This is a genomic window from Cellulosimicrobium sp. CpK407 (assembly GCF_051844275.1).
Taxonomy (GTDB): Bacteria; Actinomycetota; Actinomycetes; order Actinomycetales; family Cellulomonadaceae; genus Cellulosimicrobium; species Cellulosimicrobium cellulans_G.
Window position 1 is genome coordinate 1 of the sequence record NZ_JBGNYC010000026.1, and the last position, 57,671, is coordinate 57,671.

At 74.3% G+C, this 57,671-nt stretch carries 45 protein-coding genes; 19 read left to right on the forward strand and 26 right to left on the reverse strand.

Annotation, left to right across the window (positions count from 1 at the left end; translation table 11 throughout):
• Positions 1–178: 178 nt before the first annotated feature.
• The 4 genes from ABWU78_RS12495 to ABWU78_RS12510 form a co-directional block, all read right to left on the reverse strand.
• A complete protein-coding gene (locus ABWU78_RS12495; RefSeq protein ID WP_082141054.1) occupies positions 179–715 on the reverse strand; it encodes a GTP-binding protein in 537 nt (178 codons plus the stop codon).
• A gap of 439 nt (positions 716–1,154) precedes the next feature.
• Complete coding sequence (locus ABWU78_RS12500; protein WP_031317001.1) at positions 1,155–1,541, reverse strand: DUF742 domain-containing protein; 387 nt, start codon at positions 1,539–1,541, stop codon at positions 1,155–1,157.
• Between the two features lie 34 nt (positions 1,542–1,575).
• Entirely contained in the window at positions 1,576–2,025 is a 450-nt protein-coding gene (locus tag ABWU78_RS12505) for a roadblock/LC7 domain-containing protein (protein WP_024839165.1), read from the reverse strand.
• A gap of 36 nt (positions 2,026–2,061) precedes the next feature.
• Positions 2,062–5,973 (reverse strand): nitrate- and nitrite sensing domain-containing protein, encoded by a 3,912-nt coding sequence (locus ABWU78_RS12510; protein WP_439158574.1) that lies wholly within the window; start codon positions 5,971–5,973, stop codon positions 2,062–2,064.
• Between the two features lie 231 nt (positions 5,974–6,204).
• Between ABWU78_RS12510 and ABWU78_RS12515 the strand changes: the two genes are divergently transcribed.
• Both ABWU78_RS12515 and ABWU78_RS12520 read left to right on the forward strand, forming a co-directional pair.
• Complete coding sequence (locus tag ABWU78_RS12515) at positions 6,205–7,182, forward strand: NAD(P)H-quinone oxidoreductase (protein ID WP_439158575.1); 978 nt, start codon at positions 6,205–6,207, stop codon at positions 7,180–7,182.
• Between the two features lie 77 nt (positions 7,183–7,259).
• Positions 7,260–7,907: a bacterial proteasome activator family protein gene (locus ABWU78_RS12520; RefSeq protein ID WP_290445177.1), complete on the forward strand. Its 648-nt coding sequence runs from the start codon at positions 7,260–7,262 to the stop codon at positions 7,905–7,907.
• A gap of 64 nt (positions 7,908–7,971) precedes the next feature.
• On the opposite strand, the gene ABWU78_RS12525 is transcribed toward ABWU78_RS12520, so the two are convergent.
• The 5 genes from ABWU78_RS12525 to ABWU78_RS12545 form a co-directional block, all read right to left on the reverse strand.
• Entirely contained in the window at positions 7,972–8,898 is a 927-nt protein-coding gene (locus tag ABWU78_RS12525) for an EamA family transporter (RefSeq protein WP_439158576.1), read from the reverse strand.
• Between the two features lie 110 nt (positions 8,899–9,008).
• Complete coding sequence (locus ABWU78_RS12530) at positions 9,009–9,959, reverse strand: carbohydrate ABC transporter permease (protein WP_253052336.1); 951 nt, start codon at positions 9,957–9,959, stop codon at positions 9,009–9,011.
• Positions 9,956–10,939, reverse strand: coding sequence for a carbohydrate ABC transporter permease (locus ABWU78_RS12535; protein ID WP_253052334.1), 984 nt, complete (start codon positions 10,937–10,939; stop codon positions 9,956–9,958). Before ABWU78_RS12535 ends, ABWU78_RS12530 begins: the two co-directional genes overlap by 4 nt.
• 181 nt (positions 10,940–11,120) lie before the next feature.
• Positions 11,121–12,527, reverse strand: coding sequence for an ABC transporter substrate-binding protein (locus tag ABWU78_RS12540; RefSeq protein ID WP_253052332.1), 1,407 nt, complete (start codon positions 12,525–12,527; stop codon positions 11,121–11,123).
• Positions 12,528–12,789: 262 nt separating this feature from the next.
• Positions 12,790–13,800: a LacI family DNA-binding transcriptional regulator gene (locus tag ABWU78_RS12545; protein WP_439158577.1), complete on the reverse strand. Its 1,011-nt coding sequence runs from the start codon at positions 13,798–13,800 to the stop codon at positions 12,790–12,792.
• 241 nt (positions 13,801–14,041) lie between these two features.
• Between ABWU78_RS12545 and map the strand changes: the two genes are divergently transcribed.
• Entirely contained in the window at positions 14,042–14,833 is a 792-nt protein-coding gene (map, locus tag ABWU78_RS12550; protein WP_064316124.1) for a type I methionyl aminopeptidase, read from the forward strand.
• Here map and ABWU78_RS12555 read toward each other — a convergent pair.
• The 3 genes from ABWU78_RS12555 to serS all read right to left on the reverse strand — a co-directional run bounded on the left by ABWU78_RS12555 (position 14,808) and on the right by serS (position 17,170).
• Positions 14,808–14,987 (reverse strand): hypothetical protein, encoded by a 180-nt coding sequence (locus tag ABWU78_RS12555; protein WP_253052328.1) that lies wholly within the window; start codon positions 14,985–14,987, stop codon positions 14,808–14,810. The genes map and ABWU78_RS12555 overlap by 26 nt on opposite strands.
• Positions 14,988–15,065: 78 nt before the next feature.
• On the reverse strand, positions 15,066–15,890 hold the full coding sequence (locus tag ABWU78_RS12560; protein ID WP_439158578.1) for an HAD family hydrolase: 825 nt from the start codon (positions 15,888–15,890) through the stop codon (positions 15,066–15,068).
• Complete coding sequence (serS, locus tag ABWU78_RS12565; RefSeq protein ID WP_353707391.1) at positions 15,887–17,170, reverse strand: serine--tRNA ligase; 1,284 nt, start codon at positions 17,168–17,170, stop codon at positions 15,887–15,889. Before serS ends, ABWU78_RS12560 begins: the two co-directional genes overlap by 4 nt.
• Positions 17,171–17,242: 72 nt before the next feature.
• On the opposite strand from serS, the gene ABWU78_RS12570 reads away from it, so the two are divergent.
• Positions 17,243–18,379: a diacylglycerol/lipid kinase family protein gene (locus ABWU78_RS12570; protein ID WP_253052324.1), complete on the forward strand. Its 1,137-nt coding sequence runs from the start codon at positions 17,243–17,245 to the stop codon at positions 18,377–18,379.
• 16 nt (positions 18,380–18,395) lie between these two features.
• On the opposite strand, the gene ABWU78_RS12575 is transcribed toward ABWU78_RS12570, so the two are convergent.
• Both ABWU78_RS12575 and ABWU78_RS12580 read right to left on the reverse strand, forming a co-directional pair.
• Positions 18,396–18,950, reverse strand: coding sequence for a TetR family transcriptional regulator (locus tag ABWU78_RS12575; RefSeq protein ID WP_439158579.1), 555 nt, complete (start codon positions 18,948–18,950; stop codon positions 18,396–18,398).
• Between the two features lie 2 nt (positions 18,951–18,952).
• A complete protein-coding gene (locus tag ABWU78_RS12580; RefSeq protein WP_439158580.1) occupies positions 18,953–19,477 on the reverse strand; it encodes an FBP domain-containing protein in 525 nt (174 codons plus the stop codon).
• Between the two features lie 172 nt (positions 19,478–19,649).
• On the opposite strand from ABWU78_RS12580, the gene ABWU78_RS12585 reads away from it, so the two are divergent.
• Positions 19,650–24,359 carry a hypothetical protein gene (locus ABWU78_RS12585; RefSeq protein ID WP_439158581.1) on the forward strand — a complete coding sequence of 1,570 codons (4,710 nt, stop codon included), beginning with the start codon at positions 19,650–19,652 and terminating at the stop codon, positions 24,357–24,359.
• 10 nt (positions 24,360–24,369) lie between these two features.
• On the opposite strand, the gene bsh is transcribed toward ABWU78_RS12585, so the two are convergent.
• The 6 genes from bsh to ABWU78_RS12615 all read right to left on the reverse strand — a co-directional run bounded on the left by bsh (position 24,370) and on the right by ABWU78_RS12615 (position 30,772).
• Positions 24,370–25,317, reverse strand: coding sequence for a choloylglycine hydrolase (bsh, locus tag ABWU78_RS12590; RefSeq protein WP_439158582.1), 948 nt, complete (start codon positions 25,315–25,317; stop codon positions 24,370–24,372).
• A gap of 149 nt (positions 25,318–25,466) precedes the next feature.
• Positions 25,467–26,351, reverse strand: a complete 885-nt coding sequence (locus ABWU78_RS12595; RefSeq protein WP_374614856.1) for a glycosyltransferase family 2 protein — start codon at positions 26,349–26,351, stop codon at positions 25,467–25,469.
• A gap of 188 nt (positions 26,352–26,539) precedes the next feature.
• Positions 26,540–27,364, reverse strand: a complete 825-nt coding sequence (locus ABWU78_RS12600; RefSeq protein ID WP_439158583.1) for a DUF5926 family protein — start codon at positions 27,362–27,364, stop codon at positions 26,540–26,542.
• A gap of 10 nt (positions 27,365–27,374) precedes the next feature.
• Entirely contained in the window at positions 27,375–28,454 is a 1,080-nt protein-coding gene (locus tag ABWU78_RS12605; RefSeq protein WP_439158584.1) for a pirin family protein, read from the reverse strand.
• Positions 28,455–29,096: 642 nt separating this feature from the next.
• Positions 29,097–30,104: a hypothetical protein gene (locus tag ABWU78_RS12610; RefSeq protein WP_439158585.1), complete on the reverse strand. Its 1,008-nt coding sequence runs from the start codon at positions 30,102–30,104 to the stop codon at positions 29,097–29,099.
• 92 nt (positions 30,105–30,196) lie between these two features.
• The gene (locus ABWU78_RS12615) at positions 30,197–30,772 is read right to left on the reverse strand and encodes a DinB family protein (protein ID WP_439158586.1); all 576 of its coding nucleotides are present in this window, start codon (positions 30,770–30,772) and stop codon (positions 30,197–30,199) included.
• Positions 30,773–30,925: 153 nt separating this feature from the next.
• Here ABWU78_RS12615 and ABWU78_RS12620 point away from each other — a divergent pair, with 153 nt between their 5' ends.
• From ABWU78_RS12620 to ABWU78_RS12630, 3 genes are all read left to right on the forward strand, one after another.
• Positions 30,926–31,540 carry a TetR/AcrR family transcriptional regulator gene (locus tag ABWU78_RS12620; RefSeq protein ID WP_253052306.1) on the forward strand — a complete coding sequence of 205 codons (615 nt, stop codon included), beginning with the start codon at positions 30,926–30,928 and terminating at the stop codon, positions 31,538–31,540.
• A gap of 103 nt (positions 31,541–31,643) precedes the next feature.
• Positions 31,644–32,945, forward strand: coding sequence for an MFS transporter (locus ABWU78_RS12625; RefSeq protein WP_439158587.1), 1,302 nt, complete (start codon positions 31,644–31,646; stop codon positions 32,943–32,945).
• Positions 32,946–33,041: 96 nt separating this feature from the next.
• On the forward strand, positions 33,042–33,710 hold the full coding sequence (locus ABWU78_RS12630; protein ID WP_439158588.1) for a heme oxygenase (biliverdin-producing): 669 nt from the start codon (positions 33,042–33,044) through the stop codon (positions 33,708–33,710).
• Between the two features lie 33 nt (positions 33,711–33,743).
• Here ABWU78_RS12630 and ABWU78_RS12635 read toward each other — a convergent pair whose 3' ends face one another.
• Both ABWU78_RS12635 and fdhD read right to left on the reverse strand, forming a co-directional pair.
• The gene (locus tag ABWU78_RS12635) at positions 33,744–36,032 is read right to left on the reverse strand and encodes an FdhF/YdeP family oxidoreductase (RefSeq protein WP_439158589.1); all 2,289 of its coding nucleotides are present in this window, start codon (positions 36,030–36,032) and stop codon (positions 33,744–33,746) included.
• Positions 36,029–36,895 carry a formate dehydrogenase accessory sulfurtransferase FdhD gene (fdhD, locus tag ABWU78_RS12640; RefSeq protein ID WP_439158590.1) on the reverse strand — a complete coding sequence of 289 codons (867 nt, stop codon included), beginning with the start codon at positions 36,893–36,895 and terminating at the stop codon, positions 36,029–36,031. The genes ABWU78_RS12635 and fdhD overlap by 4 nt, the downstream gene beginning before the upstream one ends.
• Positions 36,896–37,073: 178 nt before the next feature.
• On the opposite strand from fdhD, the gene ABWU78_RS12645 reads away from it, so the two are divergent.
• The 10 genes from ABWU78_RS12645 (at position 37,074) to ABWU78_RS12690 (ending at position 52,175) form a co-directional block, all read left to right on the forward strand.
• On the forward strand, positions 37,074–38,315 hold the full coding sequence (locus ABWU78_RS12645; RefSeq protein WP_439158591.1) for a heme/hemin ABC transporter substrate-binding protein: 1,242 nt from the start codon (positions 37,074–37,076) through the stop codon (positions 38,313–38,315).
• Positions 38,316–38,446: 131 nt separating this feature from the next.
• On the forward strand, positions 38,447–39,457 hold the full coding sequence (locus tag ABWU78_RS12650; protein WP_439158609.1) for a FecCD family ABC transporter permease: 1,011 nt from the start codon (positions 38,447–38,449) through the stop codon (positions 39,455–39,457).
• The gene (locus tag ABWU78_RS12655; RefSeq protein ID WP_439158592.1) at positions 39,454–40,326 is read left to right on the forward strand and encodes a heme ABC transporter ATP-binding protein; all 873 of its coding nucleotides are present in this window, start codon (positions 39,454–39,456) and stop codon (positions 40,324–40,326) included. The genes ABWU78_RS12650 and ABWU78_RS12655 overlap by 4 nt, the downstream gene beginning before the upstream one ends.
• A 264-nt stretch (positions 40,327–40,590) precedes the next feature.
• Positions 40,591–41,622, forward strand: coding sequence for a LacI family DNA-binding transcriptional regulator (locus ABWU78_RS12660; RefSeq protein WP_439158593.1), 1,032 nt, complete (start codon positions 40,591–40,593; stop codon positions 41,620–41,622).
• 87 nt (positions 41,623–41,709) lie between these two features.
• Positions 41,710–42,975 (forward strand): sugar ABC transporter substrate-binding protein, encoded by a 1,266-nt coding sequence (locus ABWU78_RS12665; protein WP_439158594.1) that lies wholly within the window; start codon positions 41,710–41,712, stop codon positions 42,973–42,975.
• A gap of 51 nt (positions 42,976–43,026) precedes the next feature.
• Positions 43,027–44,007, forward strand: coding sequence for a carbohydrate ABC transporter permease (locus ABWU78_RS12670; RefSeq protein ID WP_439158595.1), 981 nt, complete (start codon positions 43,027–43,029; stop codon positions 44,005–44,007).
• The gene (locus ABWU78_RS12675; RefSeq protein ID WP_439158596.1) at positions 44,004–44,822 is read left to right on the forward strand and encodes a carbohydrate ABC transporter permease; all 819 of its coding nucleotides are present in this window, start codon (positions 44,004–44,006) and stop codon (positions 44,820–44,822) included. The genes ABWU78_RS12670 and ABWU78_RS12675 overlap by 4 nt, the downstream gene beginning before the upstream one ends.
• An 82-nt stretch (positions 44,823–44,904) precedes the next feature.
• Complete coding sequence (locus ABWU78_RS12680) at positions 44,905–46,875, forward strand: glycoside hydrolase family 127 protein (protein ID WP_439158597.1); 1,971 nt, start codon at positions 44,905–44,907, stop codon at positions 46,873–46,875.
• Positions 46,876–46,932: 57 nt separating this feature from the next.
• Positions 46,933–49,008 carry a glycoside hydrolase family 31 protein gene (locus ABWU78_RS12685; protein ID WP_439158598.1) on the forward strand — a complete coding sequence of 692 codons (2,076 nt, stop codon included), beginning with the start codon at positions 46,933–46,935 and terminating at the stop codon, positions 49,006–49,008.
• Between the two features lie 398 nt (positions 49,009–49,406).
• On the forward strand, positions 49,407–52,175 hold the full coding sequence (locus tag ABWU78_RS12690) for a LamG-like jellyroll fold domain-containing protein (protein ID WP_439158599.1): 2,769 nt from the start codon (positions 49,407–49,409) through the stop codon (positions 52,173–52,175).
• Between the two features lie 343 nt (positions 52,176–52,518).
• On the opposite strand, the gene ABWU78_RS12695 is transcribed toward ABWU78_RS12690, so the two are convergent.
• A complete protein-coding gene (locus tag ABWU78_RS12695; RefSeq protein ID WP_439158600.1) occupies positions 52,519–54,600 on the reverse strand; it encodes an elongation factor G in 2,082 nt (693 codons plus the stop codon).
• Positions 54,601–54,704: 104 nt separating this feature from the next.
• Entirely contained in the window at positions 54,705–55,529 is an 825-nt protein-coding gene (locus tag ABWU78_RS12700) for a MerR family transcriptional regulator (protein ID WP_439158601.1), read from the reverse strand.
• Between the two features lie 194 nt (positions 55,530–55,723).
• Here ABWU78_RS12700 and ABWU78_RS12705 point away from each other — a divergent pair, with 194 nt between their 5' ends.
• Positions 55,724–56,509 carry an SAM-dependent methyltransferase gene (locus ABWU78_RS12705; RefSeq protein WP_439158602.1) on the forward strand — a complete coding sequence of 262 codons (786 nt, stop codon included), beginning with the start codon at positions 55,724–55,726 and terminating at the stop codon, positions 56,507–56,509.
• Between the two features lie 62 nt (positions 56,510–56,571).
• Here ABWU78_RS12705 and ABWU78_RS12710 read toward each other — a convergent pair whose 3' ends face one another.
• Together ABWU78_RS12710 and ABWU78_RS12715 are read right to left on the reverse strand one after the other, a co-directional pair.
• On the reverse strand, positions 56,572–57,249 hold the full coding sequence (locus tag ABWU78_RS12710) for an HAD family hydrolase (protein WP_439158603.1): 678 nt from the start codon (positions 57,247–57,249) through the stop codon (positions 56,572–56,574).
• Positions 57,246–57,644, reverse strand: coding sequence for a hypothetical protein (locus ABWU78_RS12715; RefSeq protein ID WP_439158604.1), 399 nt, complete (start codon positions 57,642–57,644; stop codon positions 57,246–57,248). The genes ABWU78_RS12710 and ABWU78_RS12715 overlap by 4 nt, the downstream gene beginning before the upstream one ends.
• Positions 57,645–57,671: the final 27 nt, after the last annotated feature.

Here is a 57,671-nt window from a genome sequence, read left to right on the forward strand (position 1 = left end):
GCGAGGGATTCGAACCCCCGGTGCGTTGCCGCACAACGGTTTTCAAGACCGTCACATTAGGCCGCTCTGTCAGCCCTCCCGGCGAGCCATTGTGGCACGCCCGGCCCGTGCACGACGACGGCGGGCCGCCCCGTGGAGGGCGACCCGCCGTCGGGCGGTGGGACCGGGACCGCGGAGGTCAGGCCGCCCCGCGGAGCTGGCGCATCGCGAGCTGGACGAGCGCGATGAGCGTCTGCTTGGTGGCAGCCCGCGACCGCGCGTCCGTGTAGAGCATCGGCACGTGCGCAGGGATCTGGAGCGCCTCGCGCACGTCCTCGAGCTTGTGCTTGGCCACGCCGTCGAAGCAGTTCACGCCGACGACGAACGGGATGTTGCGTGACTCGAAGTAGTCGATCGCCGGGAAGCACTGCTCGAGGCGGTCGGTGTCCACGAGCACGACGGCACCGATCGCGCCGCGCACCAGGTCGTCCCACATGAAGAGGAAGCGGTCCTGGCCCGGCGTGCCGAACAGGTACAGCCACAGGTTGCCCGGGAGGGACACGCGGCCGAAGTCCATCGCGACGGTCGTCGTCGTCTTGCGGTCGGACACGCCGCCCGCGTCGTCGACGCCCACCGAGTGCTCCGTCATCGCAGCCTCGGTGTTGAGCGGCTCGACGTCGGAGATCGACCCGATGAACGTGGTCTTGCCGACGGCGAACCCGCCCGCGACCACGATCTTGACGACCGTCGGCGCCGTCCGCGCCGCTGCCGGGGCACCGGCGGGCTGCGCTGCTGCCGACGGCTGGCCTGCCGCGGGAGCCTGCGCCGCGGAGGGCTGCGCCGGGGCGACGGACGGGGCGGGCTGGGCCGGCGCCGCGGGCTGCGCGGCGGCGAGGGGCTGCGGCGCGGTGCGCGGCTGAGCCGCTGCCTGAGCGACCGGTGCCGGCGCCACGGCGGGCGTCGCCGGGGCGACGGCCGAGACCGACGGCGCCGTCGGTGCCGGTGCCGGTGCCGCGACGGGACGCGCCGGAGCCGACGCCGCCGGCGCCTGCGTCGGCACGCCGGCAGGCGCGCTCACCGGAGCCCACGCGGTCTGACGGGCGGCCGCCTGGCCACCGGGCACACCCCCGATCACCCCGGACGGCTGCCCGGCCTGCGGCGCGCTGCCCGAGCCGTCAGAGGGTGGAAATGCCATTGAGAACACTCTCCAAGACGCTCAGGGACAGACCCGAGTGGTTGCTGCCGTGACCCGTGTGGACGTTGAGCGGGGTCGACGTGTGGACGGTGATGTAGTTGTCCTCCTGCAGGTCCGCGACGAGCACCTTCGTCACGCCGAGCGGCAGGCGCAGGAGCGCGGAGAGCTCGGCGATCGAGACGTACGTGTGCGCGGCGTGCTGGAGGATCGAGCGCTTCTCGGGCGGGAGCCCGAAGCTGTTCACGGCGCCCGGCATGACCTCGACGAGCGCCTCGAGCGGGAGGTCGGACGTGGCGGAGCGCACACGACCGCCCGTGACCGCGTACGGGCGGACCGTGGCCGCCTCGTACCCGTCGTGTGCTCCCATGCTGCCGAAAGGTACGTTCGTCATCGATCAGTCCTCATCCCACCGGGGCTCGCGTCGCGCCGTCGACGGGAAGGCTACCCCGCATCTCCGAGATGAGCTGCGGCGTCAGTGTCGCCTCGGTGCGGGAGACCAGGAGCGCCATCTCGTAGCCGATGAGGCCGATGTCGCAGTTCGCCTCCGCCACGACGCCCAGGACGGACCCGTTCGAGACGTTCATCAGGAACAGGAACCCGTTGTCCATCTCGATGATGGCCTGGCGGACGTTCCCTCCGTTGAGCTGCCGGGCCGCCCCGCGGGTCAGGCTCGACATGCCGGAGACGATCGCCGCGAGCTGGTCGCCGCTCGTGCGGTCGAGCTGGTCCGACATCGCCATGAGCAGGCCGTCCGCCGACACCACGAGCGTGTGCCGGCTGCCCGGGACCGTCCGCACGAAGTTGTCGAGCAGCCACCCGAAGTTGGTTGCCTCGGTGCTGAGCGCGTTCACTCTTCCTCCTCGTCAGTTGCCGCAGACGGCATGTCGTCACCGCGCCTGCGGCGCTGAATCAGGGACATAATCCATGGCCTGGGGGGTCCAGGTCGAACTCGTCTCGTCCTGGCCCTCGACACGGCCACGGGCCGTGGCCGACTGGAACGCCGACAGACGGGCCCGGAGCTGCTCCGGGTCACGGTCGATGCGGGCCGTGAAGCGGTCGACGTAGCCCTCCCGCTCTTCGCCGCGCGAGCGTCGGGTCAGGCCCGACGCCGTCGTGCCGTCGACCTGGAGGGGCTGGTAGATGCCGTCGTTCGGGTCCGCCAAGGTCGCTTCCTGGAAGTCGGTGCTGCCCTGCAGCAGGGTGGACATCTCCTCGTACAGCACCGCGGACGCCATCCAGTCCGACCGCGCCTCGACCGAGTCGGCGATGTACCCGGGCTCCAGCGGCTCGATCGCGTCGCCCACCTGTCGCCGGACGAGCGGGGTAGGCGGCCCGTACCCCGTCGCAGCCGGGCTCGGCGCAGGGTCGGGGGCAGCGGCCGACGGCTCCGGCGCCGCGTAGCCGGAACCGGCCGGCGGCGCGTCCTGGACCGGGTCGAGCGCGCGCGTCTCCTGCACCGGGGCGACGGGCGCCTCCGGGGCGAACGACGACGCGTTCGCGGCTCCTGCGGGCTGACCGGCTCGCGGGGCGAACGCCGACGACCGCGCGGGGGCCTGGGCCTCCTGCGGCGGAGCGGCGGGCGCGGCGACCGGAGGAGCGGCGACCGGGGCTGCCGCGACGGCGGGCGCGGACGCCGGGGCAGCAGGGGCCGGCGTCCGAGCGGGAGCCCCGGGTGCTCCCACCGGGCGCGAGGCCAGGGCCTCCGGGGACGGTCCGGCCGGCCGCGCCGACGGCGTCGCCGTCGTCCGGGGACGCCGACCGAAGAGCCCGCGCTTGCGCGCCTGGCTCTCCCGCAGCGACCGCCGCGTCGGCAGGTCGGCCATGAGCTCCTCGAAGCGGGGAAGCGCCTCGAAGGTGAGCTCCGCAGGGATGTCCTCCGCCACCGCGGCCTCGCCGCCGGTCGCCACGACCGGGACGTCGGTCGGGAGCTCCGCCTCGACCGGGGTCGCCGCCGGCGCGGGGGCCACGGCCGGCTCGGGGGCCGCCGGGGTGCGCTGGACCAGCGGGACGCGCGCGACGGTCGCGTCGTCGACGGGCTCGGCCGGGACCGCCGGCACGACACGCGTCGCGTCGAGCGGCGCGTCGGCCACGGACGACGGCGCCCACGCGTCGGCAGCCGGCTCAGCCGTCCACGCCTGCTCGGCGGGCTGCTCGGGTGCCCAGGCGTCGGCGGCAGGCCCGGGCGTCCACGCCTGCTCGGCGGGCTGCTCGGGCGCCCAGGCCTGCGCAGGGGCCCACGTGTCCTGGACCGGCGCGACGGCGGGGTCCTGCGGCGTCCACACGTCCTGCTGGACCGGGGTGTCGGCCGGGGCCTCGGCGACGAGCGGGATGTCCGTCGCCGTGACGTCCGGGGCGACGGGCAGCTCCACCGGGTTCTCGGTGGCCGGACGGTCGCCGACCGGGCGGAAGCTCGAGAAGAGCGCGCTGCGCGTGCTCACGTCGAGGACCGGGATCTCGGCCGAGACCGGCTCCACGGGGGTCGCGGCCGGGCGCGACCGGCTCGGGAGGGCAGCGCCGGCGTCGGCGACCTCCGCGGGCGGGGTCCATGCCTCGTCCGCCGCCGGGAGCTGCTCCGGGAGCGCCGGCGTGGCCAGCGGCGGGAGGACGATCGCGCCGGTCTGGGGACCCGACGCGAAGGACGCGCTCGGTGCCGCGGCGGCGGGGTCGACCGTGCGCGAACGACGGCGGGGCATGCCGGTCTGCGTGGTGCCGTCCGTGAGCGCGTCGAGGTCGACGGGCACCGCGACGGGCGCCTCGGGCTCAACGGTCGGGAACGACGCCGTCGCCGCGGGTGCGGGGACGGACGGCGCGGCCGGGGCCGCGACCTCGGCGGCGGGGAGCGCCGGGAGTACCCCCGTGCCGGCGAGCTGCTGGGCGGCGGCCTGCGTGCTCGTCTCCAGGGGGTCCGTCGGCTGCGGGAGCGGCACGTTCGAGTCGGGGACGAAGAGGGCGGCCGGGAACGACACGACGACCTCGGTCCCCTGGTCCTCGCCGCTCGTGCTGAACCGGACCTTCGCGCCGAGGCGGTCGGAGAGACGACCGACGACGAAGAGGCCCAGGCGCTGCGCGCCGACGACGTCGGACGCCGCGTGCGTCGCGACCTTGCGGTTCGCCTCCGCGATCTCGTCCGGCGTCATCCCGAGGCCGTGGTCGCGGACCGTCACGTAGACGAAGTGCTCGTCCCGGCCGGTCGTGACCTCGACGGGGGTGTGCGGCTCCGAGAACATCGTCGCGTTCTCGAGGAGCTCGGCGAGCAGGTGCGCGGCGTTGAGCGCGTTGTGCCCGAGCATGAGCGGGTCGACGACCAGGTTCAGGCGGACGCGGTCGTACAGCTCGATCTCGGACGACGCCGTACGGATGACGTCCGAGGCCGGCATGGGCTGGCGCACGCGGCGACCCGAGTCGATGCCCGCGAGGACGAGGAGGGACTCCGCGTTGCGGCGCATACGCGTCGCGAGGTGGTCGAGGCGGAAGAGGTTGGACAGCGTGCCCGCGTCCTCCTCGGAGCGCTCGAGGTCGTCGAGGAACGCGAGCTGTCGGTTGAGAAGCACCTGGTCCCGGCGCGCGACGTTGACGAACATCTCCGCGATCGAGCCACGGAGAGCGGCCTGCTCGCGCGCGACCTTGATGGTCGTCTGGTTGACGTCGTTGAACGCGGTCGCGAGCTGGCCGACCTCGTCCGTGGACTCCACCGTGATCGGCGCCAGGTCGATGCCGGGGCCCTGCCCCGGAACGGCGACCTGCTCGACGAGGCGGGGCAGCTGGTCACGCACGTCCTCGGCCGCGTCGGTGAGGCGCCGCAGCGGGTTGACGATCGCACGGGCGATGAAGCCCGCGACGAGGATCGAGGCGATGACGGCCGCGAGGGTCGCGAGGATCGTGACGACCGCGCGGGTCGTCGCCGCACCTGCGAGGTCGGACGCCTTCTCCGCGGTGGCGGTACGGACGTCGTCACGCACCGGGCTCGTCTGGTCGCGGTCCGCCTGCGACAGCGTCGGCCACTGCGCGGCCTGGCTGGGGGGCGTCGACTTGGGTCGGGAGCCGGCGAGGTTCTGCCGGATCTGGTTGTACGTGGCGCTCGGCGGCTCCAGCAGGAAGTCGCCCGGGAGCCGTCGGACGGCCGTGGCCGTGCGCGCCGTGAGGGCGTCGCCGTTGGTCACCAGGACCGCGGCCTGCTGGTTCGTCTCGGTGCTGTCGACGCCCTGCTGGGCCGCGGCGAGGACCGCGCCGGCGAGCGGCTGCTCGAGCGCCTGCTGGGCGAGGAGCTCGTCGAGGAGGACGTACGCGTCGAGGTACTGCGCGAGCTCGCGGTCCGGGGCCGTGTCCGCGAGCGTCCGCGGCACCTCGAGCGCATCGTCGATGAGCGCGTTGTACTGCGAGTTGCGCGCGAGCTGGCCGATGGAGGACCTGTCGATGCCCTGACGGATCGCCAGGAGGTCGGCCCTGTCCGCGATCGTGTCGGAGACCGCCTTGCGCACCCGCGGGTCGAGCGCGGACGTGTCGAGCTTCTCGTACGCGCGGTCGCGCGCGTCGAGCGCCTTGTCCGTCTTCTCGCGCTGCGCCATCATCTGCGCCGCGGCTTCCTCGGAGCCTTCGTTCGCGTCCAGGAACGAGTACGTGCGCTCGGCCGCGATCTCGGTCCCCGCCGCGTCCTGTGCCGCGAGCGCCGCGACGAGCGCGCTCGTCTGGCTGGCGTCGCGCGCCGACCCGATGGCCTGCGCCGAGATGATCGCGGCGGCGGCGAAGAGGACGAGGACGGGCACCGCGAGGGCCGCAAGGATCTTCCCGCGAACGCTCAACCTGCGGAGCATACGAACCTGCCTCCATCACCCTGGTCCACCCGTTCGGCGGCGCGGTCGGCGCGCGTGGCAGCGGCGCCTCCCGGGCTCCGCTCCCCGGTCGTGCGTACTAACTATCGGTGCACATCCCCCGGACACCTAATCCGCGAGGAGCGTGAACTTTCGTCCCGCGCCCGCGGTGCCCCGTCGGCGAACCGGCGCCTCCCGGGCCGTCCGCGTAGTCTCGGCGATGTGCGAGGCGTCACGATATCGGCCCCCGGTGGCCCTGAGAAACTAACGGTTTCCGCGCTCCCTGACCAGACCCCCGGGCCGGACGAGCTCGTGGTCCACGTCGCTTCCGCTGGCGTGAACCGTGCTGACCTGCTACAACGCGCCGGATCCTACCCACCTCCCCCCGGCGCGCCGGACTGGCCCGGCCTCGAGGTCTCGGGCACGGTCGCGGCCGTCGGCGAGTCCGTCACGGGGTGGTCCGTGGGAGATCGCGTGGTCGCGCTGCTCGACGGCGGTGGCTACGCCGAGCAGGTGCGCGTCCGGTCGACGCAGGTGCTCCCCGTCCCCGACGGCGTGGACCTCGTGGACGCCGCCGCGCTCCCCGAGGCCGCGTGCACGGTGTGGAGCAACGTCGTCGACGTGGGCCGCCTCGGCGCGGACGAGTGGCTGCTCGTGCACGGCGGGTCGGGCGGCGTCGGGACGGTCGCCGTGCAGGTGGGTGCCGCGCTCGGCGCCCGCGTCGCCGTCACGGCCGGCGGGCGCGACCGGGCCGACCGGTGCCTCGCGCTCGGGGCGAGCCTCGCCGTCGACCACCGCGAGGAGGACTTCGTCGCCGCGGTGCGCGACGCCTCCGGCGGGCGCGGCGCGGACGTCGTGCTCGACGTCGTCGGCGCGGCGTACCTGCCGCGCAACCTCGAGGTCCTCGCCACGGGCGGGCGACTGGTCGTCATCGGCATGCAGAAGGGCCGACGCGCGGAGCTCGACCTGGGCCTCCTCCTCGCCCGGCGCGCCACGGTGGCCGGGACGACGCTCCGGGCGCGGCCTCCGGCCGAGAAGGCGCGGATCGTGCACGAGGTCCTCACGCACGTCTGGCCGATGGTGGAGGACGGCCGCGTCCGCCCCGTGGTGCACGCGCGCCTCCCGCTCGAGGAGGCCGCGCGGGCGCACGAGCTGCTCGACTCGGGCGACGTCTTCGGCAAGGTGCTCCTCGTGCCCTGACCACGGGCGACGGCCGACGACGGCTGGAGATCCCGCGCCTCGGTGCGCGCGTGGGCGCCGCGCGCCAGACTGGACCCATGGCTGACGAACCGCGCGACCCCCGCCCCGACGACCCCACGGCCCCCGAACCCGCGAACGGTGCGCAGGACGCCGCCGACGACGCCGACGAGCCCGCCCGGGCCACGGTCGTGATGCCGGACGGGACGGGGGTGAGCGTCGTCGAGAGCGACGACTCCACCGACCCCGACCGCAACCCGGCGACGGTCATCGAGGAGCCCGCCAAGGTGATGCGCATCGGCGGCATGATCAAGAAGCTCCTCGACGAGGTCCGGGACGCCCCGCTCGACGAGGCGGCGCGGTCGCGCCTCGCCGAGATCCACGAGCGCTCGCTCACCGAGCTCGAGGAGGGCCTCTCCCCCGACCTGGTGGCGGAGCTGCACCGGATCACGCTGCCGTTCTCGGACGACACCGTCCCGACCGACGCGGAGCTCCGCGTCGCGCAGGCGCAGCTGGTCGGCTGGCTCGAGGGCCTGTTCCACGGCATCCAGACGGCGCTCGTCGCCCAGCAGATGGCTGCGCAGGCGCAGCTCTCGCAGATCCGGCGCGCACTGCCTCCCGGCTCGCTGCCCCCGATGGGCCCCGGTGGCCCCGGCGCCGCTCCGGGACATCCCGGCGGGCGTCCCGACGAGCACGACGGGCGGCCGTCTCCGGGCCAGTACCTCTGACGGCCCTGCTCGGCCTCGCCGGTCCCGGGCGGACGCGCCCGGACCGGTGGCGCGCGGTCGCTCGTCAGGCGGGCGGCGGGTCGAGCGGGACGTCGTCCCCGGGCGGCGTCCCGCCCGCGCGCCCGCCCGGTCGCGCCGCGGTCATGGCGATGGCCCCGGACACGAGGACGAGGCCGACGAGCTCGGGGACCGTGGGGACCTGCCGCAGCACGACGGCGCCCACGACCGCGGCGGACGCCGGGAGCAGCGCGAGGAGCACCGAGAACGTCGCCGCGCTCACGCGGCGCAGGATGACCTGCTCGAGCGCGTACGGGACGACGGACGAGAAGAGCGCGATCCCCGCGACGGCCGCGACGTGCCGCCAGTCGCCGAGGACCGGCAGGGCGTCGCGCGCGAGGAAGGGCGCGAACACGACCGCGCCCACGGTCATCGCGACGGCGAGCGACGTCACCCCCGACCCGGAGACGGCGACCCGCCGTCCCAGCAGGATGTACGCCGCCCAGCACGCGGCCGCGACCCCGATCGCGGTGAGCCCGAGCACGGCATCCGCGCGCGGGAGGTCCGACTCGATCGTCACCCCGGCGAGCAGCACGACCCCCGCCGCCGCGACCGCGATCGCGCCCCGCTCGCGCCACCCGCTGCCCGTGACCGCGGCGACCGCGACGGGGCCGAGGAACTCGATGGCGACGGCCGTCCCCAGCGGCAGGTGGTCGATCGCGACGTAGAACGCGAGGTTCATCGCGGCGAGGGCGACGCCGAACACGGCGACCCACGCGAGGTCGTGCCGGGTCCACCGGTGCCGCCACGGCCGACGCCATGCGAGCAGCAGCAGCGCGGACGCCGCGATGCGCAGCCACCCGATCTCGATCGCTCCGGCCACGGCGAACAGCCCAACGGCGATCGCCGCGCCCAGGTACTGCGTCAGCCCCGAGACGACGAACAGCGCCGGGACCGGGACCTTGTCGAGGGCGGCGGCGGGGTGGCGAGGCACGCGACGACTCTAGGCGCCCGCGCGGCACGGGACGGCGCCGGCCGAGCACACGGCTGCGGCCCGTCCCATGCACGGGACGGGCCGCAGACGCCTGCGCGGGGAGGCGGGCGTCAGCCCTTGACCGACCCGGCGAGGAGACCGCGCACGAAGTACCGCTGCAGCGCGAGGAACACGATGACGGGGACGACCATCGAGATGAACGCGCCCGCCGGGAGCAGGTGCCAGCTCGCCCCGCGCGAGCCGGACAGCTCGGCGAGGCGCACCGTGATGGGCGCGGTGTCCTGGCCGGACGCGAACGTGAGGGCGACGAGCAGGTCGTTCCAGACCCAGAGGAACTGGAAGATCCCGAACGCCGCGATGGCGGGCACGAGCAGCGGCATGAGCACCTGGAAGAAGATCTTCACGTGCCCGGCGCCGTCCACGCGGGCGGCCTCGACGAGCTCGCGCGGGATGTCCTTCATGAAGTTGTGCAGGAGGAAGATCGCGAGGGGCAGGGCGAAGATCGAGTGCGACAGCCACACGGGCCAGAACGACCCGTCGATCCCCCAGTCCACGTACTGGGTGAGGAGCGGGACGAGCGTGACCTGGATCGGCACGATCTGCAGCGCGAACACCGCGACGAACAGCAGGTTGCGGCCCTTGAAGTCCACCCAGGCGAACGCGTACGCGGCCAGCGACGCGAGCGTGATGGGGATGATCACCGCGGGCAGCGTGATGACCAGGGAGTTGATGAAGTACGTCGCGAAGCTCGTCGACCCGCCGAACAGCGCGTCGGTGTAGTTGTCGAGCGTGAACTCGGGGTTGGCGAACGCCTCCCACCAGCCCGACCGCCGGATCTCGCGCGGCGGGCGGAACGACGTGACGAGGAGCCCGAACGTCGGGATGGTCCACAGGACGGCGAGGACGATCGCGATGATCGACGCCGGCCGGGACGAGACCTTGCGGCGCACCTTGCCCGCGCGCTCGTCGAGGCCCGCGACGATGCCCTTGCCGCTGCCCTCCTCGGCGGTCTCGTCGACGAGCGGGGCGTCCGGGACGGAGGCGGACAGTGGGGTGCTCATCGGATCTCCTCCGCCTGCTTCAGCTGCCGCACGTTGTACACGATGATCGGGATGACCAGGACGAACAGGATGACCGCGAGCGCGGCGCCGAGCCCCTGCTCCCCCTGCCGCAGCGCCTGCGTGTAGAACTCGTTGGCGACGACCGACGTCTCGAAGCGGCCGCCGGTCATGGTGCGGACGATGTCGAAGACCTTGAGCGTGCCGATCGCGATCGTCGTGAGGACGACCACGAGCGCGGGGCGGATGCTCGGCACGGTGATGTAGCGGAACATCCGCATGCCGCCGACGCCGTCGAGCCGGGCAGCCTCGACGATGTCGTCCGGGATGGCGCGGATCGCGGCGGCGAGGATCGTCATCGCGAACCCGGCCTGGATCCAGATCATCACGAGGATGAGGAAGAACGTGTTGGCCGGCGCGCTGAGCAGGAACTGCTGCGGCTCGAGCCCGAGCCAGACGAGGACCTGGTTGAAGAGGCCGATCTGCGGCTGGCTCGCCGGCTTGTACTCGTACATGAACTTCCAGATGATGCCCGCACCGACCATGGAGATCGCCATGGGCAGGAAGATCAGCGTCTTGGCGAACTTCTCGAAGCGGGACCTGTCGACCACCACCGCGTAGACGAGGCCGAGGAAGGTCGAGACGAGCGGGACGACGATGACCCAGATCGCGGTGTTGCGCAGGACGATCTGGAACTCGTCGCGCGTGAACGCGGTGACGTAGTTGTCGAGCCCGACGAACGCGGAGCCCGTGCGGTTGTAGAACGAGTCCCGGATCGTGCGCAGGCCCGGGTAGAGCAGGCCGAACGCGAGCATGACGACCGCGGGCCCGGCGAACGCGAGCGCGACGACCCAGCCCGGCACGCGCCGCGGCCGGTCGACGAGGAAGAGGATCAGGCCCATGACGACGACGAAGAGCAGGATCGCGACGAGCATCACCGCGAGCTTGCCCCCCGTCCCGGCGGGTTCGAGCAACCAGTCCATGTGAGAGCTCCTGAGGTGGCCGGCGGCGGGCCGGACGACGACGTGGTGTGCGGCGGGACGGCCCGGGGACGGGTCGTCCGGGGATCGGCCCCCCGGACGACCCGCCCCCGGGGTCGACGCGTGGACCCGGAGCCCGGCCCGCGGCGCGTGCCGCGCGGTCAGGCCCCGGGTCGCCCGCGGGTCAGGACGTCGGCCAGGACGCCTCGATGGCGTCGAGGACGGCCTCGTCGGACTTGTCGCTCGCGATCCACTCCGTCATCTCGGTCCAGAACGAGCCGGCACCGACGGCGGCGGGCATCATGTCCGAGCCGTCGAAGCGGAACGTGTAGCTGTCGTCCGTGAGCAGCTCGTACGCCTGCTGGTCCATCGGCGACTGGAGCAGCTCCGGGTCGAGGCCGTTGTTGGCGCTGATCCAGCCCTGCGGGGTCACGCTCGCCTTGGCGTTGGACCACTCGGGGCTCGACAGGTACGCGTGGAACGCCTGGACCTCGGGACGGTCGTTGAACGCGGCGACGAACTCGCCGCCACCGAGCAGCGGCTTGTCCTCCGCGGTCTCGCCCGGGAGGTAGAAGGCCCAGACGTCACCGTCGGGCGCGACCACCAGGTCGGGGTCGAGGGTCGTCCAGTTGGCCTGGTAGAACGTCGCCTGGCGGTGCATGTAGCACAGCCCGTCGATGATCGGGTAGCCGCCCTCGGTGAACTCGGTCGTCGCGATGGTGCTCACGTCGCCGAGGCCGCCGTTGACGAACTCCTCGTTCTTCAGCACGTCGCCGACCGTGGCCAGCGCCGTGGCGATCTGCGGGTCGTTGAACGGGATCTCGTGGTTGACCCACTGGTCGTAGACCTCGGGGCCCGCCGTGCGCAGGACGACGTCCTCCATCCAGTCGGTGGCCGGCCAGCCGGTCGCCTCGCCGGACGCGATGCCCGCGCACCACGGCTTGACGTCGCCGCCGGGGTTGTCCGCGACGATCTGGTCGGAGAGCTCCATGAGCTCGTCCCACGTCGTCGGGACCTCGTAGCCCGCCTCCTCGAACATGGACGGCGAGTACCAGACGAACGACTTGACGTTGGCGCCGAGCGGCGTCGCGTACAGCGTCCCGTCGACGGTGCCGTAGTCCTTCCAGGACTCGGTGTAGTACTGGTCGACGTTCGCGGACGCCGCCTCCCCGACGGGCTGGATCGCGTCGGGGAAGTCGGCGACGATGCGGCGCAGCAGGCCGGGCTGCGGCAGGTATGCGATGTCCGGCGCGCTGCCGGACTGGATGCGGACGGGGAGCTGCGCCTCGAACTCCTTGGAGCCCTCGTACTCGATCGTGGCGCCCGTGCACTCCTCGAACGGCTCGTACGACGCCTGCTGCTGCTCCGCCTCGGTGTCGACGATCGTCGAGTACACCGTCACCGTCTTGCCGGAGAGGTCCCCGTACTGCTCGTAGTCGGCGCAGTCCACCTCGGCGCTCGGCGACTCGTCGTCACCTCCGCCGCCGCCACCGCCGCTGCACGCCGCGAGCACGAGCGCGAGGCTCGCGCCGCCGGCGGCGACCACCAGCGTGCGACGACGCGCCGCGCTGGTCCTCGTGGTCCTGGTCATGTCAGCCTCCACCTCGTCGTGGGTACGGACGCCGTCACCCCGGTCCGGTGAGGACCGGGCGCATCGCGACGTCGCGAGCGCGGGTGCGCTCTCGCCCTAGGCACCATGCAAGCGGTTGCATCGCGCTGCCGCAAGCACAGGAGAGGCGAGTTTGCGTAACGATTCCGTCACGTGCGCCGGGTGCGCGCTCTCTCACCCCTCCCCTCCTGGCCACGCTCCCACGCGGCGTCGTCGAGCGCGCGGCGAGGCGCGGCTCGGGGCCTCAGGCTCCGGCGCCCGGCGGCGCCGTCGACCCGCGGCGCACCAGCTCGGTCGGATAGGTGAGGCTCTCCGGCACCGGGGCGCCGTTGATCATCTCGAGCAGGAGGAGCGCCGCGTCGAACCCCTGCTGGTAGGCGTCCTGGGCGATCGTCGTCAGCCCGACGAGCTCCCCGAGGTCGTGGCCGTCCACCCCGACGACCGACAGGTCGTCCGGGACGCGCAGCCCCAGGTCCCGCGCCGCGAGGATGGCCCCCATGGCCATCTCGTCCGACGCCGCGAAGACGGCGGTCACGTCCGGCCGGCGGCGCAGGAGCTCCGCCGTGGACTCGCGCCCTCCCGCGACGTCGAAGTCGCCGTTCACCTCGAGGTCCGGCTCGACGACGATCCCCGCCTCCTCCAGGGCGCGCACGTAGCCCCGGGCCCGCTCGACCGGCGGCGACCACGACGACACGAGGTCGGGCACCCCGGTCACGTGGCCGATGACCCGGTGCCCCAGGTCGAGCAGGTGGCGCGTCGCGGCCCGGCCGGTCGCGACGTCGTCGAGCCGGACCGTCACCTGGTCGGCCGGCCCCGACCCGACGAACGCGAGCGGCCGGGCGAGCCCGACGAGCGAGCGCACCTCGTCGTCGTCGAGCGGCAGCCCGACGACGAGCGTCCCGTCCACGCGGTGGCGCAGCACGCTCGGGTCGACCCGGCGGCGGGCCGACGTCCGGCGGACGTCGAACGTGTACAGCAGGACGTCGTAGCCGAGGTCGCGGAGCGCACGCTCGGCGCCCTCGATGACGTTGGCGAAGAACCAGCGGTTGACCCACGGGGTGAGCACGCCGATGGTGCGGGTGCGCCCGGTGGCCAGCGACGACGCCGACGGCGTGGGCACGTACCCGAGCCGGGCCGCCTCCGCGAGCACCCGCAGGCGCGTCGCCTCCGACACGTTGGGCAGGCCGCGCAGGGCGCGCGAGACGGTCGCCGTGGACACCCCGGCGGCCTGGGCGACGTCGTCGATACCTGCCACGACGGGTGATGCTGCCACGCCCGGAGGCCACGTGGCGAGGCGCCGTGCCGCATCGTGAGCAGATCGATGCAAGCGCTTGCCCTCCCCGAATCGCGCCCGGGCCGCGTGGGTGGGACGGAGACCGATATCGTGGGGAGGCCCGTCCCCGCGGCACCGTTCGGCACGTCCATGCACCTCGCTGCACCCGTGCGAGCCGGTCGCGCCGCCGTCGGGCACCCACCTGCGAACCGGAAGGACCACGATGATCGAGCTGAGGACCCCGCGGGAGATCGACCAGATGCGACCCGCGGGACGGTTCGTCGCCGACGTCCTCACCACGGTGCGCGCCGCCACCAAGGTCGGGACGAACCTGCTCGAGCTCGACGAGGTCGCGCACAAGATGATCCGCGACCGCGGGGCCGAGTCGTGCTACATCGACTACCACCCGTCGTTCGGGGCGAGCCCGTTCGGCAAGGTGATCTGCACGTCCGTCAACGACGCCGTGCTGCACGGCCTCCCCCACGACTACGCGCTGCGCGACGGCGACCTGCTGAGCATCGACTTCGCCGCGTCCGTCGACGGGTGGGTCGCGGACTCGGCGCTGTCGTTCGTCGTCGGGACGCCGCGCGCCGGGGCGCTCGGCGAGGCCGACGCGAAGCTCATCCAGACGACCGAGCGCGCGCTCGAGGCCGGCATCGCGGCCGCGCAGCCGGGCAAGAAGGTCGGCGACATCTCTGCCGCCATCGCCGACGTCGCGCACGCCGCGGGCTACTCGGTGAACACCGACTTCGGCGGGCACGGCGTGGGCCGCACGATGCACGGCGAGCCCCACATCCCCAACGACGGCCGTCGCAAGCGCGGGTTCCCCCTCAAGCCGGGCCTCGTCATCGCGATCGAGCCGTGGTTCCTCGAGACCACGGACGAGATCTACACCGACCCCGACGGCTGGACCCTGCGCTCGGCCGACGGCTCGCGCGGCGCCCACAGCGAGCACACGGTCGCGATCACGCCCGACGGCCCGGTCGTCCTCACCGCGCGCGAGCCCCGCGACTGACCACCCCCGCGAGGTAGACCCCCGGTACCCCGGAAGAAACGTCCCCCGCCTCGGCGACGAGGAGCAGCGCGTCGTCGTCCGCGAGGAGCGTCGCGAACGACGCGTCGAAAGCCGCACGCTCGGGGACGAACGACGTCGCGAAGACGCTACCCATCCCGCCGAGGTAGAACCGCAGGTCGCGACGTAGAACCCCGCGAGCTCTATCTCGGCGCCCTGCTGTTCTACCTCGCGGTCAGGGCAGGAGGCTGCGCAGGAGGTGGGCCGCGCCGTCGTCCTCGATCGAGCCGGTGACCTCGTCGGCGGCGGCCTGCACGACGGCGTCCGCGTGGCCCATCGCGACGCCGTGCGCCGCCCAGCGGAGCATGTCGACGTCGTTGCGGCCGTCGCCGACCGCGACGGTGCGGTGCGGCTGGACGTGCAGGGTGCGGCGCACGAGCTCCAGGCCGGTCGCCTTCGTGACGCCGAGGGGCGCGATGTCCATCCACGCCGTCCAGCCGACGGCGTACGTGACGTCGTCCAGGCCGAGGCGCTCGACGAGCTCGTGGAACTGCTCGCTCGTCGACCCCGGCGCCCGCACGATCACGCGCGTGACCTCGCCCGACCACAGCTCGTCGAACTCGACGACGCGGTGCACGCCGTCGAGCTCGCCGTCGGGGAAGAGCTCGTTCATGCGGAAACCGACGCCGACGTCCTCGACGGCGTACCGCGCGTCGGGCAGGTGCTCGCGCAGGAGCCGCAGGGCCGGCCCCGGGTCGAACGTGACGACGTCCTCGAGGACGTACCCGTCGGGCTCGTCCGGGTCGAGCCGCGCGGTCACCGCGCCGTTGGACGCGACGACCCAGCCGCGGTCGATCCCCAGGATCTCCGCGACGGGCGTCATCGCGATGAGCGAGCGCCCCGACGCGAGCACCACGTGGTGCCCGGCCGCGCGCAGGTCGGCGACGGCGTCGCGCACGTCGTCCGACAGCTCCTGGTCGTACGACATGAGGGTGCCGTCGATGTCGAGCGCGACGAGCAGCGGCCCGGACGCGTCGTCCGGGACGAGGGGACCCGTCACGCCACCACCGGCTCGAGGACCTCGAGGCCGCCGAGGTACGGGCGCAGCCCCTCCGGCACGCGGACCGATCCGTCGGCCTGCTGGTGGTTCTCGAGGATCGCGACGATCCAGCGCGTCGTGCCGAGCGTGCCGTTGAGCGTCGCGACGGTGCGCGTCTCGCTCTTGCCGTCGACCTCGACGCGCTCGCGCACGTTGAGGCGGCGCGCCTGGAACGTGGTGCAGTTCGACGTCGACGTGAGCTCGAGGTAGCGCTGCTGCGTGGGCAGCCACGCCTCGCAGTCGAACTTGCGCGCGGCGCTCGACCCGAGGTCGCCCGCCGCGGTGTCGATGACGCGGTACGGCAGGTCGACGAGGCGCAGCATCTGCTCCTCCCAGCCGAGCAGGCGCTGGTGCTCCGCCTCGGCGTCGGCCGGGTCGCAGTAGGAGAACATCTCGACCTTGTGGAACTGGTGCACGCGGATGATGCCGCGCACGTCCTTGCCGTGCGAGCCGGCCTCGCGGCGGTAGCACGCGCTCCACCCGGCGTAGCGCAGCGGCCCGGCCGAGAGGTCGACGATCTCGTTCGCGTGGTAGCCCGCGAGCGCCACCTCGCTCGTGCCGACGAGGTAGAGGTCGTCCTTCTCGAGGCGGTAGATCTCGTCCGCGTGGGCGCCGAGGAACCCGGTGCCCTGCATCACCTCGGGCCGCACGAGCGTCGGCGTGATGACGGGCGTGAACCCGGCCGCGACCGCGGTGTCCATCGCGGCGTTGAGCAGCGCGAGCTCGAGGCGCGCGCCCACGCCCGTGAGGTAGTAGAACCGCGCGCCCGAGACCTTCGCGCCGCGCTCGGTGTCGATCGCGCGCAGGCCCTCGCCGAGGTCGAGGTGGTCGCGCGGCGTGAAGCCCTCCGCGGCGAAGTCGCGGATCGTCCCCTCCTCGCGCAGCACGACGTAGTCGTCCTCGCCGCCCGCGGGAGCGCCCGCGACGACGTTCGAGATGCGGTAGAGCAGCCCGCGCAGCTCCTCCGCCGCGGCGTCCGCGTCGGCCTGGCGCGCCTTGACGTCGGCCGCGAGCTGCTTGGTGCGCGCGAGCAGCTCCTGCTTCTCCTCCCCCTGCGCCTGGGCGACCTGCTTGCCGAGGGACTTCTGCTCGGCGCGCAGGCTCTCGAACTCGCTCAGCGCGGCGCGGTGACGGGCGTCGGCGTCGAGGGCGGCGTCCACCAGCGCGGGGTCGTCACCACGGGTGACCTGGCTGGCACGGACGATGTCGGGGTTGTCGCGCAGGAGGCGGAGGTCGATCACGCCAGCAGCCTAACGAACCGGGCGGCCCCCGGTCGCGGACCGTTCCCGCGCCCACCCCGCTACGGTGTCGCCATGTCCTGGACGCTCTGGCTCGCGATCGCGGCGCTCGCCGTCGCGGTGGTGGCACTCGTCGTCGCGCTGGGCCTGCGCGCGCAGCAGACCCGGCAGCGCCGCGCGCACGGCGACGCGCCGCCCGTCGAGGAGCCCGCGGTCGAGGACGACCCGCGCGAGCTCGTCGCGTTCGTCGCGAACCCGTCGAAGCCCGACGTCGCCGGGCTGGAGGCGGTCGTGCGCGCGGCCTTCGCGGACGCCGCCCTGCCCGACCCGCTGTGGTTCCAGACGACGGTCGAGGACCCGGGCGTCGGGCAGACCCGCGCGGCGCTCGCGCAGGGCGCGGACGTCGTCGTCGCCGTGGGCGGGGACGGCACGGTCCGCGCGGTCGCCGAGGGCATGGTCGGCAGCGGCCGCACCATGGGCCTGGTCCCGGTGGGCACCGGCAACCTCCTCGCGCGCAACCTCGACCTGCCGGTGGGCGACGCGCGCGCCGCGCTGGCCGTCGTGATCGCGGGTTCCGACCGCCCGGTCGACGTCGGCTGGGTCAAGGTCCTGCGCTACGCCGACGTCACCCCCGCGGAGGGGGACGAGCCGGGGACGGCGCCCGACCCCGCCCAGGACACCGACAAGGAGCACATCTTCCTCGTCATCGCGGGTCTCGGGTTCGACGCCGCGATGGTCGCCGACACCGACGACGACCTCAAGGCGAAGGTGGGCTGGGTCGCCTACTTCGTCGCGGGCATCCGGCACCTGCACGGGCGCCGCATGCGCGCACGCATCCAGCTCGACGACACGCCGCCCGTCGAGGCGCGGCTGCGCTCGCTCCTCATCGGCAACTGCGGCCGCCTCCCCGGGGGCCTGACGCTCCTGCCCGACGCGGTGATCGACGACGGGATCCTGGACATCGCCGCGATCGACACGCGCGGCGGGGTCGTGGGCTGGGCGCAGCTCTTCGGGGAGGTCGTCATGCAGGGCCTCGGCGTGCGCAACGACCTGCCCGCCAAGATCGGACGCATCGACCACGCGCGCGCCCGGCGCGTCCGCGTGCGCGTGGAGGGCGGCGAGCAGGCCCAGGTCGACGGCGACGTGCTGGGCCTCGCCGTGGAGATCGAGTCACGCGTCGACCCCGGCGCGCTCGTGGTGCGCACGGCCTGACCCGCGTGCCGTGCGGTCAGCGCGACGTCGTCTCCGTGTCGATCGCCGACCGCATGACCGCGCGCGGAGGGATCGCCGCGGCCCCACCCACCCGGCTCAGCCCCGCCAGGCCGACGCCGACCATGAGCACCCTGCCCGCGGCGTCGCGGCGGTCCGGGCCGCCGAGGACGTCCGCGAGGACGACGACCAGGTGGTCGAGCGTCTCCACGTAGGCGTCCGCGACCTCCGGCCGCAGCTGGGCGTGGGCGCCCGCCTCGGCCCAGAGCGCCAGGGCCCGGCCGTCACCGTCCGGACCGACGAGGTCCTCGAAGAAGAGCTCGAGCCCCGCGCGCGGCGCCAGACCGCGGGACGCGCCCTCGAAGGCGACGATCTCCTCTCGGGCATAGCGCCGCCAGGCCTCCGCGACGAGCTCGTCCGTCGACGCGAAGTGGTGGTGGATCTGGCCGGGGGAGCCACCGAGCTCGTCGGCCACGACGCGCGCGGTGACGGCGCCGAGCCCGGCACGGCGCACGACGGCGGCCGCTGCGGCGACGATCGAGTCCCGACGCTCCGCGCGCGGCAGGTAGGCCATCGTCAGCTCCTCGTCCGTGTCGTGCCGGCGCCGTCGGTCAGGCCGTGCAGGAACGCGAGAGTACGCGTCCGGAGCCCCGCCCGGCGAGCCCGGACGACCTCCTCCGCGGGCGGGTCGAGCGGGCCTCGCACGGGGGCAGCCAGCACGTTCCGGCCGCAGTCCAGGTCGGTGCAGACGAGGATGCCCACGGTGCTCAGGCGCCGCCTCTTGTCGGACGACGGTCGGGGAGCGGCGAAGAGCGCCACCTCGTTGAAACGCCTCGTGAAGCGGCAGAGGGCGCACATGACCGCTCGCCCTCCGGTCTCCGCGTGGCTCGGGCTCTGGCGCAGGACCGCGCCCAGCGCACGGCCGTCGAGGCCCTCGGCCACGAGGAAGGCGCGCTGGGGCGCCCGAGGGTCCCGCCACCCGAGGTAGTCGAGATCGTCCCAGCGCAGAGCGTCGAAGTGCGCAGGCAGGCGGACCTTGCCCTCCGACGGGTCGGTGTTCACGATCGCGGCGCGCGCCTCGGCACGGCTCAGCGGTCGCACGGTCGGCTCCCAAACTTGTACATGGACCCAATTTGTACACGGGTACAAGTTTGGCCGTCCAGCGCATACCCGCGCAGCGGGCGTGGAGGGCGCGTGAGCGTCCCGCACGGACCTGCGACGACGCCGCTCGTCGGCCCGGTCCGGGCGCGAGGCGCCCCCGTAGGCTGGACCGGTGACGTTCCCGGCCGCCGCGCTCCCCCCTGCCCGCACCCTCCCCGCACGCCGGGGAGCGACGGGCACGCGGGCGACCGCGCTCGCGGCGGCGGTCGCCCTGGCCCTGCTCGCCCTCCTCGGGACCGTCGCCGCGCCGGCAGCGGCCGCGACGCCGTCGGGCACGACCGCGACCGCGACCGGCACCACGAGCGCCGCCGCGACGGGCACGACGACCGGCACCGCGCCGACGCACGACCCGCGCCCCGTGGTGCTCGTCGCGGTGGCGGGCCTGTACTGGAGCGACGTCTCGCCCACCGCGACGCCCACGCTGTGGTCGGTGATCCGGACGGGGTCGGTCGCGTCGCTCGGCGTGGGGCGGACGTCCTGCGCCACGGACGCGTGGCTCACGCTGTCCGCCGGGCAGATGGTCTCGTCCTCCGACCCGGCGGCCGACGAGCCGGTGGAGGCGCCGCCCGTCAGCGCCGAGCCGCCCACGCCGGGCTGCCCGCCGCTCCCCGTCCCCACCCCGACGACGTCGGGAGCGACCGCGCCCGAGGCGCTGCCCGCCGACGTCCCCGGGTGGGCGACGCTCACGGCGCCCTCCGAGGAGGAGGCCGCGGCCCCGACGACGCACCACGCGCCCGGGACCCTCGCGACGCGGCTCGCCGAGACCGGCGTCTGCACGACGGCGGTCGGGCCGGGCGCGGCCGTGATGCTCGCCGACGCGAACGGGCACGTCGAGCGGTACGCGTCCGCGCTCGCGGCGCTGCCCGAGGGCGGGCTCGACGCGTGCGACGTGACGGTGGTCGACCAGGGCGAGATCGTCGACTCCTCCCCCGGGCGGGGGCAGAGCCTCGACGCGCTCGACGAGGCGCTCGCGCGCGTCATGGACGAGGTCGACCGCGGCACGCGCGTGCTCGTCGCGGGCGTGCCCTCAGGGCCGGTCGGCGAGCCGGGGCTCCCGGTCGTCGTCGACTGGCGCAAGGGCGAGCCCACGAGCCGCTGGCTGCACTCCCCGAGCACGCAGAAGGACGGCATCGTCCAGCTCGTCGACCTCACGGCGACCGTCGTCGAGGAGGCGGGCGGGAGCACCGAGGGTCTCGACGGCGCACCGCTGTCGCTGGGCGAGGTCCGGCGCATGGACGTGGCGCGCACGGTCGAGAACCGGCAGTACCTCAACGTCCTCACGAGCACCATCCCGACGCTCTACCCCGTGCTCGTCGGGCTGCTCGTCGCGACGCTCGTCGTCGCGCTCGGCGGGGCGCTCTGGGTGCGCCGCGCGGCCGCGCGGCGCGGGCTGCCGGCGCGCCCCGGCCCGGCCGGCCTGCGCGTCCTGTCCGCGGTGCTCCTGGTCGCGGCCGCTGCCCCCGTCGCAGCCTCCCTCGCGAGCCTGTCGCGGTGGTGGGTGTGGAGCGCGCCGGCGCCCGCGCTCACCCTCGCCCTCGCCGTCAGCGCCGTCGCCGTCGCCCTCGTCGCGTGGGCCGCCTCGCGCCTCCTGCCGCGCCGCCCGTGGGCGCTGCCGACGGCGCTCGCGGGCGTCACGTGGCTCGTCCTCACGGTCGACGGCGCGACGGGCACGACCCTCCAGCAGGCGTCCCTGCTCGGCACGTCCGCCGTCGCGGGCTTCACGCGCTTCTACGGCTTCAACAACGTGACGTTCGCCGTGTACGCGGTCGCGGGCCTCGTGCTCGCCGGCGGCCTGGCGTCCACAGCGCTCGCCCGGGGACGGCGGCGGCTCGCGGCGTGGCTCGTGGTCGCGGTCGGGGCGGTGACGATCGTCATCGACGGCTGGCCCGCGTTCGGCGCCGACTTCGGCGGGATCCTCGCGCTCGTCCCCGCGTTCGCCGTCCTGGCGCTGCTCGTCGGCCGGGTGCGGATCACGTGGCTGCGGGCGCTCGTCGTCGCGGGGCTCACCGTGCTCGTGGTCGCCGTCGTCGCGGTGGTGGACTGGCTGCTGCCCGGGGGCAGCTCGCACCTCGGCGGGTTCGTGCAGACCGTCCTCGACGGGGCGGCGCTCGAGGTCATCGGGCGCAAGGCCCTCGGGGCCTGGCACACCGTCGCACAGCCGGCGGGTGCCGTCGCGGCGGTGCTCGTCGTCCTCGCCGCCCTCGCGGCGCTGCGTCCGGAGCGCTTCCGTCTGCCCGAGGTCGCGCGTGCCTACGAGCGCTGGCCGCTGCTGCGCGAGCTCGTGGTCGCGCTCGTGGTCGTGGCGGGGGTCGGCTCCGTGCTCAACGACTCGGGCATCATCATCGCCGTCATGGTCGTCGTCGTCGGGACCGCGATGATCGTGCCCGGCTTCCTCGCGCGCGAGGCGCCGCGACGCCCGACGTCCGCGCTCCCCGAACCGGGGATCCGGCACATGCCCACGATGCTCCTCACGGTCGGGGGCGGGCTCCTGCTCGTCGTCCTGCTCGTGTCGACGGTGCTCGCCTCGGGTGGGCTGCGTCCCACGTCCAGCGCCGCGCCCGCGGGCGGCGAGGCGGCCGTGACCCGTGCGGACGCCATCGCCACCGACCGGCCGCTCGTCGTCGTCGGGACCACGGGCGTCACGTGGAGCGACGTCACGGCGGCGATGACGCCGAACCTGCACGCCCTGCTCACCGACGGTGCCGGCGCCGGCGGCGTCGCCCAGCCGACCGGAGCGGCGAGCCGCTGCACCGTCGGCGGCTGGCTCGCGCTCTCGGCCGGGCAGCTCGCCGAGGTCGCGACGCAGCGCGCGCCCGACGGCACGTGGGAGTGCCCGACGGCGCAGCCCGTCACCTCCACCGAGGCCGCCGACGGCGCGCACGTCGAGGGCTGGGACGAGCTCGTCGCGCTGCAGCGCGGCTCGGGCTACCAGGCGCGGCTGGGCGTGCTCGGCGACGCGCTCACCGGCGACGTCGCGGGCGCCTCGTCGGGCGCCCCGACGAGCACAATGTGCGCGACGGCCGTCGGGCCCGGTGCGGCGATCGCCCTCGCGGACTCGCGGGGCGACGTCGCGCGCTACCGGGACCTCGCGCGCGCGACCACCCCCGGGAGCGACGCGTTCGCGTGCCCCGTGACCGTCGTCGACGCCGGCGACGCGACGACCCCGACGGTCGACCCCGACCTCCCGGCCGAGGAGCGCGCCGCGCTGCGGGCCTCCCTGCGGACGGACCGGCTCGCCGCCGTGGACGCCACCGTGGGCGCGGTGCTCGACGCCACCCCGACCGGGACGACGGTGCTCGTCGTCGACGTCGCGGGCACGCCCGGGACGCGCCCGGCGCTCGGCGCGACGCTCGTGCGACCGTCGTTCGACGGCCCCGAGCAGGCGCGCTACGTGACGAGCGCGGCCACGCGGACCGACGGCGTCGCGCGCGTGCTCGACGTCCCGGCGACCGTGCTCGACGCCGCCGGCGTCGCGACCCCCGCACGCATCCAGGACACGCCGCTGGCGTGGGGCTCGACGCGGCCCCCGGACGCGACCTCGACCGCGGACGCGCTCGCCGACCTCACGACGCGCGACCACGTGCGGCGCGCCGTCTACACCGCGTTCGTCGACGTGCCGCTCTGCGCGGGCCTCGCCATCGCCGGGCTGTGCCTGCTGCTCGCGCCGCGGGCCGCGCGCGCGACCGGTGACCGGGCGCGCGCCCGCTGGGCCCGGGGCGCGCACTGGGCGCGCGGGGCCGCTCTCGTCGTGGCCGCCGTCCCGACCGCGGCCTTCCTCGTGTCGCTCACCGGCTGGTGGCGGTTCGCGAACCAGACCCTCGCGATCGTCGTGTCGACCGTGCTCGCGACGGCGGCCGTCGCCGCGCTCGGCGCGCTCGCCCCGCGGCGTCCCGTGTGGCTCGGGCCCGGGATCGTCGCCGGGATCACCTTCGCGGTGCTCACGCTCGACGCGCTCGTCGGGACGCCGCTGAACCGCGCCAGCCCGCTCGGCTCCGCACCGACGTTCGGCGCACGGTTCTACGGGTTCGGCAACCCGACGTTCTCCGTGTACGCGGTCGCGGCGCTCGTCCTCGCGGCCGCGCTCGCCCAGTGGCTCGTGGCCCGCGGGCGCCGGTACGTGGCCGCGACGGTCGTGGGCGTCATCGGCGTGGTGACGATGGTCGTGGACGTGTGGCCGACCCTCGGGGCCGACCTCGGCGGCGGGCTCGTCGTCGTGCCGGCGTTCGCCGTGCTGGGGCTGGCGGCGTCCGGGGCCCGAGTCACGTGGCGGCGGTTCCTGCTCGTCGCCGCCGCCGGCGTCGGCCTCGTCGCCGCGGTCGGCGTGCTCGACTGGCTGCGCCCGGCCGACGAGCGCTCGCACCTCGGCCGGTTCGTCGGCCAGGTCGTGGACGGCTCGGCGTGGGAGACCCTGCTCCGCAAGGCCGGCTACGCGGCCCGCTCCGTGCTGGGTGGCGTGCCCGTGTGGCTGACGATCCTCGTCCTCGTCGCGACGGCGCTCGTGCTGTTCTGGCCGCGGCGGTTCACGCCGGGGTGGTTCGCGCGGACCGAGGCCGCGTGGCCGCTCGTGCGCCCGACCGTGCTCGCCCTGTGGATCGTGTGCGTCGCCGGGTCGCTGGTCAACGACTTCGGCGTGCGCATCGCGCTCATCGCGCTCATCCCGGCGGTGCCGCTGCTCACCGTCGCGGCCCTGCACGCCGCCGCCGACGGCACCGGGACCGAGGAGGGGCCGGGCTCCCGGGAGGGCACGCCGGGCGCCGCGCCGGACGCGGCCGGGAGCGAGCCGGAGGACTCCACCTCACGGGTGCAGAGCGCGACGCGCTGAGCCTCCCCTCCTACGCGAGCACGAGCTCGGTGCCGCCCGCCGCGAGGTCGGGCATCGCGACGCTCCGGACCGCCGGGTCCTCGTAGGTGTTCCAGTAGTAGGTCGACGTGCGCGAGGAGAACAGCCCCGTGTAGACGGTGATCTCGGACTCGCCCGACGCCATCACGGCGCTGCCCTCGACCATCGCGACCTGCTGCAGCGTGTGGAAGGCGCGGCTGACGTTCTGCTCCTCGCTCTCCTGCGTCGGGTAGTGGGCGTTGACGTAGGCGGCGCGGACGAACCGCGACGGCGAGTAGTAGTCCCCCGGGATGCCGCGCATGTGCGAGCCCGAGCCGAACGGGGTGAGGACCGCCCCGCCCAGCTCCGTGTCCCCGGGGAAGTCGGGCGACGCGTTGAGGTAGTTGCGCAGGTTCTCGTGGTGCCAGCCGAACCCGGGCTGGTTCGTGAGGACGTCGACGTCGTCGTGGAAGACGTGCATCCCGTCCGCCGTGTGCTCGACGACGACGGCGCGCGTCGCGTCGGCGACGATCCAGTGCAGCATCGAGCTCGGGTAGGTGTCGTCGATCGGTCGGTCGACGACCACGACGTCCTGGAGCGCGGCCTCCACCTCGTCCACCGTCGCGAACTGCGAGCACACCCACAGCGGGAGCTCGTACGCGGCGACGTTGACCGCGCCGTCGACCGGGCCGGGCGCGTACACCGCGTATCCCGGGAAGTTGAGCCCCGCGACGGCGAGGCCCGCGTCGTTGCCGCAGTCGAAGTAGAGCGGCGTCCCCTCCGCCACGATGCCCATGCCGAGCGTCGCGTGCCGGACGGCGGGCACCGCGCCGAACGGTGACCTCGGCGCGTACCCGGTGGGCGTCAGCACCACCCGTTGCCCGTACCCGCTCGTCCAGTCGAGGTTGCGTGCGAGGTAGACGCTCCCCCTGCCGTCCGAGAACCTGATGCCCGTGCACATGGCGATGCCCCCGTCGTCGTCGGTGCGGCCTCGCGCGGACGCGAGCCACCGGGCACGACACCGTGCTCCGTCCACCCAGGGTGGGCTCCCCCGGGGACGCTCGCCACCCGCGGGACGGGACCGCGCGCCGGGCGGTGGCCGGGCCGGGCTCAGTGCTGGTCGGCGGCCCGCACCCGGTCGACGGCGGAGCGCATCTTGCGCGCGTTCACGGCCAGGAGCACGTCGCGGTACTGCGCGGCGCGGTGGAGCTGGCCCTTGAGGTCGTTGGACGACGCGCGGTGGCGCAGGTCGCACGGCACCTCGACGGCGACGTACCCCTTGCGGAGCAGGTCGATCGTCATGCCGGTCTCCACGCCCCAGCCGCGCGCGAGCGGGGTCGCGGCCTCGAACGCCTCGCGCGTGAGGCAGCGCATGCCCGAGAGCGGCTGCGTCGGGGTCCACCCCGTGAGCGACTGGATCGCGCGGCGCGCGGCCCCGACGACGATCCCCCGGCCGCCGGCGCCCGGCTGCGGCGGGAGCAGCGCGATCGCGAGGTCCGCGTACCCGTCGAGCACGGGCGCGACGAGCGGCGCGGTGTTCACGGCGGTCTCGCCGAGGTCGCCGTCGATGAAGAGCAGGAGGCGCGGGGGACGGTCGGCGGCGTCGCGCATCGCGACGACGGCCGCGCCGGTCTCCATGGCCGCGGCCTTGCCGCGGTTGTGCGAGTGGCGCACCACGACGGCGCCGGCCTCGCGCGCGACGTGCTGGGTGTCGTCCTCGCTCCCGTCGTCCACGACGAGCACGAGGTCCACGTGCGGGATCGCCTTGGCCGCGCGGACCGTCGCGGCGATGCGCCGGGACTCGTCCTTCGCCGGGATGATCACGGCGACGCGCTGCCGCACCGCGCGGCCGGTCCGGCCCTCGCCGGTCGTCGGCCGGGGCGTGCGTGCCCGCGTGCCGGACGCCGAGAGGTACGTCGGCGGCGTGCTCGCCGCGCCGGCAGGAGCACTGCCCGTGTTGTTCCCCGACTCAGTCGACCGATGGTCCGCGTTCACGCCGTCCAGCCTAGTAGTGCAAAGAGTTGGCCGCAGAAGTGCCGTCGTTCCACCAGCAGATCCGCTCGGGATCTTCGCAGGACGACCGGGCTGCGTTCCCAGGTCCCCCGGATCCTACTCGACGCGACAGCCCGCCGACAGGGGCGTCGGCGGGCTGCGCGTCGGGCCGTCGACCGGCAGCGGGTGCGTCAGCGCAGGGTCACCTGGCGCGACACGATCCCCGCGCGCGCCCGGCGCTCGTTCGCGTCGAGCGGCTCCGTGACGGCGAGCGCCTCCGTGAGGAGCGCGTCGAGCTCCGCGACCGGGCCCTCGAGCTCGTCGGCCTCCGTCCCGCGCGGCAGCTCCCACACCGGGACGAGCACACCGCTCGACCGGAACGCGCCGACGAACTTGCCGCCCGCGAGGCCCGACTCGCGCCGCGCGTGCAGGCGCGAGATCGCGTCGATGAGCGCGTCCTCGGGCTCCGGACGCGCCCAGCGCAGGAACTCGCGCGACATGCGGCACCAGTACGCCGAGGGGACGGCGTCGAGCTTCACCGTGGGCACCATCGACTCGGCCGCCTGGTCGAGCGACGCGCGCAGGTCCGGCGTGACCTCCTCGGCCGGGTCGAGCCAGAACGCGAAGTCGTCGTGGACGGTGACGTCGAACGGGACGGAGAGGTCGAGGACGTCCTGCAGGCGCGGGCCGGCGTCGGGCAGCGCGCTCATCTCGATGGACGTGCCGGGCTCGGCGTCGATCGCCTCCAGCAGCGCCGCGGCGAGGTCGCGGCTCGTGTCGCCCGAGCCCGCGAGCGTCTGGACCGCGAGGAGGATCGCGCCGTCCTGGCGGTGCAGCGCGGCCCAGCCCGCGGGCAGGACGGTCACGACGGTGACGTCGCGCGCGCCGTGCTCCGCGGTCGTGCGGGCGGTCGCGGTGGCCGAGGGCACGACCTCGCGCATCGTGACCCAGTCGGTCTCGCCGGGGAGCCCCTCGAACGGGCGCAGCACGAAGTCGGGCGTGGAGTTCTTGGCCATGCGCGGCAGTCTACTGGCGCGCCGCCGGGCGGGTGCGGGGCCGCAGGCGGACGTCGGGCAGCGCGGGTGCCGGGAGCGGGCCGCCGTCGTACCCGACGACCTCGCCGTAGCGTCCGTCGCGCGCGCCCTCGGCGTACCGCGTACCGCCGTGGTTCGGCCCCTCCCCGCCGGTGACCACCAGCTGCGCCTGCCAGTCGGCGCGGGCGCGCGCGACGTCGTCGTGCGACCGGCCGACGAAGTTCCACCACATGACGATGTCCTCGCCGAACGGCTCGCCGCCCACGAGCACGACCCGCGCGGGGCCCTCCGGCCCGGCCTCGACGGTGAGCGTCGCACGGCCCGGCGCGACGTACCCGAGCGACGACGGCGGGACCACCTCGCCCTCCAGGCGCACCGTCCCGTCGTCCACGAGCAGGCCGTGCTCGAACGCCGGGTCGACGTCCAGCGTCACGCGCGCCCCGGCCGCCAGGTCCACCTGCGCCCCGACGAGGGGCGAGTACGTCGTCGCGGGCGAGCGCAGCCCCGCGCCCGCGACCCGCAGGCTCCCGAGGAAGACCTGGACCCGGGCACCGGCGACGTCCGCGACCGGCAGGTCGGCGTGGTGCTCGAACGCCGGCGGGTCGTCGAGCCGGTCGCCCGGGAGCGCGACCCAGAGCTGGACCCCGTGCAGGACCGGCGGGCGGACGCCGCGCGGCGACTCCTCCGAGTGGGAGATGCCGCGACCCGCGGTCATGAGGTTGAGCTCGCCGGGCCGGACCGTCTGGAGGGAGCCGACCGCGTCCCGGTGCAGGATCTCCCCGGCGAACAACCACGTGACGGTCTGCAGGCCGGTGTGCGGGTGCGGCGGGACCTGCATGCCGTCGGTGCCGTCGCCGATCGCGGGCAGCGGGTCCGGCCCGTAGTGGTCGAGGAAGCACCACGCCCCCACGAGCGAGCGCGCGCGCTGCGGGATCGTGCGGCGCACCCGCATCGCGCGCGTGCCCCCGAGCGGGACGTCGCGGTGCTCGAGGATCTCCACCGCGGGCGCCGCGCCGTCAGGGGCGCCCGCGGAGCAGACGCGCTCCTCGGGCCGGGTCTCGAGGTTGCTCATGGCACGAGCGTAGGCGCGGCGGACGGACCCGGCCCACCGGCCCGCGGACGGGTCTTCGCGTCGCGGGACGCCCGCGGGAGAATGGCAGCGAGGCCCCTCGGAGCAGGATTCCGAGGGGCCTCGCCGTGTCCGCGCGACCCCGGGGCGGTCGGGCCGGTGGCCCGTCGGGGCGCCGCTCGCGACGTGGCGGCCCGGCGTCCCCACGCCCGCTCCGGATGCCCCGGGCAGGCGTGCTGACGCCGATCGCGGTCGGCCTTCCGGGTCCGGTCGGAACCTGCGCCGTCGCGCGCAGCCCCGCAGCAGGGGGTCGCGGGTCGTCCACCGTTCTCCGGTCAGCCGTGCCCTGGCGTGCGCGCCGGTCGTCGTGCGCTCCTGGCGGGGCCGTCAGACCCCTGCGTGCGGAACACCGTCGTCCGTCTGCGCCCGTCCGGGCCGTTAGCACGTTTGTAGTCCTCACCCGGAGGCCCTGCAAGAGTTCCCACCGATGTCATTTGACCGGTCGCGAAGGCCACAGGTTCGTCCACAGGCGGCCCCGCACGATTCCCACGGGACCCACAACCCTGTGGACGAAATCTGTGGACAGTTCGCGCGGGCGACACGCCCGGTTCGACCACGACCCGCGCCTCGTGCGCACGCCGTCGCTCAGACCCAGAACTGCGTCGTCGGCGTCGCCGCCGGCGTGAGCCGCTCGTCGAGGTCGAGGTCCCGCACGACGAAGCCGCCGTCGTCGACGAGCGTCCCCGCGAGGCGCCCCTGGAGCATCGCCGCGAGACGGGCGACGAGCACCCGGGCGCGCGAGCGCGCGATGACGTGCAGCCCCGACGGCCGTTCGACCTCGAGCTCGTACGGGTCCTGGGGGACCCACGTGACGCGGTAGGCGTGCGGCCCGTGCTCGCGCCAGTCGAGCGCACCGAGCGCGAGCGGCACCTGCGGCACGCGCTGCGCGGCCAGCCGGACCGCGCCGTCGTACGGGGTGTCCCCCGACAGCACGTACTCCGCGAGGCCGTCCGGGCGGGGGTGGACCGCGACGACCTGCGCGTTCGGGACCGTCGTGCGCAGGACGCCGAGCGCGGCGTCGGGGCCGAGGACCTGGGCGCTGTAGAGGGTCAGGTCGACCCCCGAGGCAGGGTCGGGCGTGAGCACGGTCCGGCCGTCGGCGACGACCGCACCCCCGACGCGCCGGGCCGCCGCGACCGCCCAGCCCAGCACCTGGAGCTCGAGCCCCTGCGGCAGCCCCGCCGCGAACGCCCGCGCGAGGCCGTCGCGGTCGTCGACGAGCGGGGCCGGGGCCCCGCGCGGCGCCGAGTCGTCGACGTGCAGGGCGAACGCCTCGGCGCTCCCGCCCGCGAGGTCGAGCGCCTGCGTCTGCGGTGGCGTGAGCGGGAAGGGTCCGACGAGGCGCGCGCCCTCGGCGAGCCGGAGCTCGCCCGGCGTCACCACGCCCTCGGGCACCACGCCGCGGAACCGCGCCCCCACCATGGGCCGGGTCGCTCCCCCGCCGCCGGGCGGCGTCGTCCACGCCGCGTCGGCGAACCAGGCGCGCGCGAGGGTGTCCACGGGCGTACGAGCCGCGCCGCGGGAGCGAGGCACCGCGAGAAGGTGCGCTCCCGCGTGCGCGTCCGGCACGAGGCCGGCGACGGTGGCGTCCATGACCGGACCGTAGGGCGTCCGGAATGCCGGGATGTTACGGCCGTGTCACGACCGTGCTTCTCCTGCCGCGGCGGGGCCGGCGCCGCGCCCGGTCAGGCGCCGACGTCGTGCAGGTGGTGGACGACGTCGTGGACGAAGTACTGGCCGAGGGTGCGGACCGTGAACACCGACCCGTTCGAGCGCCGTCCGGGACGCTCCCACTGCTCCGGGACGAGCGCGTCGAACCGGCCCGCGACCCGGTCGCCCGCGATCTCGAGCTCGCGCGCCACGGTCGCCGGGTCCTGGTGCGCGTAGTCCTGCTCGACCGCCGTGGCGTCCTGGTCCCAGTTCGCGAACTGCGGGTCGTCGCCCTCGACCATCGACTGCACGCGCACGTCGAAGACGGAGAAGACGTCGCGGACGTGCGCGGCGTACTCCAGCACGGACCAGGTCGTGGCGTCGGGGCGGACGCGCACGTCCTCGCGGCCCAGCGCGCCGACGTAGCGCGGGATCGCGTCGCGCACCGCGGCCCCCACGCGGTCGGGCGACACCGCGGACGCCACGAACCCGCACTCGGGGCACGGTCGCTCCATGACCCACGTCCAGTCCTTGGTGTCCGCGGGGACGGGCGGGAAGTCCGGGTCCGGGGCGCTGGCGGGGACGCCGTCGGGCGCCGCGGTCGTGTCCATGGCGGCAGTGTGCCAGACGTCGGGGCGCGCCCGGGAGGCCCGGCTGCGGCCCGGCTGCGGCCCGGCTGCGGCCCGGTTCCGGCCCGGTTGCGGCACGGTTGCGGCCCGGAGGAGCCGATTAGCGTTCTGACACGACCTCCCTATGATGTCAGCATGCCCAAGATCATCGGAGGGTCCCTCCACGAGCACCGCGCCCAGACCCGGCAGAAGCTCTTCGCGGCGCTCTCGACCCTCATGATGGACCGCGGCTTCGACGCCATCTCGCTCGCCGACATCGCCGCCGCCGCGGGCGTCGGCCGCACCGCGGTGTACAACCACTTCCCCGACAAGGAGGCCCTGCTCCTCGGGTTCATCACCCACGAGACGGAGCAGTACGTCGGGACGCTCGAGCGGGCGCTGGAGGACGTGGACGACCCGGTCGAGCAGCTCCGCACCTACATCCGCCAGCAGGCGCAGCTCAAGCGCATCTTCCACCTGGCCCCCGGTCCGGACCTGCGCACCGTGCTGTCGCGCACGACGCGCCAGCGCCTGCGCGAGCACGCCGAGCTCGTCGAGACGATCCTGCGCCGCATCGTGGCGTCGGGCATCGAGGTCGGGGAGTTTCCCGAGCAGGACATCGACACCACCGTGCAGCTCGTCAACGCGTGCCTCTCCGGTCGGCTCGTCCCCGACGACCCGGCCGCGCGCGAGCAGGCGATCGAGGCGACCGAGGCCTTCGTGCTGCGTGCCGTCGGGGCCGACGCGACCTCACCCGCGCTCTCGCGCTGAGGCTGCGCCCGCGCACGGACACCAGCGGCCGCGCCCTCTGCTGCGCGCAGAACCGACCGGAGGGTCGGTGATGCCCCCGGCAACGGTCGCTTAGCCTCGGGGGGTGCCGACCCGCCGCCGCAGGCTCCCCGACGCCCCCGCCCGGGCGCGCGCCGGGCTCGGCGCGCCGTTCCGCAACGTCTTCACCGCGAACCTCAGCTCCAGCCTGGGTGACGGCATCGCGCGCGTCGCGTCGCCGCTGCTCGCCGCGCGCCTCACCGACGACCCGTTCCTCGTCTCCGGCATCGCCGCCGTCTCGCTCCTGCCGTGGCTGTTCTTCGCCATCCCCGCCGGGGTCCTCCTCGACCGCGTCGACCGTCGGCACGCGCTCGCGCTCGCGAACGGTGCCCGCACGCTGCTCGCCCTCGGGCTCGTCGCCCTCGCCGCGACGGGCACGCTGACGATCTGGTGGCTGTACGCCGTCGTGTTCCTCTACGGCGCGCTGGAGACCGTGTACGACGGCGCGATCCGCGCCGTGCTGCCCTCGATCGTGCGGCCCGCCGACCTGCCGCGCGCCAACTCGCGCATCGAGGCGGGCGAGATCACCGTCCAGAACTTCCTCTCGGCACCGCTCACGTCGGCGCTCTTCGCGGTCGCCGTCGTCGTGCCGCTCGGCACGGGTGCCGCCGCGTACGCCGTCGCGGGCGCGCTCGCGCTGTTCCTGCCCGCCGTCGCGGCGGGCGAGCACCGCGCCCCGGCCGACGCGGGCGCAGAGCCCGCTCCGCCCTGGTTCCGCCAGCTCGGGGACGGCTTCCGCTACCTGTGGGCGCACCCGACGCTGCGACCCCTGTGGGTCCTGTCCGTCGTCGTCGGGCTCTGCTTCTCGGCCGCGACCGCGACGACCGTGCTCTACGTCCTCGACGTGCTCGGCGTCCCGGAGGCCTGGTACGGGACGTTCCTGCTCGTCGGGGCCGGAGGGTCGCTCGTCGCGGCGGCGGTCGCGAACCCCGCCAAGGAGCGCTTCGGGACCGGGCGGACCATCGCCGTCGCGAACCTCGTGACGCCCGTGGCCCTCGTCCTCCTCGGGGTCGTGCCGCACCTGCCGGGCGGCGGCGTCGCCGTCGCGGCCGTGCTGCTCGCGGTGGGGTTCGGCGCGGTGACGGTCTGGAACGTGCTCGTCATGTCGCTGCGGCAGGCGATGATCCCCGGCCGCCTGCTCGGCCGCGTGCACGGCACGTGGCGCACGCTCCTGTGGGGCGCCATGCCGCTCGGGTCCTTCCTCGGCGGTCTCCTCGCCCGGGCGGACCTGACCACGCCGCTCGTCGTCGGCGGCGGGCTCGGCACGCTGGTCGCACTCCTGGGTTTCCGGTTCCTCGCGGGGCTCCCCGACCCGGAGGACGTCGACCAGATCCCGGACCGAGGATAGGCAAGCCTCACCTGGGTGGGTTACAGTTCCTGACGCATCGTCATGACGTCGCGTCAGGACGAGCGCCCCGACCCGACGCTACCCGCAGGAGCCACCGTGACTGCTCTCACCCAGGACCTCGACCGCACCGACGAGTCCGTGCCGCTGTCCCAGCGCCTGCGCGAGGGCACGCGCCCCGAGCACGAGCGGGCCGAGAGCTCCGGGTTCGTCGAGCGGCTCATGTCCGGGCAGCTCGACGTCTCGGCGTACGCGGACCTCGCGGCCCAGCAGTGGGCGATCTACGGCGCGCTCGAGGACGCGAGCGCCGCGATCCGCGCCGAGGCCCAGGGCTCCACGCTGGTCTTCGACGAGCTCACGCGCACCCCCGAGATCGAGAAGGACCTCACGTTCCTCGTCGGCGCCGACTGGGCCGAGCGCATCACCATCCACCCCGCGACCGAGCGCTACGTCGCGCGCCTGCGCACGGTCGGCGCGTCGCTGCCCGCCTACGCCGCGCACGCGTACACCCGCTACCTCGGCGACCTCTCCGGCGGGCAGATCATCAAGCGCATGCTGGAGCGGCACTACGGCCTCTCGGGCGACGGCCTCGCGTTCTACACGTTCGTCGAGATCCCCAAGTCCAAGCCGTTCAAGGACGTCTACCGCGAGCGCCTCGACGGCCTCGTCCTCACGCCCGAGCAGCTCGACGAGACCGTCGCCGAGGCCAAGCACGCCTTCCGCCTCAACAGCGACCTCTTCGCCGACCTGGGCGCCGCCCACCGCTGAGCCCGCCGCGACCCCGGCAGCCGGACCGGGGCTCTACCTCGCGGCGTGCAACCGGACGACGACGGACTTCGAGACCGGCGTGTTGCTCCCGTAGGCCGTGCTCTCGAGCGGGACGAGGACGTTCGCCTCCGGATAGTAGGCGGCGGCCGACCCCCGCGCCGTCGGGTAGGCGACCACGCGCTGGGCGGCGAGGACGCGGTCGGGCTCGCCGGGCCACTCGGCGTGGACGTCGACCCGGTCGCCGTCGGCGAACCCCAGCTCGGCGAGGTCGTCCGGGTGCACGAGCACGACGTCGCGGCCCCCGCGCACGCCCCGGTACCGGTCGGACAGCCCGTAGATCGTCGTGTTGAACTGGTCGTGCGAGCGCAGCGTCTGCAGGATCAGGCGACCCGGTGGGCACTCGACGGGCTCGAGCTCGTTGACCGTGATCTCGGCGCGCCCGCTCGGCGTCGTGAACGTGCGCGAGTCGCGCGGGCCGTGCGGGAGCACGAACCCCTCGGGGCGCCGCACGCCGACGTTGAACCGCTCGAACCCGGGCACGACGCGGCTGACGTGGTCGCGCACCACGTCGTAGTCGTCCCGCATCGCCGCCCAGTCGATCCCCGGCGCCCGGTCGGCGCCCGGGCCACCCCGCAGCGTCGCCTCCGCCATGCCGACGACGATCGCCACCTCGCTGCGCAGGCCCGGCGCGACGGGGTCGACCTTGCCGCGCGACGCGTGCACCGCGCACACCGAGTCCTCCACGGAGACGATCTGCGCCCCGCTCTTCTGCACGTCGACCTCGGTGCGCCCCAGCGTCGGCAGGATGAGCGCCTCGCGCCCGGTGACGACGTGCGAGCGGTTGAGCTTGGTGGAGATCTGCACCGTGAGGTCGGTGCCGCGCAGCGCCGCCTCGGCGGCCGCGGTGTCCGAGATGGCGCCGGCGAAGTTCCCCCCGAGCGCGACGAACGCGCGGATGCGCCCGTCACGCATGCGCCGGAGCGTCTCGACGGCGTCGGCGCCGTGCGCGCGCGGCGGCTCGAACGCGAACTCGCGCCCCAGCGCGTCGAGGAAGGAGTCCGGCATCTTCTCCCAGATGCCCATGGTCCGGTCGCCCTGCACGTTGGAGTGCCCGCGGATCGGCGACGCCCCGGCGCCCGGCCGACCGATGTGGCCGCGGAGCAGGAGCAGGTTGACGATCTCCTTGATCGTGTCGACGCCCTTGCGCTGCTGCGTCAGGCCCATCGCCCACGTGACGATCACGCGGTCCGCGGCGAGGTAGCGCGCCGCGAGGTCGTCGACGTCGGCCGTCGTCAGGCCCGTGGCGGCGAGCACCGCGTCCTCGTCGAGGTGCGCGAGGTGCGCGCGGAACGCGTCGAGGCCGCGGGTGTGCGCGCGCAGGAACGCGTGGTCCAGCACCGTCCCCGGGGCGGCGTCCTCGGCGTCCAGCACGCGGCGGGACACCGCCTGCAGGAGCGCCATGTCCCCGCCCGGGCGCACCTGGTACAGCCGGTCCGCGATGTCCGTGCCACGGCCGACGAGCCCGCGCACGGTCTGCGGGTTGCGGTAGCGCACGAGCCCGGCCTCGGGCAGCGGGTTCACCGACACCACGGACCCGCCCGCGCGCTTGGTCCCCTCGAGCGCGGTGAGCATGCGCGGGTGGTTGGTGCCCGGGTTCTGCCCCATGACGATGACCAGGTCGGCCCGGGCGAAGTCGTCGTAGGAGACCGTGGACTTGCCGATCCCGATGGTCTCGAGCATCGCGGTGCCGGTGGACTCGTGGCACATGTTGGAGCAGTCGGGCAGGTTGTTGGTGCCGAACGCCCGGACGAACAGCTGGTAGACGAACGCCGCCTCGTTCGATGCGCGCCCGCTCGTGTAGAAGGCGGCCTCGTCGGGGGACCCCAGCCCACGCAGCCGGTCCCCCACGATCTCGAACGCGCGCTCCCAGGTCACGGGCTCGTAGTGGTCCGAGCCCGCCGGCTTGTGCACCGGCTCGGTGAGCCGGCCCTGCTGCCCCAGCCAGTACTCGTCGCGCCCGGCGAGGTCGGTGAGGGAGTTCTCGACCCAGAACTCGCGCGGCACGGTGCGCGGCGTCGCCTCCCACGTGATCGCCTTCGCGCCGTTCTCGCAGAACTCGGCGTGGCTGCGGTGCGCCGGGTCCGGCCAGGCGCAGCTCATGCAGTCGAAGCCGTCCTTCTGGTTCGCGGACGTGAGCAGCCGCGCCGCCCGGGCGGGGCCCATCTCCCGGACCGACGCGAGGAGCGTGCGCACCACGGCCTCCGGTCCGGCCGCGTGGTCCTGGGGCGGGCCGACGCGGAGCTCGTCCCCGGGCCCGCTCATGCCGGGACCGCCGTCGGGCGCGGGACCGCGGTCGCGCCCGGGCCCGCCGCGCGGACCCGGTGCTCGCCCGCGTAGACGACCATCGAGTCGCCTCGGGCGAAGCCTGCGAGCGTGATCCCGGCCTCGACCGCGAGGTCGACGGCGAGGGTCGAGGGCGCGGAGACGGCGACCATCGCCGGGATCCCGGCCGTCGACGCCTTCTGCACGAGCTCGAACCCCGCGCGCCCGGACACGACGAGCACCGTGCCGGGCAGCGGCAGGCGGCCCCGCTGGACCGCCCACCCGACGACCTTGTCGACCGCGTTGTGCCGCCCCACGTCCTCGCGCACGACGAGCAGCTCGTCGCGCTCGACGTCCACGAGCGCGGCCGCGTGCAGCGACCCGGTCCGCGCGAAGACGACCTGGGCCGCCCGCATCCGGTCCGGGAGGCCGAGGAGCCAGGCGGGGTCGAGGTCCGGCCCGTCGTCGGACAGGGCGTGGGCGGAGCGGGTCCGCACCGCGTCGATGCTGTCCGCGCCGCACAGCCCGCACGCGCTGGTCGTGGGCAGCGCCCGCGCGAGGCCGACGGCGCGCGGCCGGGCCGCCTCGGCGAGCGTCACCTCGACCGTGTTGTCGGCCGTCGCGCACAGGCGTGCCGTGCGCACGTCGTGCGGGTGGTGCACCACGCCCTCGGCCACGAGCAGCCCGAGCGCGAGCTCGAGGTCGTGGCCCGGCGTGCGCATGGTGACGGTCAGCACCCGACCGTCGACGCGGACCTCGAGGGGCTCCTCGACCGTCAGCTGGTCCTCGCGCCTCGAGACGTGCGCGGAGTCGTGGCCGAGCGTGTAACGGGTGACGCGTCGTCGCGCCGAGTGTTGTCCCACCCCGCCTATGGTGCCAGGCCCGGCACGTGGTGACGGGGGTGACATGGACGGCGGTCGGGATTTCCTCGAAGTCAGGTTAGGCTCGTCTTACCCGGGTCTGGCGACGACCACGCCGTGTCGCGCCGCCCCAGCGCACCTGCCCCCTGGAGATCTCCCCATGCGTCACCGTGCCCGCGCCGTGCAGCGACCGAGCGACTCGTCGACCCGGGCGGCGAGCGCGCCCTCGAGCACGCGCAGGTCCCGACGCGCGGCGACGAGCCTGGCCGGGGCGGCTGCCGGCGTCGTGCTGGGGCTCGTCGCCGCGTGCGCGCCGCTCCCCTACGAGCCGCCCGCGACGCCGTCGGCGGAGGCGAGCCAGGACGCCGCGCTCGTCGAGGCGGCGCCCGCGGAGACGGCCGACGCGGCGACGGGCGCGCCGGTCTGCACGACGCTCGACGCGTCCCGCGCCGCGGGGGGCGGGACCGACGTCGACCCGGCGTCCTTCCCCACCGGGCCCACGAGCGCGACGTTCGCCGACGACGCGATCCACCCGGTCGCCGAGGCGCCCGTGCCGCAGCTCCCGGTGACCGTCGAGTCGGTCGACGGACGCCAGGTCGACATCACCGACGTGAGCCGCATCATCCCCGTCGACCTGTACGGGACGCTCGGCGAGATCGTCTACAGCCTGGGGCTGGGCGCGAACGTCGTGGGCCGCGACCTGCCGACCGGCTTCCCCGAGGCGGCGGACGTCCCCGTCGTCACGGGCGCGGGGCACGCGCTCGACGTCGAGGCGATCCTCGGGCTGAACCCCTCCGTGATCCTCACCGACGCGACGATCCTCACCGACGACGTGCGGGGGCAGCTCGAGAGCTCGGGCATCCCCGTCGTCTACTTCGACGAGGCCCGCACGCTCGACGGCGTCGACGACCGGATCCGCGCCGTCGCGACCGCGCTGGGCGTGCCCGAGCAGGGCGAGGCGCTGGTCGAGCGCACGGACCGGCAGATCTGCGCGGCCCTCGCCGCGGTCCCGCAGGACACCGGGACGCCGCGCGTCGCGTTCCTCTACCTGCGCGGGGCGAACATCAAGATGCTGTTCGGGCCCGGCTCCGGCGCCGACGACCTGATCCGCGAGATCGGCGGCGAGGACGCCGGGACCGCGATCGGCCTCACGCAGCAGTACGCGCCGGTCACGAGCGAGGCGATCATCAGCGCCGCGCCCGACGCCTACCTCGTCATGACCGACGGGCTCGAGTCCATGGGCGGGCTCGACGCGATGATGGCGATCCCCGGCCTCGCGCAGACGCCCGCGGGCGAGGCGCGGCGCGTCGTCGACATGGACGGCTCGCGCCTCCTCACGTTCGGCCCCCGCACCGGGTACACCATCGCGTCGCTCGTCGAGGCGTTCTACGGCGTGCCCGCGCCCGAGCTCCCCGCGTCGTGAGCGCGGTGACGCGCCCGCCGGGCGCCACGGAGGACGCCCCCGCGCCCGACGACGCCCCGCGCCCGGGAGGTCGATGCGCCCGGGTGGGTCCCGCCGTCGGGCAGCAGCGCCGCCGGGCCGCACGCTGGCTCATGGTCGGGCTCGGCGTCGCGCTCGCGGTGCTCACGGTCGTGTCCGGCATGACCGGCCAGGTGCCGGTGTCCCCCGCGGAGGTGCTGGGCTCGCTGGCGCACCACGTCGGGCTCGACTGGGGGCCCATGCCGTCGCACCCGCAGGGCGAGAACGCGCTGTGGGTCGTGCGGTTCCCGCGCGTCGTCCTGGCGATCGTCGTGGGCGCGGCGCTCGCGTGCTCGGGCGCACTCATGCAGGGTGTGTTCGGCAACCCGCTCGCCGAGCCGGGCGTCATCGGGGTGTCGTCGGGGGCGGCCGTGGGCGCGTGCGCGGTCATCGTCACCGCGGGCGCGCTCGTGCCGGGCACGTGGGTCGCCGCGGCGGCGTTCCTCGGCGGACTGGTCACGACGTTCGTCGTCTACGCGCTCGCGCGCGCCGGGGGGCGGACCGAGGTCGTGACGCTCGTGCTCACCGGCATCGCGGTCAACGCGTTCGCGGGCGGGATGCTCGCGTTCTTCACGTTCGTCGCCGACCCGGCCGCGCGCGAGCAGATCGTCTTCTGGCAGCTCGGGTCGCTCGGCGGCGCGACGTGGCAGTCCGTCGCGGTCGTCCTGCCGATCGCCGTCGTCGGCGTCACCGGCGCGATGCTCGTGCGGCGCAAGATGGACCTGCTCGCGCTGGGCGAGCGCGCCGCGCAGCACCTCGGGGTCGACGTCGAGCGGCTGCGGCAGATCGTCATCGTGCTCGTCGCGCTGCTCGTCTCCGCCGGGGTCGCGTTCACGGGGATCATCGCGTTCGTCGGGCTCGTCGTGCCGCACCTCGTGCGCATGGTCTGCGGGCCGAGCCACCGCACGCTCGTCCCCGCCTCCGTGCTGGGCGGCGCCGTCGTCCTGCTCGCCGCGGACCTCCTCGCGCGCAGCGCCGTCGCGAACGTCGAGCTGCCGCTCGGCATGATCACGTCGCTCGTCGGCGGGCCGTTCTTCTTCTACCTGCTGCGTCGCACGCGCTCGCGCCAGGGAGGCTGGGCATGAGCGACCTGCGCCACGAGGGCTCCTCGTTCCTCGGCTCGCTCCGCACCGCCGTCACCGGTGCCCGACGACGGTCCCGCCTCCCCGCGCCCGTCGCGCCGGGCGACGTGGTCACCGCCGCGCACGGCGTGTCCCTCACCCTGGGCGAGGCGCCGATCCTGCGCGACGTGTCGGTCGACGTCCGCGCGGGCGAGGTCCGCGCGCTGCTCGGCCCCAACGGGGCTGGGAAGTCGTCCCTGCTCGCCGTGCTCACGGGCGATCTGGTCCCCGAGGCCGGCGACGTCGTCGTCGACGGCCGACCGCTGCGCGCGTGGACGCCCACCGAGCTCGCCCTGCGCCGGTCCGTCATGCTCCAGCAGGTCTCGCTGAGCTTCCCGTTCACGGCCGTCGACGTCGTACGCATGGGCCGCTCGCCCTGGCGCGGCACCCCGTTCGAGGACGAGGACGACGCCGCGGTCGCCGAGGCCCTGGCCGCCACCGACGTCGAGCACCTCGCCGACCGGCACTTCACGTCGTTGTCCGGCGGGGAGAAGGCGCGCGTCGCGCTGTCCCGCGTGCTCGCGCAGCGCACGACGCTCCTCATGCTCGACGAGCCGACCGCCGCGCTCGACCTCAAGCACCAGGAGCTCGTGCTCCAGCTCGCCCGGGCGCACGCCGCCGCCGGCGGTGCCGTGGTCGTCGTCGTGCACGACCTCTCCCTCGCCGCCGCCTACGCCGACCAGGTCACCGTCCTCGCGGGCGGGCGCGTCGTCGCCGACGGCGGGCCGCGCGACGTCCTCACGGCCGGGCTGCTGAGCGGCGTCTACGACTACCCCGTCGAGGTCGTCGACCACCCCGGCGGCGGCGCACCGATCGTCCTTCCGCGCCGCTGAACTCGGGCGGCACGCCGCGACCGCGGGCGGGCACCGTCGACCCCTCAGCGATGGGGGCGCACGGCCGACATCTCGTCGTGACCCACGCCCGCGGCGCCGCACGTCGTTCCGCACCGCGTCCTCGCTCGGTCCGCTGCGCGCCCGACGTGCGGCGAATCGGTTCGACAACAGAAACGTCGATCGGCTCTGTACCAACAACAGAAGGGACTTGCGCGGGCGCACGTGGTCCCGCTACTGTCGAACCGGTTCGCTAAAGGAGGCGGAGTGGCCACCATCGGAGATGTCGCCCGGGTCGCGGGCGTCTCGCGCAGCACGGCGTCGTACGCGCTCTCGGGCAAGAGGGCGATCTCGGCGGACGTCCGTCGTCGCGTCGAGGACGCGGTCCGGACGCTGGGTTACACGCCCAACGCCGGCGCACGCGCGCTCGCGACGACCCGGACCATGGTCATCGGTCTGCTGGCGCAGTTCCTCCCGGACGAGTTCGCGCCCGCGATGCTCCAGTACATGCTCGGCGTCTCAGACACCGCGCGGGAGCACGGGTACGACATCCTGCTCGTGACGGACGCCGACGGGACCCGCGCGCTGCGCCGGATGACCGACTCGCGGATGGTCGACGGCGTCGTCCTGCTCAACGTCGCGGAGCACGACGACCGCCTGCCCATCCTGCGGGCGGCTCCCCAGCCCGGGGCGCTGGTCGGTCTGCCGGCCGACTGCACGGGTGTCGACGTGTTCGACCTCGACTTCGAGGAGGCCGGGCGGCTCATGGTCGACCACCTCCACCGCCTGGGGCACCGGGAGGTCGTGCTCGTCTCGCAGCCGGAGCACGTCGTCGAGCGGGGAGGCGCGTACGTGTGGCGCCTCCAGAACGCCGCGCTCGAGGCGGCGCGGGCGCGCGGGATCGTCCTCCACGCGACGTACGGGTCGTCCAGCCAGCCCGACGTCGGCCGCGAGCTGAACGCTCTTCTCGACGCGTTCCCGCAGGCGACCGGGCTGCTCATCAACAACGAGGCCGCCGCGGCCGCGCTGCCCACCGTGCTGCACGACCGCGGCCTGTCCGCGCCGCGGGACCTCTCCGTCGTCGGTCGCTACTCGGACGAGTTCGCCCGCACGTTCTCCCTGCCCTTCTCCTCGGTCGAGTCCGCACCCGACCGCCTCGGCCGCATGGCCGTGCGCCAGCTCGTGCGGCGCATCGAGGGGGAGGTCGGGGCCGACGAGCCGCACGTCGTGCGGTTCGTCACGCCCGAGCTCGTCGACCGGGGAAGCACGGGGGCTCCGCCGCGGCGAACCGGGGCTTAGCCACGAACCGTCTCGCCGACTGACGGCGAGGCGCACTCAGCAGGTCGTCGACGCCGTCGGCCGCCATCGTTCAAGGAGGAACTCGAGATGCACCACACGCGGCGCAAGCCGATCGCCCTCGTGGGGACCGTCGTCCTCACCACCGTGACCCTGGCGCTCGCCGGCGCCTGCTCGTCGGGCAGCGGCGGCGGCGGAGAGACCACGGGGAGCGCCACCACGTACACGTGGTGGGACCCGTACCCGCAGCACGACGCGTCCTCCGACTGGGAGGGACGCGTCCAGCAGTGCGGTGACGACGCCGGGGTGAAGATCCAGCGCACGGCGTACGACACGACCGCGCTCACCAACCAGGCGCTCCTGTCCGCTCAGGAGGGGACGTCCCCGGACGTCATCCTGCTCGACAACCCGGCGGTCTCCACGCTCGCCGACACGGGCATGCTGACGACGACCGAGGAGCTCGGGCTGGACACGTCGGACGTCGACGAGAACCTGCTCGCGGCCGGGGTGCTCGACGGCGACGCGTACGGCATCCCGATCGGTGCCAACACGCTCGCGCTGTACTACAACAAGGAGATCCTCGACGCCGCCGGCGTGGACCCGAGCACCATCACCGACTGGGCGTCGCTCACCGCCGCGCTGCAGGCCGTGACCGGGGCCGGCCACAAGGGCATCACGTTCGCCGGGATCGGCACCGAGGAGGGCTCGTTCCAGTTCCTCCCCTGGTTCTGGGGCGCGGGGGCAGACCTCACGCAGCTCGACTCGCCCGAGGCGGTCGAGGCCCTCACGCTCTGGAAGGACTGGCTCGACGCGGGGTACGCGCCCAACTCGGTCATCCAGAACTCCCAGAACACGGTCTGGGAGGAGTTCCTCACCGGGACCTTCGCGTTCGCGGAGAACGGCACGTGGCAGGTCAACAGCGCGGCCGAGGCCGACTTCGAGACCGGCGTGATCCAGCTCCCCGCGAAGGACGGCGGCGTCGCCCCGGCCCCCACCGGCGGGGAGTTCATCGTCGCGCCGGTCCAGAAGGACGACTCGCGCTACGACGTCACCCGCCAGATCGTCGAGTGCATGACGACGCCCGAGGGCTTCGTCGAGACGGCGAACACGTTCGCCTACTACGTCCCGCCGACGTCGGCGGGCCAGGAGCAGCTCCTCGGCGAGAAGCCGGAGCTCGAGACCTGGGTCGAGGCCGTACGCAGCGCCAAGGGCCGCACGAGCGACAACCTCGGCACCGACTACCCGAAGATCTCCGAGGCCCTGTGGACCGCGGTCCAGAACGCTCTCTCCGGTGCCGCGACGCCGCAGGACGCGCTCTCGACCGCCCAGTCCGACGCCGAGGCCGCCACGAGCTGACGTGCGGCGGACGTCGCATGTGAACGATCACAACCTGACCGAAGGGCGATCATGACCACCCTCCCGACCGCCGTCGGGACGCGCACGAGCACCGGCGGAGCGGCGGGCGACACGCCCGCCGCCCCGCCGGGGCCGCGCCGCCGACGGGGACCGCACGCCAGCCAGTGGGCAGCTCTCGGGTTCGCCGCGCCGCTGCTCGCCTACCTGGTGCTCTTCTACGCCTACCCGCTGTGGCGCAACATCGACCTCAGCCTGCACGACTACACGATCCGCGCGTTCGTGCAGGGGAACCCGAAGTTCGTCGGGTTCGAGAACTTCGCCGACGTCTTCGCGTCGTCGACGTTCCCCACGGCCCTGTGGAACACGGTGCTCTTCACCGTCGTGTCGATCGTCTTCCAGTTCGCCATCGGGCTCGCGCTCGCGGTGTTCTTCCGGTCGAGCTTCCGACTCTCCGGAACCCTGCGGGCCCTCTTCCTCGTCCCATGGCTGCTGCCGCTCATCGTGTCGTCGTCCACGTGGGCGTGGATGCTCAACAGCGACAACGGCATCGTCAACTCGGTGCTCGGCGCGTTCGGGATCGGGCAGATCAACTGGCTCACGTCCCCCGACACGGCGCTGATCGCCGTGACGATCGCGAACATCTGGCTCGGGATCCCGTTCAACCTGGTGATCCTCTACTCCGGCCTGCAGAACATCCCCGGCGAGGTCTACGAGGCCGCGTCGCTCGACGGTGCCGGGGCGTGGCGGCAGTTCCGCAGCATCACGCTCCCGCTGCTGCGCCCGGTCTCCGCGATCACGATCCTGCTCGGGCTCATCTACACCCTCAAGGTCGTCGACGTCATCTGGATCATGACGACCGGCGGGCCGGGAGACGCCTCGACCACGTTCGCGGTGTGGTCGTACCGCGAGGCGTTCGGCACCGGCCAGCCCGACTTCTCCCCCGCGGCGGCCGTCGGCAACATCCTCATCCTCGTCGCGCTCGTCTTCGGGTTCCTGCACCTGCAGCTCCAGCGCCGTCAGGAGGCGTCATGACCACGACCCGCCCCTGGTGGAAGACGGCGCTCGGCGTCTTCTTCACCGCGCTCATGCTGTTCCCCGTCTACTGGATGGTGAACGTCTCGCTCACCCGGACCAAGGACCTGCGCGCGGACCCGCCGCACTGGTTTCCCTGGGACCCGACCTTCGACGGCTACCAGGCGGTCCTCGCGCAGCAGCTGCCCGCGCTCGGGACCAGCCTGCTCGTCGGCGCCGGATGCGTCGTGCTGACCGTGCTCATCGCGGCGCCGGCCGGCTACGCGCTCGCCCTCCTCAACCTGCGGGGCGGCAGGACGCTCAACTTCCTGCTGCTCGTCGCCCAGATGATCCCCGCCGTCGTCATGGCCATGGGCTTCTACGCGATCTACGTGCGGCTGGGCCTGCTCAACACGGTCGGCGGGCTCATCATCGCCGACTCGACGATCGCCGTGCCGTTCGGGGTCCTGCTGTACACCGCGTTCATGTCCGGCATCCCGCGCGAGCTGCTCCAGGCCGCGCGCGTCGACGGCGCGGGGGCCTGGCGCACGTTCGTGTCGATCGTCGTGCCGGTGAGCCGCAACTCCACCGTGACGGTCTCGTTGTTCGCGTTCCTGTGGGCGTGGTCCGACTTCATCTTCGCCTCCACGCTCAATCGCAACGGTGACCTCATCCCCATCACGCTCGGGATCTACAACTACATCGGCAACAACACGACGCAGTGGAACGCGATCATGGCGACCGCCGTCGTCGCGTCCGTCCCCGCAGCCGTCCTGCTCGTCCTCGCGCAGCGCTACGTCGCCGCCGGGGTCACCGCCGGGGCCGTCAAGGACTGAACCGCCGCCGCATCCCGCGCGGGGGACGCACCGACCCGCCCTGCCGAAGCATGCCGAAGCTCCCACCACCGAAGGACTCCTCGTGACCGACCGTTCCACCGCGACCACGGGCGCCGCTCCGGCGCGCCTCGTCGTCGAGCCCACGCCGACGCCTCCGACCGCACGCCCCGTCGCTCCCCGCGGCCCGGGACGGCGCGGCCTGGGCGTCGGCGAGGTACGACTCACCGGAGGCTTCTGGGGCGAGCTCCAGACGACGAACGCGGCGGCGACGATCGACCACTGCCTCTCGTGGATGGAACGCCTGGGCTGGGTCGCGAACTTCGACACGGTCGCGACCGGTCGCACGAGCGGCGACAGGCCCGGGTGGCAGTTCTCCGACTCGGAGGTCTACAAGCTCCTCGAAGCCATGGCGTGGGAGCTCGCACGCTCGCCCGAGCCCGCGCTCGCCACCGCGTACGACCGGCTCGTCGAGCGCGTGGCGGCAGCGCAGGACCCGGACGGCTACCTCAACACGTGCTACGGCCACGCGGGGCAGCCGGCGCGCTGGAGCGACCTCGAGCGCGGGCACGAGCTCTACTGCGTCGGGCACCTGCTGCAGGCCGCGGTCGCGCGGGTGCGCACCGCGGGCGAGGACCTGCTGGTGCAGGTCGCGCGCCGCGCGGCGGACCAGGTGTGCCGCGAGTTCGGCGCGGACGGGCGGCCGGGGATCTGCGGGCATCCGGAGATCGAGGTCGGCCTCGCCGAGCTCGGGCGTGCCCTCGACGAACCGCGGTACACCGAGCAGGCGCGCCTGTTCGTGGAACGGCGCGGGCGCGGGACCCTCCGACCGATCCCGCTGCTGAGCCCCGCCTACTTCCAGGACGACGTCCCCGTGCGCGAGGCGGACGTGTGGCGGGGGCACGCCGTGCGCGCGCTGTACCTCGCCGCGGGTGCCGTCGACGTCGCGGTGGACACGGGCGACGACGAGCTCCTCGGGGCGGTCGTGCGGCAGTGGGAGCGCACGGTTGAGCGGCGCACCTACCTCACGGGCGGCATGGGATCACGCCACCAGGACGAGGGCTTCGGGGACGACTGGGAGCTGCCGGCCGACCGCGCGTACTGCGAGACGTGCGCGGGCATCGCCTCGGCGATGGTCTCGTGGCGGCTCTACCTCGCGACCGGGGACGTCCGCTACGCGGACCTCATGGAGCGCACGTTCTTCAACGTCCTGGCGACCTCCCCGCGCGCCGACGGCCGGGCGTTCTTCTACGCCAACCCGCTGCACCAGCGCGTCGCCGGGCAGGACGTGGCCGCGGACGCCGAGAACCCGCGCGCGGAGGGCGGGGTGCGGGCGCCGTGGTTCGACGTGTCGTGCTGCCCGACGAACGTCGCGCGCACCCTCTCGTCGTGGCAGACCTCCGTGGCGTCGGTCGACGGCGACGAGCTGTCGTTGCTGCAGCACGCCGCGTGCGACGTCGACGTCACCCTCGACGCGGGTGGCCGGTTCGCGGTGCGCGTGGCGACGCGGTACCCGGACGACGGCGTCGTGCACGTCGAGGTCGTGGAGGCTCCCGGACGCGAGGTGGCGCTGCGCCTGCGCGTGCCGTCCTGGGCGCACGGCGCGACGCTCGTCGGGCCGGACGGCGTCGAGCGGCTCGTCTCCCCCGGCTGGGCCGAGGCGCGCGCCGCGTTCCTGCCGGGGGACGTCGTCGTGCTGCACCTCCCGGTCGGGCCGCGCCTCACCTGGCCGGACCCGCGGATCGATGCGGTGCGGGGGTGCGTCGCGGTCGAGCGCGGACCTCTCGTGCTGTGCCTGGAGTCCGTCGACCTGCCCGCAGGTGTGACGGTCGACGACGTCCGGGTCGACCCCGGTGCGCCGCCCGGCGCGCAGGACGACGGCGCCGTCGTGAAGGGCTCCGTCGTCGCACGGTCCGGCGACCGGGCGGCGCTGCCGTACCCGAGCGCCCCGCCCGTCCCCGCGCGGCGCGTGGAGGTCGACTTCGTGCTCGTCCCCTACCACCGCTGGGCCGAGCGCGGTCCGTCGACCATGCGGGTCTTCCTCCCGACCCTCTAACCCGTCCGACCACCCGAAGCGCCCGAAGCACCCGAAGCACCCGTCGAAGGAGACCCGGTGAGCAACGACGACCTGACAGCCAGCCCCGTGCGAGCCCACGGCACGCGCCTCGAGTGGCGTGGGGGCGGCGAGACGCTCGTCGTCGAGCCCTGGGGGCCGGACGCCGTCCGCGTCCGCGCCACCCTCATGGGGGAGGTGGCAGACACCGAGCACGCGCTCCTGCCGCGGGACGAGGTGCCCGCCGCCACGGACGTCTCGGTGGACCTGCGGCCGGACGGGGCGACGCTCGTCGTCGGCGCCCTGCGCGTCGAGCTGCGCGAGGTCCGCTGGTTCCACGAGACGACGGGGCACGAGCGCACCCGGTGCGACGTGTCGTTCCACGACCGCGACGGCCGCACGCTGCTGCGCGAGCAGGACCGGGGCGGCTCCCTGGACCTCCTGGCGCGGCGCTTCCGCCCGCGGCTGGGCGGCGACCTCGAGCTCACGGCGTCGTTCGAGGCCGACCCGGACGAGAAGCTCTACGGGATGGGCATGTACCAGCAGCGGGTGCTCGACCTCAAGGGGTCGACGTTCGAGCTGGCGCACCGCAACTCCCAGGCCTCGGTGCCGTTCGTGCTGTCCAGCGCCGGGTACGGCTTCCTGTGGAACGACCCGGCGATCGGACGCGCGACGTTCGCCCGCAACCGCACCGAGTGGTACGCCGAGTCGACGCGGCAGCTGGACTACTGGGTCGTCGCCGGCGACACGCCCTCCAGGATCACGAGCGCGTACGCGGACGCGACCGGCCACGTGCCCGAGATGCCGGAGCGCGGCCTGGGGTTCTGGCAGTGCAAGCTCCGGTACACGAGCCAGGAGGAGCTGCTCGCCGTCGCCCGGGAGCACCGCCGTCGAGGGCTGCCCCTCGACGTGATCGTCGCCGACTTCTTCCACTGGCCGCGCATGGGCGACTACCGCTTCGAGGAGGAGTTCTGGCCCGACCCCGCGGCGATGGTCGCCGAGCTCCGCGACCTCGGTGTCGAGCTCATGGTGTCCGTCTGGCCGCAGGTGTCGCTCGAGTCCGAGAACTACTCGCACCTGCGCCGGGAGAACCTCCTGGTGCGCGCGGAGCGGGGACTCGACGTCCAGATGGCGTTCCAGGGACCCAGCGCGTTCCTCGACGTGACGAACCCGGAGACCCGGCGGTGGCTGTGGGAGACGTGCCGGCGGAACTACGGCGCGCACGGCATCCGTACCTTCTGGCTCGACGAGGCGGAGCCCGAGTACGGGGTCTACGACTTCGACGCCTACCGCTACCACCTCGGCCCGAACCTGCGGGTCGGGAACCTCTACCCCCAGCTGTACTCGCGGGCGTTCTGGGACGGGCAGCGGGCGGACGGTGAGCACGAGGTCGTGAACCTCGTGCGCTGCGCGTGGGCGGGGAGCCAGCGGTACGGCGCGCTCGTGTGGTCCGGGGACGTCTCGTCGACCTGGGCGGACCTGGCGCGGCAGGTCACGGTGGCGATCCACATGGGCGTGGCCGGGATCCCGTGGTTCACCACGGACATCGGAGGGTTCCACCGCGGTGACGTGCACGACCCGGCGTTCCACGAGCTGCTCGTCCGGTGGTTCCAGCTCGGCGCGTTCAGCCCGGTGATGCGGCTGCACGGCGACCGGCTGCCGTACGGCGACGTCGCCGCCGCGGACGGCTCCCCTCGCCTGCGGACCGGTGGGCCGAACGAGCTGTGGAGCTTCGGGGACGACGTGTACCGGGTGCTGGAGCGCTACGTGCACCTGCGCGAGGCCCTGCGCCCGTACCTCCGGTCCGTCATGCACGCCGCGCACACCGACGGGCAGCCCGTGGTGCGGGGCCTCTTCCACGAGTTCCCGCAGGACCGCGTGGCGTGGGACACCGGCGACCAGTTCCTGCTGGGCCCCGACGTGCTCGTGGCTCCCGTCCTCGAGGCGGGCGCGCGCTCCCGCGACGTCTACCTTCCCGAAGGGGCGCGGTGGACCGACGCCGCCTCGGGCGTCGTGCACGACGGCGGGGTCACGGTCCGCGCGGAGGCGCCCCTCGACGTCGTCCCGGTGTACTTCCGCGACGGGGCGCTGGCCGAGCTGGTCGGCCGTACCGCGGGTCTGCACGACCCGCGCTGACCGCGCCGTCCTCGACGACGGCGGTCCGACGGCCGTCGTCGAACCGGTTCGACGCAGGAGGAGGAGGAGGAGGAGGAGACGGATCCCCGCCGCGGGGATCACCGCCTCGGACGACGAAGTCCGGGTGCGGACCCGAAGGTTCGACGACGAGCGAGGTCCTCGACGAGGAGGCTCCGGGTGGCCTGGCTGCCTCCGGGCTCCCGGGGGCTCCAGGAGAGGAGGAGGAGGACGAGTCGCCGCTCGCCCGAGCGAGCGGCACGGAAAGGCCCAGCACGACCGCCCCGCGGGAGGAACCACGGGGCGCACCACGCACGGGCGCGATCGACCGGGCGACGACGCCACGGGATCCGAGCACGTCGTCCAGGACGCCGCGCCACCGATCGAGACGGAGGACAACCGTGTCACCCACGAGAACCACACCCGCTGCGCCGCGCAGGCGCACGGCCGCGCTGCTCGCGACCGCCCTGGTCGCACCGCTGACCCTCACCGGAGCCGCACTGGGGCTCACCACGATGTCTGCAGCAGCCGCGCCCGGGCCGGAGTCGACGCTCGTCGTCGAGGCCGACCAGCCGTTCCGCGACGTGTCGTACGTCGCCACCGGCTCGCTGTACGGGATCGCCGACGAAGGCGTCCCCTCCGACGATCTCATCGCTCCGATCAAGCCCAACACGTTCATGCAGATGCCGCCGAACGGGCGGCAGCAGCCGACGGGCGACACCGCGAAGGTGTGGCGGACCGCGGCCCGGCACGACGCCGGCGTCGTCGTGCGCATCATCGACTACTACCCGGGCTGGCCGTACCAGTTCAGCTGGGAGAACGCGAACGGCCGCAAGGCCTGGGAGGACGTCATCCGCGACGTCGTCGCCGACGTCGAGGCGTCCGGGGCGACGAACATCGTGGCGTACGCGCCCTTCAACGAGCCCGACATCACGTGGCGGGCGGCCGAGAACGGCGACTTCCTGGACGCCTGGAAGTTCACCTACGACGTGCTCCGCGAGGAGGTCGGGCCCGACGTCCCGATTCAGGGTCCCAGCTTCTCGGACAACATCAGCCGGATGCGCGAGTTCCTCGAGTTCGCCAAGGCGACGAACACCGTCCCGGACGTGCTCGAGTGGCACGAGCTGATCCGTGCGTCCAAGACGAAGGGCGACGTCGAGTCGGTGCGCGCCATGCTCGACGAGCTGGGCCTGCCCGACCTGCCGATCGACATCGCGGAGTACGCCTCGCCCCAGGAGGTAGGGCTGCCGGGGCCGCTCGTCGGCTACATCGCCGAGTTCGAGCGGTACGGCATCGAGCGCGCCGAGCTCGCGTTCTGGAACCAGTCCGGCACCTTGGGCGACCTGCTCGTCTCGCGCGGCGGAGCGCCCAACGGCGCCTACTGGCTCTACACCTGGTACGCGGACATGGAGGGCCAGATGGTCACCACGACGCCGCCGTCCAACGAGAGCCCGCTCGACGGTGCCGCGTCGGTGAACGACGCGCAGGACGAGGTGAAGATCATCGCGGGCGGCAACAGCGGCGCCACGTCGATCGTCGTGAACGGTCTCGACGAGCTCGCGCTCGGCGACTCCGTGAACGTCAGGCTCGAGACCACGCCGTCGTACGGGCGCACCGTGCCGACGCCGGGCCCGATCACCATCTCGGAGACCACCTACGAGGTCGGCGAGGACGGATCGATCACGGTCCCCGTCGTGATGAACCCGAACTACGGCTACCACGTGGTCGTGACCCCCGCGGCCCCGACGCAGAGCCTGGCGGGCACCTACACCCTCACCAACCGCAACAGCGAGCTGGTGCTCGACACGGTCGACGGCGGGACGACGGCCGGTACGCACGTCGTGCAGGCGGCAGCCACGGGCGGCGCCACGCAGGTCTGGCGCGTCGAGGACGCGGGTGACGGCCTCTACACGATCGTCAACGACGCGAGCGGCCTCGCGCTCGGCGTCGAGGGCGCGTCGACGGTGAACGGCGCACCGGCCCTCGTGCAGGTCGACGACGGCGCGGAGTCCACGCTCTGGCAGCTCGTGCCCGACCCCGAGGGCCGGGTCCGGCTCGCGAACTACGGCACCGGGCTCACGCTCGGCGTCCAGGACATGAGCACCGACGCCGGAGCGCCGGTGGTGCAGTGGACCGACGGCTCGCCGACGTCCAACTGCACGGCCGACGGGGACCGCCAGCCCGGCCGGATCGGGACGGCGATCGACTTCTGCAAGAGCAACTCGTACGTCACCCTGCCCAACGGGACGCTGAGCGGCCTGACCGGTGACTGGTCCGTCTCCACGTGGATCAAGCCCGGCGCGCTCGCGACGTGGTCGCGCGTGTTCGACCTCGGCGGGAGCTCCAGCAAGAGCATGTTCCTCACGGTCAGCGCGGGCAACGGGCCGCGGTTCGCGATCACGGCCAACGGGGCGGGCGGCGAGCAGCGGCTGAGCTACGACGGCCAGAACTTCGCCCTCGACCAGTGGTCCCACGTGGCGATCACCGTCGCCGGCACGTCGGGCACGATGTACATCAACGGCCGACCCGTCGCGACGGGCACGATCACGACGTCGCCGTCCGCGCTGGGCGACACGACCAGCCGCAACTACCTCGGCAAGTCGCAGTACGGCGGCGACCCGGCGTTCGACGGCGCGATCGACGACTTCGCGATCTACGGCCGGGCGCTCTCGGCCCAGGAGGTCACGACGCTCGCGTCGGGGCAGCCCGCGGACGGTGACGTCGCGAGCTACGCGTTCGACGAGGACGGCGGCAGGACGGTCGTCGACTCGTCGGGGAACGGTCGTGACGCGACGATCACCGTGGGCGGCGGGACGGGGGGCACGACCATCGCGACCGACGCGGAGACGGCGGACCGGTTCTGGGTCCTCACCCCGGTGGAGGACGCTGCGGACCTCTCGGTGGACGTCGTGGCCCAGCCGCGGTGCCTCGCCGGGAAGCCGTACGTGGCGGTCCGCGCGACCAACACGGACGACGTGGCGCTGGGCGTGGAGATCGTGACGCCGTTCGGCGAGAAGTCGTTCCCGTCGGTCGATCCGGGCAAGAACGCCTACCAGTCGTTCGCGGTCCGCACCGCGGCCGAGGCGGGGTTCGCGGTCGTCACCGTGAGCGCCGCCGACGGCCGCACGTCGACCGTCGAGGCGGCGTTCGACGTGCCGACGTGCGGCTGACGTAGCCCCCGGTCCGTCGTCCGGGAACGATCGGGGCCCCGCACCCTGGCGTGCGGGGCCCCGATCGTGCGGAGCCGCCACCTCTCCGGGGCGAAGAGACGAGGGGCTCGACCGGACGGTCCTCCTCTGCACCCCTGCCGGCTCTCCGGGTGCACGGCCGACGTGGGGGCCGGACGACGCTGGGTACCGTCCGATCACCGGGGCCGGGAGCGTGACGCACCCGGCCAGCACCTTACGAGGTGATGGGGTGCGGTCCGCCGTCACCGGCGCTCGGGGCGCACCCCCGTGCCGGCAGGTCGGGGCCTCTCAGCAGCGGGCGAGCACGCCTCGCCGTCCCGTACGGCTAGCGGCCGCCGACCCCGCCCGGCAGGACCTCGTAGCGGTCGGGCACCGCCGTGAACGACCCACGTCCACCGGTGAGGGAGCGCAGGTCGAGGACGTAGCGGGTGAGCTCGGCCTCGGGGACGAGCGCGTCGACGCGGACGCGGCCGTCGGGCAGGGAGTCGGTCGCGGTGATGTGGCCGCGGCGTGCGGAGAGGTCGCCCATGACGTCGCCCTGCGCGTCGGACGGGACGGTCACGGACACGGCGGAGACGGGTTCCAGGACGACGGTGCCCGCGGCCGCGAGCGCCTCGCGCACCCCGACCCCGCCCGCGGTGCGGAACGCCATGTCGGACGAGTCGACGGAGTGCGCCTTGCCGTCGAGCACCTCGACGCGCAGGTCGACGACCGGGTAGCCGTGCGGCCCGCCGCTCTCCATGGCCTCGCGCGCACCGCGCTCCACGGCGGGGAGGTACTGGCGCGGCACCGACCCGCCGACGACGGAGCTCACGAACTCGAACCCGTCCCCGCGCGGGAGCGGCGACACCCGGAGCTGCACCACCGCGAACTGCCCGTGCCCGCCCGACTGCTTCTTCACCTTGCCCTCGACCTCGACGGCGCGCGTGACGGTCTCGCGGTACGCGACCTGGACGGGCTCGGTCGTGACGCGCACGCCGAACGAGCGTTCCAGCCGCTCGACCGCGACGGCGAGGTGCGTGTCGCCGAGGCCCCCGAGCACGGCCTGCGACCCGGTGAGGTCGACGTGCAGGGTCGGGTCCTCGGCGCGCAGGCGGGTCAGCGCGGAGGAGAGCTTGTCGTCGTCGGACTGGGACACCGGCCGCAGCGCGAGCGCGTAGACCGGTGCGCGCGACGGCAGGTCGCGCGCGGCGACGGGCATCCGTCGCCCTGCGAGCAGCGTCCCGGTCGAGGCGGCGGCGAGCTTCGCGACGGCGGCCACGTCGCCGGCGACCACGCGGTCGACCGCGACGTGCTCGCGCCCGCGCAGCCGGAACAGGCCGTGCACGCGGTCCTCGGCACCCGTCGCGGTGCTCACGAGGCGGTCGCCCGTCGCGACGGACCCGGAGAGCACCTTGAACACCGACACCTGGCCCACGAACGGGTCGACGACGGTCCGGAACACGTGCACGAGCGCGTCGCCCGCGGGGTCCGCCGCTACCTCGGACGTCGCCCCGGCGCCCGACCCGGCGCCGTCGGGCAGCGCGACGACGGCCGCACGCTCGACGGGCGAGGGGCCGAGCTCGCACACGAGGTCGAGCACGCGGTCGACGCCGACGCCCGTCACCGCGGACGTGAGCAGCACGGGCACGGCCTCCCCCGTGAGCACCTCGTGCGCGAGCGTGCGCTCGAGGTCCGCCGCCCCGGGCTCGTCGCCCGCGAGGTACGCCTCGAGCTGGTCGTCGTCGTGCGTGACGATCTCCTCCACGACCTCGTCGTGCAGGGCGTGCTCCTCGTCGCGCACGTCCGCGGGGACGTCCTCCTCGTGGGTGCGGCCGTCGCCGTCGTACTCCCGGGCGCGCTCGGTGAGGACGTCGGCCACGCCGTGCAGCGACTGCTCCTCGCCGAGCGGGAGCTCGAGCGGCACGAACGGCGCGTCGAGCGCGCCGCGCAGCGCGCCGAGGACGGTGCGGAAGCTCGCCCGCGCGCGGTCCTCCTGGGAGACGACGACGAGGCGGGGGATCCCCGCCTCGTCGCAGCGCCGCCAGACCTCCTCCGTGCCCGACTGGACCCCGTCGACGGCGCTCACCACCACGACCGCGAGGTCGGCCACCGCGAGCGCCGCGTCCACGGACCCGGCGAAGTCCGGGGCCCCCGGGGTGTCGAGCAGGGTGACCTGGTGCGTGACGCCGTCCGGCGCCCGCCAGTCGAGGTGCGCGACGCCGAGGCTCACCGAGATGCCGCGCGCGACCTCCTCGGGCTCGTGGTCGCAGACGGTCGTGCCCTCCGCGACGGACCCGGCCCGCGGGATCGCGCCCGCGCGATGGAGGAACGCCTCTGCGAGCGTGGTCTTGCCCGACCCGCTGTGCCCCACGAGGGCGACGTTGCGGGTCGTGGCCGGGCCGGTGGACGTCGACGTCGTGGCCATGGCTGCCTCCTGGCGGCGGCGGGGCGCCGTGTCCCGCCACGTTCCAGGCTAGTGACGTCGCGCGGTTCGTGCCCGGGCCGGAGGTCCCGGCCCGGGCACGAGCCCTACAGGTGCAGGTCCGCGTAGACGCGCAGGGCGTCGCGCACGAACGTCGCGCCCTCGACCCCGCCGTAGTTCTTCGCGAACCGCTCGTCCGCCACGTACATGTCGCCGAGGCCGAGGACGTACTCCTTGACCGGTGCCGCACCGGCGCCCGGCGTGCCGGGGATCGCGCCGAGCCACTCGACGTGGCGGCGCGCGAGCGCCTGCGCCTCCTCGGAGGCCGGGTCGACGCCCCGCGCGGCCGCCGCGGCCCAGTCCTCGCCGAGCTCGCGGGCGCGGGCCTGCCACGCCGCCCGCTCGTCGTCGGACATCCCGCGCCACCAGGCGTCGCCGCGCGCGTACGCGTCCTTGCCCCAGCGGTCCTCGACCTCGTCCTTGTACTGCGTGTGGTCGAACCCGTCGAACATGTCGTCCGCCATGAGCTCGCCACCTCCTTCCATCGTGGTGATCGTCCGTTCGACCGACGCGATCTGTCGCGCCAGCCGCTGCCGCTCCGCCTGCAGCCACTCGAGGTGGCCGCGCAGGGCCCGCACCTGGGCGTCCCTGCCCGACGGCGGCCGGTCGCCCCGCTCCCCCGGGTCGCCGTCGAGCGCCTCCTGGATCGCGGGGAGCCCGAGGCCGAGGTCGCGCAGGAGCAGGATCCGCTGGAGCCGCACGAGCGCGTCGGCGTCGTAGTGGCGGTAGCCGTTGGACGCGACCCGGCTGGGGCGCAGCAGACCGACCGCGTCGTAGTGGCGCAGGGTCCGGCTCGTCGTGCCGGCGAGTCGCGCGACCTCCTGGATGGACCAGTCGGCCGTGCGCTCGCTCGTCGTTCCGGCGGCACGCATCTCCTGTCTCCTCTCACGGTCTCGGTGGCTCGGCGGTCGCCTCGTGCGGCAACGAGCACCACGCTAGAAGTTGACGCTACGTCAAGGTCAACAGGTTGCCTCGGACAGGGCTTCCGGCACGGCAGGGCAGGGCCGACGGGCGTACCGTCGAGGGAGAGCGCCCGCGGGTGGGCGCGACGAGCACGGAGGCCGCCATGGCCACGACGCAGCAGGTACGGCAGCACTACGCCGGCAAGGACCTCGCGGCCCGCCTCCTCGCTGCGGCGGGAGCCGGCGACGGGCCGGTGACGGTCGACGCGCTCGCCCCGTACGACGAGCTCCACGCCGGGGGCGCGACGTCGACCACCGCCCTCCTCGACCTCCTCGGGCTCGCGCCGGGCACGGCGCTGCTCGACGTCGGCAGCGGGCTCGGCGGCCCGGCGCGGCTCGCCGCGCACCGGCACGGCTGCCAGGTCACCGGGGTGGACCTCAGCCCGGACTTCGTCGACGCCGCGCGCGAGCTCACCGCGCGGACGGGGCTCGCCGACCTCGTGACGTTCACGTTGGGCGACGGCGACCGGCTGCCGTGCGCGGACGCCTCGCACGACCGCGCGATGCTCGTCCACGTCGGCATGAACGTGCCGGACAAGGCGGCGCTCTTCACGGAGGTCCACCGCGTGGTGCGCCCCGGGAGCCCGTTCGGGCTGTTCGAGCAGATGCGGGTCGGACCGGGTGACCTGCCCTTCCCCCTGCCGTGGGCGGTCGACGCCGGGTCGTCGTTCGTCGAGACCCCGGACGACTACAGCCGCGCGCTGACGGCCGCCGGGTTCGACGTCCTGCGGGTCGAGGACCGGCGCGCGGCGCTCGCCGCCGGGGGCGGACCCCGGCAGGACGGCCTCGTGGTCGTGTTCGGTGCGGAGTTCGTCACGCGGATCGGCAACAACGTCGCCGCGACGAGGGCGGGTCTGCTCGCGCCCGTCCTCGTCGTCGCCCGCGCCTGAGCGGCGACCCACCGTCCGCTCCGGCACGATCGGCCCGCGTCGCCGACGGTCGGCGATGTCCGTCAGGCGGCGAGCGGCGCCCGGCGGAGCAGGACGGTCGCGAGCTCGGCCGGCGTCCCGACGACCGCCGTCGCGCCCGCCGCGGTCAGCTCACCCGGGCGCGCGTAGCCCCACGCGACCCCCACGCACGGGATCCCGTGGACGGCGGCGCCGAGGACGTCGTGCTCGCGGTCGCCGACCATGACCACGCGCCGAGCGGCGTCGAGCGACGCGAGCGCGTGCGCGACGACGTCCGCCTTGGCACTGCGCGAGCCGTCGAGCGTCGCGCCGAACACGTCGTCGAGGCCGCGGTCGAGGTGCGCGTCGAGCCCGAAGTGGGCGACGATCCGCCGCGCCATCGGCTCCGGCTTCGACGTCGCGACGGCGAGGCGCAGCCCGGCGCCGCGCAGTGCCGTCAGGCACGCGGGGATGCCGGGGTAGACCGCGTTGTCGAGGAGGTTCCCGGCCGCGTACACGTCACGGTAGGCGGCGACGGCGTCGGCCACGCGGTCGTGCGGCACGCCGTGCGCGGCGAACGAGTCCCCGAGCGGCGGGCCGACGAAGCCGCGGAGCACCGCCTCGGCGGGGACCGGGAGCCGCAGGACGCCGTACGCGTGCCGCACCGACGCGAGGATGCCGGGGGCCGAGTCCGTGAGCGTGCCGTCGAGGTCGAGCAGGACGAGGTCGTCGCGCGCGCTCATCCGGCAGGCGCCTCGTCGGCACCGTGACCCGAGGTCTCGCCCGGGCCCGCGGCACCGCCGGGGCCGGAGGTGCCGGGTCCGGTCGTCCCGGAGCCCACCACCGCAGCCGGGCCGCTGCGGCGGCCCACGACGAACCCGACCGCGCCTCCGAGGAGCAGCGCGCCCGCGCCGGCGAGGAGCGCCGCGGTACCCAGCGGGTACGCCCCGCCGGGGACGAACGTGGTGCCGGACAGCGGCGCGTACGCGAACCATCCGGACGCCGTCGGGCGGCTCGCGACCCAGCCCGCGACGGCCAGCAGGGCGACGCCGACCAGGACGAGCGCCGCGAGGACCACGGTCGCGACGCTCGGACGGCGCGAGGGAGGGACGGACGAGGGCTGCTCAGGAGCGGTCACGCGGCCATGGTCCCGGGCGACGCCCCT

Excerpts from the sequence above, each read along its gene's own strand:
- bsh (WP_439158582.1), bottom strand. The coding sequence starts at position 25,317 with ATGTGCACGGGCATCAGGTTCTCGGACGGCAGGGGGAGCGTCTACCTC.
- ABWU78_RS12600 (WP_439158583.1), bottom strand. The coding sequence starts at position 27,364 with ATGGCCAAGAACTCCACGCCCGACTTCGTGCTGCGCCCGTTCGAGGGG.
- ABWU78_RS12500 (WP_031317001.1), bottom strand. The coding sequence starts at position 1,541 with ATGGGAGCACACGACGGGTACGAGGCGGCCACGGTCCGCCCGTACGCG.
- ABWU78_RS12555 (WP_253052328.1), bottom strand. The coding sequence starts at position 14,987 with ATGGGTAGCGTCTTCGCGACGTCGTTCGTCCCCGAGCGTGCGGCTTTC.
- ABWU78_RS12540 (WP_253052332.1), bottom strand. The coding sequence starts at position 12,527 with ATGACCAGGACCACGAGGACCAGCGCGGCGCGTCGTCGCACGCTGGTG.
- ABWU78_RS12655 (WP_439158592.1), top strand. The coding sequence starts at position 39,454 with ATGAGCGACCTGCGCCACGAGGGCTCCTCGTTCCTCGGCTCGCTCCGC.
- ABWU78_RS12520 (WP_290445177.1), top strand. The coding sequence starts at position 7,260 with ATGGCTGACGAACCGCGCGACCCCCGCCCCGACGACCCCACGGCCCCC.
- ABWU78_RS12700 (WP_439158601.1), bottom strand. The coding sequence starts at position 55,529 with ATGCGTGCCGCCGGAACGACGAGCGAGCGCACGGCCGACTGGTCCATC.
- ABWU78_RS12530 (WP_253052336.1), bottom strand. The coding sequence starts at position 9,959 with ATGAGCACCCCACTGTCCGCCTCCGTCCCGGACGCCCCGCTCGTCGAC.
- ABWU78_RS12670 (WP_439158595.1), top strand. The coding sequence starts at position 43,027 with ATGACCACCCTCCCGACCGCCGTCGGGACGCGCACGAGCACCGGCGGA.
- ABWU78_RS12570 (WP_253052324.1), top strand. The coding sequence starts at position 17,243 with ATGTCCTGGACGCTCTGGCTCGCGATCGCGGCGCTCGCCGTCGCGGTG.
- ABWU78_RS12710 (WP_439158603.1), bottom strand. The coding sequence starts at position 57,249 with ATGAGCGCGCGCGACGACCTCGTCCTGCTCGACCTCGACGGCACGCTC.
- ABWU78_RS12615 (WP_439158586.1), bottom strand. The coding sequence starts at position 30,772 with ATGGACACGACCGCGGCGCCCGACGGCGTCCCCGCCAGCGCCCCGGAC.
- ABWU78_RS12675 (WP_439158596.1), top strand. The coding sequence starts at position 44,004 with ATGACCACGACCCGCCCCTGGTGGAAGACGGCGCTCGGCGTCTTCTTC.
- ABWU78_RS12695 (WP_439158600.1), bottom strand. The coding sequence starts at position 54,600 with ATGGCCACGACGTCGACGTCCACCGGCCCGGCCACGACCCGCAACGTC.
- ABWU78_RS12620 (WP_253052306.1), top strand. The coding sequence starts at position 30,926 with ATGCCCAAGATCATCGGAGGGTCCCTCCACGAGCACCGCGCCCAGACC.
- ABWU78_RS12650 (WP_439158609.1), top strand. The coding sequence starts at position 38,447 with ATGGTCGGGCTCGGCGTCGCGCTCGCGGTGCTCACGGTCGTGTCCGGC.
- ABWU78_RS12575 (WP_439158579.1), bottom strand. The coding sequence starts at position 18,950 with ATGGCCTACCTGCCGCGCGCGGAGCGTCGGGACTCGATCGTCGCCGCA.
- map (WP_064316124.1), top strand. The coding sequence starts at position 14,042 with ATGATCGAGCTGAGGACCCCGCGGGAGATCGACCAGATGCGACCCGCG.
- ABWU78_RS12635 (WP_439158589.1), bottom strand. The coding sequence starts at position 36,032 with ATGAGCGGGCCCGGGGACGAGCTCCGCGTCGGCCCGCCCCAGGACCAC.
- ABWU78_RS12605 (WP_439158584.1), bottom strand. The coding sequence starts at position 28,454 with ATGAGCAACCTCGAGACCCGGCCCGAGGAGCGCGTCTGCTCCGCGGGC.
- ABWU78_RS12535 (WP_253052334.1), bottom strand. The coding sequence starts at position 10,939 with ATGGACTGGTTGCTCGAACCCGCCGGGACGGGGGGCAAGCTCGCGGTG.
- ABWU78_RS12610 (WP_439158585.1), bottom strand. The coding sequence starts at position 30,104 with ATGGACGCCACCGTCGCCGGCCTCGTGCCGGACGCGCACGCGGGAGCG.
- ABWU78_RS12665 (WP_439158594.1), top strand. The coding sequence starts at position 41,710 with ATGCACCACACGCGGCGCAAGCCGATCGCCCTCGTGGGGACCGTCGTC.
- ABWU78_RS12705 (WP_439158602.1), top strand. The coding sequence starts at position 55,724 with ATGGCCACGACGCAGCAGGTACGGCAGCACTACGCCGGCAAGGACCTC.